Annotated in this window: 54 protein-coding genes (2 of these 54 cut by a window edge); 26 read left to right on the top strand and 28 right to left on the bottom strand. The window is 57.1% G+C overall.

Translation table 11 applies throughout. The features are described 5' to 3' along the window. A protein-coding gene (locus RRF56_RS17500; protein WP_317034443.1) for a photosystem I assembly protein Ycf3 crosses the window boundary here: on the bottom strand, positions 1-39 show its beginning. Its footprint begins 483 nt before the window's first position; only the first 39 of its 522 coding nucleotides appear in the window; the start codon lies at positions 37-39; the stop codon falls past the left edge of the window. Between the two features lie 244 nt (positions 40-283). Here RRF56_RS17500 and RRF56_RS17495 point away from each other — a divergent pair, with 244 nt between their 5' ends. Further along, complete coding sequence (locus RRF56_RS17495) at positions 284-586, top strand: hypothetical protein (protein WP_317034442.1); 303 nt, start codon at positions 284-286, stop codon at positions 584-586. A gap of 30 nt (positions 587-616) precedes the next feature. Here the strand turns inward: RRF56_RS17495 and RRF56_RS17490 are convergent, their stop codons facing one another. The 5 genes from RRF56_RS17490 to nuoH form a co-directional block, all read right to left on the bottom strand. After that, positions 617-1537, bottom strand: a complete 921-nt coding sequence (locus RRF56_RS17490; protein WP_317034441.1) for an NAD(+) kinase — start codon at positions 1535-1537, stop codon at positions 617-619. 53 nt (positions 1538-1590) lie between these two features. Then, entirely contained in the window at positions 1591-1896 is a 306-nt protein-coding gene (nuoK, locus tag RRF56_RS17485) for an NADH-quinone oxidoreductase subunit NuoK (protein ID WP_106870777.1), read from the bottom strand. 128 nt (positions 1897-2024) lie between these two features. Then, a complete protein-coding gene (locus RRF56_RS17480) occupies positions 2025-2639 on the bottom strand; it encodes an NADH-quinone oxidoreductase subunit J (RefSeq protein ID WP_317034440.1) in 615 nt (204 codons plus the stop codon). Between the two features lie 110 nt (positions 2640-2749). Further along, positions 2750-3385, bottom strand: a complete 636-nt coding sequence (ndhI, locus tag RRF56_RS17475) for an NAD(P)H-quinone oxidoreductase subunit I (protein WP_317038363.1) — start codon at positions 3383-3385, stop codon at positions 2750-2752. Between the two features lie 89 nt (positions 3386-3474). Then, the gene (gene nuoH, locus RRF56_RS17470) at positions 3475-4593 is read right to left on the bottom strand and encodes an NADH-quinone oxidoreductase subunit NuoH (RefSeq protein WP_317034439.1); all 1119 of its coding nucleotides are present in this window, start codon (positions 4591-4593) and stop codon (positions 3475-3477) included. Positions 4594-4822: 229 nt separating this feature from the next. Between nuoH and RRF56_RS17465 the strand changes: the two genes are divergently transcribed. Continuing rightward, positions 4823-6493 carry an L-lactate permease gene (locus RRF56_RS17465; RefSeq protein ID WP_317034438.1) on the top strand — a complete coding sequence of 557 codons (1671 nt, stop codon included), beginning with the start codon at positions 4823-4825 and terminating at the stop codon, positions 6491-6493. Between the two features lie 260 nt (positions 6494-6753). Here RRF56_RS17465 and RRF56_RS17460 read toward each other — a convergent pair whose 3' ends face one another. Further along, complete coding sequence (locus RRF56_RS17460) at positions 6754-7935, bottom strand: citrate synthase (protein WP_317034437.1); 1182 nt, start codon at positions 7933-7935, stop codon at positions 6754-6756. A 254-nt stretch (positions 7936-8189) separates the two neighbouring features. Then, a complete protein-coding gene (locus tag RRF56_RS17455) occupies positions 8190-9197 on the bottom strand; it encodes a Gfo/Idh/MocA family oxidoreductase (protein WP_317034436.1) in 1008 nt (335 codons plus the stop codon). Between the two features lie 107 nt (positions 9198-9304). On the opposite strand from RRF56_RS17455, the gene RRF56_RS17450 reads away from it, so the two are divergent. Continuing rightward, the gene (locus RRF56_RS17450) at positions 9305-10387 is read left to right on the top strand and encodes a YheT family hydrolase (RefSeq protein WP_317034435.1); all 1083 of its coding nucleotides are present in this window, start codon (positions 9305-9307) and stop codon (positions 10385-10387) included. 35 nt (positions 10388-10422) lie between these two features. On the opposite strand, the gene RRF56_RS17445 is transcribed toward RRF56_RS17450, so the two are convergent. Both RRF56_RS17445 and RRF56_RS17440 read right to left on the bottom strand, forming a co-directional pair. Continuing rightward, entirely contained in the window at positions 10423-10767 is a 345-nt protein-coding gene (locus tag RRF56_RS17445; protein ID WP_317034434.1) for a DUF4870 domain-containing protein, read from the bottom strand. A 148-nt stretch (positions 10768-10915) separates the two neighbouring features. Then, the gene (locus RRF56_RS17440) at positions 10916-12010 is read right to left on the bottom strand and encodes an HhoA/HhoB/HtrA family serine endopeptidase (protein WP_410510633.1); all 1095 of its coding nucleotides are present in this window, start codon (positions 12008-12010) and stop codon (positions 10916-10918) included. Between the two features lie 310 nt (positions 12011-12320). Between RRF56_RS17440 and glpK the strand changes: the two genes are divergently transcribed. Together glpK and rppA are read left to right on the top strand one after the other, a co-directional pair. Then, the gene (gene glpK, locus RRF56_RS17435) at positions 12321-13835 is read left to right on the top strand and encodes a glycerol kinase GlpK (RefSeq protein WP_317034432.1); all 1515 of its coding nucleotides are present in this window, start codon (positions 12321-12323) and stop codon (positions 13833-13835) included. A 94-nt stretch (positions 13836-13929) separates the two neighbouring features. Next, entirely contained in the window at positions 13930-14607 is a 678-nt protein-coding gene (rppA, locus tag RRF56_RS17430) for a two-component system response regulator RppA (protein ID WP_317034431.1), read from the top strand. Positions 14608-14765: 158 nt separating this feature from the next. Here rppA and RRF56_RS17425 read toward each other — a convergent pair whose 3' ends face one another. Both RRF56_RS17425 and RRF56_RS17420 read right to left on the bottom strand, forming a co-directional pair. Next, positions 14766-15368 (bottom strand): DUF924 family protein, encoded by a 603-nt coding sequence (locus tag RRF56_RS17425; protein ID WP_317034430.1) that lies wholly within the window; start codon positions 15366-15368, stop codon positions 14766-14768. A 58-nt stretch (positions 15369-15426) separates the two neighbouring features. Then, positions 15427-17007 (bottom strand): metallophosphoesterase family protein, encoded by a 1581-nt coding sequence (locus RRF56_RS17420; RefSeq protein WP_317034429.1) that lies wholly within the window; start codon positions 17005-17007, stop codon positions 15427-15429. Between the two features lie 235 nt (positions 17008-17242). On the opposite strand from RRF56_RS17420, the gene RRF56_RS17415 reads away from it, so the two are divergent. Continuing rightward, positions 17243-17836, top strand: a complete 594-nt coding sequence (locus RRF56_RS17415; protein ID WP_317034428.1) for a DUF721 domain-containing protein — start codon at positions 17243-17245, stop codon at positions 17834-17836. Here the strand turns inward: RRF56_RS17415 and lipB are convergent. After that, positions 17805-18488, bottom strand: coding sequence for a lipoyl(octanoyl) transferase LipB (gene lipB / locus RRF56_RS17410; protein ID WP_317034427.1), 684 nt, complete (start codon positions 18486-18488; stop codon positions 17805-17807). The genes RRF56_RS17415 and lipB overlap by 32 nt on opposite strands. 155 nt (positions 18489-18643) lie before the next feature. Here lipB and hpf point away from each other — a divergent pair, with 155 nt between their 5' ends. Then, positions 18644-19294: a ribosome hibernation-promoting factor, HPF/YfiA family gene (gene hpf, locus RRF56_RS17405; RefSeq protein ID WP_317034426.1), complete on the top strand. Its 651-nt coding sequence runs from the start codon at positions 18644-18646 to the stop codon at positions 19292-19294. 233 nt (positions 19295-19527) lie between these two features. On the opposite strand, the gene grxC is transcribed toward hpf, so the two are convergent. Together grxC and radA are read right to left on the bottom strand one after the other, a co-directional pair. After that, positions 19528-19800 carry a glutaredoxin 3 gene (gene grxC / locus RRF56_RS17400; RefSeq protein ID WP_317034425.1) on the bottom strand — a complete coding sequence of 91 codons (273 nt, stop codon included), beginning with the start codon at positions 19798-19800 and terminating at the stop codon, positions 19528-19530. A gap of 132 nt (positions 19801-19932) precedes the next feature. Further along, positions 19933-21453 (bottom strand): DNA repair protein RadA, encoded by a 1521-nt coding sequence (gene radA, locus RRF56_RS17395; protein ID WP_317034424.1) that lies wholly within the window; start codon positions 21451-21453, stop codon positions 19933-19935. A 300-nt stretch (positions 21454-21753) separates the two neighbouring features. Here radA and rpaB point away from each other — a divergent pair, with 300 nt between their 5' ends. From rpaB to RRF56_RS17350, 9 genes are all read left to right on the top strand, one after another. Next, a complete protein-coding gene (rpaB, locus tag RRF56_RS17390) occupies positions 21754-22482 on the top strand; it encodes a response regulator transcription factor RpaB (RefSeq protein ID WP_317034423.1) in 729 nt (242 codons plus the stop codon). A 54-nt stretch (positions 22483-22536) separates the two neighbouring features. Beyond that, positions 22537-23571: a phosphate acyltransferase PlsX gene (plsX, locus tag RRF56_RS17385; protein ID WP_317034422.1), complete on the top strand. Its 1035-nt coding sequence runs from the start codon at positions 22537-22539 to the stop codon at positions 23569-23571. Between the two features lie 15 nt (positions 23572-23586). After that, complete coding sequence (locus RRF56_RS17380; protein WP_410510632.1) at positions 23587-24570, top strand: beta-ketoacyl-ACP synthase III; 984 nt, start codon at positions 23587-23589, stop codon at positions 24568-24570. Positions 24571-24735: 165 nt separating this feature from the next. Continuing rightward, a complete protein-coding gene (fabD, locus tag RRF56_RS17375; RefSeq protein WP_317034420.1) occupies positions 24736-25626 on the top strand; it encodes an ACP S-malonyltransferase in 891 nt (296 codons plus the stop codon). 70 nt (positions 25627-25696) lie between these two features. Next, positions 25697-26335 carry a lysophospholipid acyltransferase family protein gene (locus RRF56_RS17370; protein WP_410510631.1) on the top strand — a complete coding sequence of 213 codons (639 nt, stop codon included), beginning with the start codon at positions 25697-25699 and terminating at the stop codon, positions 26333-26335. Between the two features lie 119 nt (positions 26336-26454). Next, the gene (locus RRF56_RS17365) at positions 26455-26760 is read left to right on the top strand and encodes a DUF2288 domain-containing protein (protein ID WP_317034418.1); all 306 of its coding nucleotides are present in this window, start codon (positions 26455-26457) and stop codon (positions 26758-26760) included. Continuing rightward, the gene (locus tag RRF56_RS17360; protein WP_317034417.1) at positions 26750-27835 is read left to right on the top strand and encodes an AI-2E family transporter; all 1086 of its coding nucleotides are present in this window, start codon (positions 26750-26752) and stop codon (positions 27833-27835) included. Before RRF56_RS17365 ends, RRF56_RS17360 begins: the two co-directional genes overlap by 11 nt. Positions 27836-27929: 94 nt before the next feature. Then, positions 27930-28928 (top strand): homogentisate phytyltransferase, encoded by a 999-nt coding sequence (locus RRF56_RS17355; RefSeq protein ID WP_317034416.1) that lies wholly within the window; start codon positions 27930-27932, stop codon positions 28926-28928. A gap of 37 nt (positions 28929-28965) precedes the next feature. Continuing rightward, positions 28966-30093 (top strand): geranylgeranyl reductase family protein, encoded by a 1128-nt coding sequence (locus tag RRF56_RS17350; protein ID WP_317034415.1) that lies wholly within the window; start codon positions 28966-28968, stop codon positions 30091-30093. Between the two features lie 91 nt (positions 30094-30184). On the opposite strand, the gene RRF56_RS17345 is transcribed toward RRF56_RS17350, so the two are convergent. From RRF56_RS17345 to RRF56_RS17335, 3 genes are all read right to left on the bottom strand, one after another. Beyond that, positions 30185-31405, bottom strand: coding sequence for a type II secretion system F family protein (locus tag RRF56_RS17345; protein WP_317034414.1), 1221 nt, complete (start codon positions 31403-31405; stop codon positions 30185-30187). A 207-nt stretch (positions 31406-31612) separates the two neighbouring features. Then, complete coding sequence (locus RRF56_RS17340; RefSeq protein WP_317034413.1) at positions 31613-32737, bottom strand: type IV pilus twitching motility protein PilT; 1125 nt, start codon at positions 32735-32737, stop codon at positions 31613-31615. A 170-nt stretch (positions 32738-32907) separates the two neighbouring features. Continuing rightward, on the bottom strand, positions 32908-34914 hold the full coding sequence (locus RRF56_RS17335; protein ID WP_317034412.1) for a GspE/PulE family protein: 2007 nt from the start codon (positions 34912-34914) through the stop codon (positions 32908-32910). Between the two features lie 365 nt (positions 34915-35279). Here RRF56_RS17335 and grpE point away from each other — a divergent pair, with 365 nt between their 5' ends. From grpE to rsgA, 5 genes are all read left to right on the top strand, one after another. Then, on the top strand, positions 35280-35981 hold the full coding sequence (gene grpE, locus RRF56_RS17330; protein ID WP_317034411.1) for a nucleotide exchange factor GrpE: 702 nt from the start codon (positions 35280-35282) through the stop codon (positions 35979-35981). Between the two features lie 216 nt (positions 35982-36197). Further along, complete coding sequence (dnaK, locus tag RRF56_RS17325; protein ID WP_317034410.1) at positions 36198-38159, top strand: molecular chaperone DnaK; 1962 nt, start codon at positions 36198-36200, stop codon at positions 38157-38159. 117 nt (positions 38160-38276) lie between these two features. Further along, on the top strand, positions 38277-39398 hold the full coding sequence (gene dnaJ, locus RRF56_RS17320) for a molecular chaperone DnaJ (RefSeq protein ID WP_317034409.1): 1122 nt from the start codon (positions 38277-38279) through the stop codon (positions 39396-39398). Then, positions 39395-39643, top strand: a complete 249-nt coding sequence (locus RRF56_RS17315) for a sulfurtransferase TusA family protein (protein WP_317034408.1) — start codon at positions 39395-39397, stop codon at positions 39641-39643. The genes dnaJ and RRF56_RS17315 overlap by 4 nt, the downstream gene beginning before the upstream one ends. Further along, complete coding sequence (gene rsgA / locus RRF56_RS17310) at positions 39643-40785, top strand: small ribosomal subunit biogenesis GTPase RsgA (protein ID WP_410510493.1); 1143 nt, start codon at positions 39643-39645, stop codon at positions 40783-40785. The genes RRF56_RS17315 and rsgA overlap by 1 nt, the downstream gene beginning before the upstream one ends. 25 nt (positions 40786-40810) lie before the next feature. On the opposite strand, the gene RRF56_RS17305 is transcribed toward rsgA, so the two are convergent. Then, positions 40811-40972, bottom strand: coding sequence for a hypothetical protein (locus tag RRF56_RS17305; protein ID WP_317034406.1), 162 nt, complete (start codon positions 40970-40972; stop codon positions 40811-40813). A gap of 287 nt (positions 40973-41259) precedes the next feature. Between RRF56_RS17305 and RRF56_RS17300 the strand changes: the two genes are divergently transcribed. Next, the gene (locus RRF56_RS17300; protein ID WP_410510630.1) at positions 41260-41484 is read left to right on the top strand and encodes a DUF2811 domain-containing protein; all 225 of its coding nucleotides are present in this window, start codon (positions 41260-41262) and stop codon (positions 41482-41484) included. A gap of 120 nt (positions 41485-41604) precedes the next feature. Here RRF56_RS17300 and RRF56_RS17295 read toward each other — a convergent pair whose 3' ends face one another. From RRF56_RS17295 to recR, 5 genes are all read right to left on the bottom strand, one after another. Then, a complete protein-coding gene (locus tag RRF56_RS17295; protein WP_317034404.1) occupies positions 41605-42828 on the bottom strand; it encodes a PQQ-dependent sugar dehydrogenase in 1224 nt (407 codons plus the stop codon). A gap of 109 nt (positions 42829-42937) precedes the next feature. Beyond that, positions 42938-45994: an MFS transporter gene (locus tag RRF56_RS17290; RefSeq protein WP_317034403.1), complete on the bottom strand. Its 3057-nt coding sequence runs from the start codon at positions 45992-45994 to the stop codon at positions 42938-42940. Positions 45995-46255: 261 nt separating this feature from the next. After that, positions 46256-46909, bottom strand: coding sequence for a histidine phosphatase family protein (locus RRF56_RS17285; RefSeq protein WP_317034402.1), 654 nt, complete (start codon positions 46907-46909; stop codon positions 46256-46258). Positions 46910-46922: 13 nt separating this feature from the next. After that, complete coding sequence (locus tag RRF56_RS17280) at positions 46923-47567, bottom strand: histidine phosphatase family protein (RefSeq protein WP_317034401.1); 645 nt, start codon at positions 47565-47567, stop codon at positions 46923-46925. A 242-nt stretch (positions 47568-47809) separates the two neighbouring features. Beyond that, positions 47810-48403: a recombination mediator RecR gene (gene recR, locus RRF56_RS17275; protein WP_410510629.1), complete on the bottom strand. Its 594-nt coding sequence runs from the start codon at positions 48401-48403 to the stop codon at positions 47810-47812. 96 nt (positions 48404-48499) lie between these two features. Between recR and RRF56_RS17270 the strand changes: the two genes are divergently transcribed. Beyond that, positions 48500-48871 carry a hypothetical protein gene (locus tag RRF56_RS17270; RefSeq protein WP_317034399.1) on the top strand — a complete coding sequence of 124 codons (372 nt, stop codon included), beginning with the start codon at positions 48500-48502 and terminating at the stop codon, positions 48869-48871. A gap of 145 nt (positions 48872-49016) precedes the next feature. Then, on the top strand, positions 49017-50375 hold the full coding sequence (locus RRF56_RS17265) for a serine hydrolase (RefSeq protein WP_317034398.1): 1359 nt from the start codon (positions 49017-49019) through the stop codon (positions 50373-50375). A gap of 114 nt (positions 50376-50489) precedes the next feature. Here RRF56_RS17265 and RRF56_RS17260 read toward each other — a convergent pair whose 3' ends face one another. The 3 genes from RRF56_RS17260 to RRF56_RS17250 all read right to left on the bottom strand — a co-directional run bounded on the left by RRF56_RS17260 (position 50490) and on the right by RRF56_RS17250 (position 54237). After that, positions 50490-51350: a shikimate dehydrogenase gene (locus RRF56_RS17260; protein ID WP_317034397.1), complete on the bottom strand. Its 861-nt coding sequence runs from the start codon at positions 51348-51350 to the stop codon at positions 50490-50492. A 32-nt stretch (positions 51351-51382) separates the two neighbouring features. Further along, complete coding sequence (locus tag RRF56_RS17255; RefSeq protein WP_317034396.1) at positions 51383-52960, bottom strand: bifunctional pantoate--beta-alanine ligase/(d)CMP kinase; 1578 nt, start codon at positions 52958-52960, stop codon at positions 51383-51385. Between the two features lie 272 nt (positions 52961-53232). Further along, positions 53233-54237, bottom strand: coding sequence for a septal ring lytic transglycosylase RlpA family protein (locus RRF56_RS17250; protein ID WP_317034395.1), 1005 nt, complete (start codon positions 54235-54237; stop codon positions 53233-53235). Between the two features lie 638 nt (positions 54238-54875). Between RRF56_RS17250 and purM the strand changes: the two genes are divergently transcribed. Together purM and RRF56_RS17240 are read left to right on the top strand one after the other, a co-directional pair. Then, positions 54876-55925 (top strand): phosphoribosylformylglycinamidine cyclo-ligase, encoded by a 1050-nt coding sequence (purM, locus tag RRF56_RS17245; protein WP_317034394.1) that lies wholly within the window; start codon positions 54876-54878, stop codon positions 55923-55925. 131 nt (positions 55926-56056) lie between these two features. Next, positions 56057-56890, top strand: a complete 834-nt coding sequence (locus RRF56_RS17240) for a prohibitin family protein (protein ID WP_410510628.1) — start codon at positions 56057-56059, stop codon at positions 56888-56890. Positions 56891-57000: 110 nt separating this feature from the next. On the opposite strand, the gene RRF56_RS17235 is transcribed toward RRF56_RS17240, so the two are convergent. Continuing rightward, positions 57001-57671 carry the 3' portion of a helix-turn-helix domain-containing protein gene (locus RRF56_RS17235; protein WP_317034392.1) on the bottom strand. It continues 112 nt past the right edge of the window, so the window shows 671 of its 783 coding nt (coding positions 113-783); the start codon falls outside the window, past its right edge; it ends in the stop codon at positions 57001-57003.

Raw genomic sequence — 57671 nt, 5'->3', positions numbered from 1 at the left:
CTTGTCGATGAAGTTGTCGTTGCGTTGGGTTCTTGGCATGGGTAGCGGCGCGCAAATGAGGGACGATAACGCTTACCTAACCCGGTAGCAGGGGGTTGTTGCCCCAATGTAACCCCAGGGTTTAGGCTAGACCAGATACATTCCTAAGCCTAGCAAACCCTGGGAGTTTAGTGGCATCAGAGTCTGAAGCAGCACCAGGGACGGGGAGTTTTGGGTAGAACAGTTATAGCCATAATCACCGGGTTAGGACATCCAGAACCCTAAGAACGTTTGACCTGCACCCATGGATTTATCTCTACTACTGGCGATCGCGCTGATTATTGCTCTAGTGGTCTGGCTCAGACGTCGCCAGCCCCAACTGAAGAGCAGTCGTCACCGCCCCAAGTCTCCAGCCTCGGCCACGGTTGCGCCGTCGCGGCCCGTACGGAGTCGTACTGAGCGCCAGCTCCTGCGCTTGGTTGGCGGCAACCGCGCCGTTGCCGAACGCTTAGTCGAGCAGGTGCAGTTGCGTAACCCCCACCACAGCGAGCAGTGGTGCTGGGAAAAGGCGATCTACGATATTCAGCGCGATCGCCATAGTTCTTGATTTTTTCTATTGCTTGGCCTAGTGCCTGGCCTAATTTCTATGGTTGTTCGCGTAGCTGATGCGGGTGCCTGCCCAGTTCAGCTTGTTGCGCAGGGTGCCATAGTAGGAATAATCTTGCCGCAGAATGATGAACTTGGCCATCGCGTCGGCCATCCGCACATCGACCCGCTGCCCTGGCCAAATGGCCGTACCCATCACCCCATCGGTCCACAGCTTGGTCGTCAGATCGGGGTCGGCCAGGGGCCAGACGCTGACGACTGACCCCGGCGGCAGCACAATGGGGCGACTCGACAGACTGAGGGGGCAAATAGGCGTGACCACGATCGCATCCATGCCAGGATGAATGATTGGCCCCCCAGCGGCCACGGTGTAGCCGGTAGAGCCCGTAGGGGTGCTAATCAGCAGGCCATCGCCCTGATACTGATCGACCACTTCGCCGTCAATCTCCATTTCGAGCATGGAGGTGATCATGCGATCGGGGGAGGCGGGCTTGATCGCCATCTCGTTGAGGGCCAGGTATACCTCGCTCAGGGGTTCTAAATTGGTGCGGTTGCCTGCATAGATGCAAGCCTGGAGCATCATGCGCCGCTGGACGGCAAAGCGATCGCTCAGCAGCCGTTCCCACACCGCCTCTGTGTCATCCATCGCCTCAGAGCTTTCGGTCAAAAAGCCCAAATGGCCGCCAATATTGACCGCCAAAATCGGGATATTTTCTGCGGCCAAATTGCGCGCTGCTGTCAGAGCGGTGCCATCTCCCCCAAACACAATTGCCAGGTTAATGGGCTGGCTAACCGAAGCCAAAAATACCGGATAGGGATTGTCTTTCGGCCCACTGGGGCCGCGCAGCACCTTTCCGCCTAGGCTTTCAATCTGCTTAGCGCACTTCTCGGCCCACTGCTGGCTCAGCCGATTGCCAGCCTTATGGACAATAATCACTTGATCAAGTTGCACAACAGCCCGCCAATGCTAAGGGCACCCTACGTATTGTAAAACGGGTTTTGCGCTTACCACTTCAGCAGGTTGAACTGCTCCATATCAACGGTGTCTCGGTTGCGGTAAATCGAGAGCACGATCGCTAGCCCCACCGCGGCTTCGGCGGCGGCGATACTAATTACAAACACGGCAAACACCTGGCCATTAATACCTACCGGATCGAGGTAGTTAGAAAATGCCATCAAATTCAGGTTGACCGCGTTGAGCATCAGCTCAATGGACATCAGCACTCGAATCACGTTGCGGCTGGTGACTAGGCCATAAATGCCAATACAGAACAGGGCGGCAGCGGTCAGCAGAAAATACTCAAGTTGCATAGCTGAAGAACAATCCGTTTTGATCTTGACTAGTTTCGGGCTGAGTCTCGGGCTTAAAATAGCGATCGCAAAGTTAGCCAATGCCCCATCGACGTAGCTTAAACCCACAATGCAGGTTCAGGGGCTAACTAGCTCTCCGTGTCAGGAGATGCGATCGACGACACCAGTTCACGGGGCCGTTCAGGTAGCTGTAAGGCTTCAGACTCAGGCGATCCAGGGGCAACGTCGGGGATAAATTCGCGCCGAGCCAGCACGATCGCACCAATCAGGGCAATCAATAGCAGCACCGAAGCCAGCTCAAAGGGCAGCAGGTAATCGGTGAAGAAGTGAATGCCGATTGTCACGGTCGCCATATCGCCAGTTGGCACCTCGGTTGAGATCGCCCAGGGTGTATTTAATGTGGAGATAGTGAGTAAGGCAAACAAGCCAGCACAGACCGCCCCAGTGGCGACCTTGCCAACCCAGGCCTGCTTCACGGCCACAAACGGCTGCTCCTTATTGACCAGCATGATACCGAATAGGATCAGCACACTGACTGCACCCACGTACACCAGCACCTGAGCCGCCGCCACGAAGCCAGCGTTGAGCAAAATGTATAGGCCCGACATGCTGGTAAACACACCTCCCAGCAAAAACGCTGAGTAGACAATGTTATCTAGCAACACCACGCCCAGAGCACCCCCCAGCGTCATCGCGGTCAGTATGCCAAAGGCAACGAGTTGTACCCCTTCCGCTAGCGTCACAATCCTGAACTCCTGATAAAAAATCGAGCTATTGCAGCAGTGGTTTTAGCTTAGGCGAATGTACCACGGAACTTCCCCTGGCGCATTCTTCCCGCGGTGCATCCGGTGCCTCAGTCGGCTTTGGTGGCATCGCCCTTCGCTTCGAGTTTGGCCTCAGCGGTTTCCTTGGCCTTGGCTGCTTCTAAAATCTCCTGAGGCATTTGCCCAGCCCGCCGCGCGTTGGGGGGCAAATCGTGGGGATCCATTACACCCTTAGGCAGGTAGGCCAACTCTCGCATGGGAGTCACCATCGGATCTTGGGTGACCTTGTAGGGCAAACGACCGAGGGCCACGTTGTCGTAGTTGAGTTCGTGGCGATCGTAGCTGGCTAGCTCATACTCTTCGGTCATGGAAAGGCAGTTGGTGGGGCAATACTCGACGCAGTTGCCGCAAAAAATGCATACTCCAAAGTCAATGCTGTAGTGCTTAAGATCTTTTTTCTTTGTAGCTTTGTCAAATTCCCAGTCAACCACCGGTAGGTTGATTGGGCACACCCGTACGCAAACCTCACAGGCAATACACTTATCAAACTCAAAGTGAATCCGCCCTCGAAACCGCTCAGAGGGAATTAGCTTCTCGTAGGGATACTGCACCGTGACCGGGCGGCGGCTCATGTGGTCGAAGGTAACAGACAGCCCCTGGCCGATGTATTTGGCCGCCTGTAAGCTTTCTTTGGCGTAGTCGCTGACTTGTTTGAGAAAACCCAGCATGGGGGGGTGACCTCCAGAGTTTTACAGGTGATTGAGTGGGGTAGTGCTAGTCATCCCTACCTATAGGGTAAGGCAGTGGCTCGGGGCTAGCCACCAAAGGCCATGGGAAAGGTGAGCTTGAGCGCTGCCGTCAGCAGCAGGTTCACCAGAGAAACCGGCAGCAAAAACTTCCAGCCAAAGTCGAGCAGCTGGTCAATGCGAACGCGGGGCACGGTCCACCGCAGCAGCACGGCAATAAAGACCAGGGCATAGGCCTTAAACAAGGTCATCATGATGCCTAAGGAGGCGGTAATCACCTGGAGCCAGGGAGTGGTTTCGCTCACCCCAATCAGACTAGCTAACCAGCTAACCGAAACCGGCGATTCCCAACCGCCCAGGTAAAGGATGGAGACGATCAGCGCCGACAGCACCAGGTTGACGTAGGAACCCACATAAAACAGGCCAAACTTCATGCCGGTATATTCGGTCTGGTAGCCCGCCACCAGCTCTTCTTCGGCCTCGGGGAGGTCAAAGGGCAAACGCTCGCACTCCGCCAGGGCCGCGATCCAGAAGATCAAGAACCCAGCCGGTTGCCGCCAGATGTTCCAGCCCAGGATGCCGTAGCCCGACTGCTGGTTGACAATGTCGATGGTGCTCAGGCTATTGGACATTAGCACCACCGCTAATACCGCCAGGGCCATGGGAATTTCGTAGCTGATGGACTGGGCCGCCGCTCGCAACCCTCCCAGTAGGGAGTACTTATTGTTGGAGGAATAGCCCGACATCAATAGGCCAATGGGGGCGATGCTGGAGAGGGCAATCCAGAGGAAGATGCCCACGCCGATGTCGGTAATCACCAGATTTTGGCCAAAGGGCACAATGAGGTAGGACAAAAAGACCGGAATCACCACGATCGCAGGCCCCAGGGTAAACAGAATGGGGTCGGCCTTGGCGGGGGTAATGTCTTCTTTAAAAATCAGCTTGATGCCGTCGGCGGCGGCCTGGAGGGTGCCCAGGGGACCGGCAAATTCTGGCCCAATCCGCTGCTGAGCGGCGGCAGAAATCTTGCGTTCTAGCCATACCGTCACAAAGATACTTACCGTGGCCCCAACCAGAATGACCACCATGGGCAGAGGTAGCCACAGGGCTTTAGCCGCTCCAGCGGGTAACCCCAGATCAACTAGGGTATTGACGAAGCTACCCTGTAGGTCAATTCCTTGATTCATGGGCCAGTCCTTAGCAACGGTACGATTGACTCTAACGAGGAAAAAACAGTTTTTTAGATTCTACCGTCATCTCTCCCCATCCACCGGGGCGAAGGCCGGGGATTCATAGGAAGTTTCGGTAAGAAGTATTGAAGGGGCGTAGGGGCTCGGCACATTCTATGCCATTGTCTCCCTGCTCAGGTCGCCAGATTAGAGTAACCTCTGAGCATCTCTACTTGCCGCTGGCCAGATGCCCCTGACTCTTGCGTTTTTCGTCGCTCTACTTCCGCTGCTAACGGTTTTTTTGCTGCTGGTGGTAGCTCGCCGCCCGGCCAGTCAAGCCATGCCAGGGGCGCTGGTGGTAACGGCACTGGCGGCAGGTCTGGCCTGGCGGGTGCCGGTGAACTATATCGCGGCGTCGCTGGTGCAGGGGGTGGCGATCGCGGCCGAAATTCTCTTCATTGTGTTTGGGGCAATTTTACTGCTCAACGTGCTGCAAGCCTCCGGGGCGATCGCGGTGATTCGTCAGAGTTTGCTGGCGCTGTCGCCCGATCGCCGGGTGCAGATGATCGTGATTGCCTGGCTGTTTGGCAGCTTTATCGAAGGGGCCTCGGGGTTTGGCACTCCGGCGGTGATCTGTGTGCCGCTGCTGGTAGCGGTGGGGTTCCCGGCGATGGCGGCGGTGATGGCCGCGCTGATTATTCAGAGTACCCCCTCGACCTTTGGAGCAGTGGGCACCCCCCTAGTGTTTGGCATGGAGGCGGGGCTGGGCGGGGCCACAGCGGTAGAGGCCGCCCTATCGGCCCAAAACCTAAGCCTGATGGAGTTTATTGCCCAGGTGGGTAGCCGGGCTGCGCTGCTCCATGCGGCGATCGGCACCTTTGTGCCGCTGCTGCTGGTGGTGATCATTACCCGCACTTTTGGTGAGGGCCAGGCCAGGGCTGAGGGTCCACGCCTGTGGAAGTTTGCCCTGGTGGCAGGATTGGCCTTTACGGTACCCTACGCCTTGACGGCCATCTTTTTAGGCCCAGAGTTCCCCTCGATGATCGGTGGGCTGGTGGGGCTGGCCATTGTCGTCACGATCATTCGCCAAGGCTGGCTGCAACCTGAGCAGCCATGGCAGTTCCCGGCTGAAGAGACTTGGCCCGAGACGTGGTCAGGAACCGTGATGCCATCGCTCACTCCGCCACCAGCGGGAATGACGGTGTTCAAAGCCTGGCTGCCCTACGTCTTCCTCGGGGTGCTGCTGGTGCTGTCACGCCTGACGCAGCTGCCGCTCAAGGGCTGGCTTCAGGGCCTACGGGCGGCGTGGACTGGCATGTTTGGCACCACCATCACGGTGGCCTCGACGCCGCTCTACCTCCCCGCCACCATGTTTTTGCTCGTGGTGGCCATCACCTACGTTCTGCACCAGATGAAACCCAGTGATCTGGGCCGGGCCGTGGGGCGATCGCTGCCGATTCTGCAAAAAACCACGCTTGCCCTGGGGGCAGCGGTGCTGATGGCGCGGGTCTTTATTAACTCCGACGTCAACAGTGCTGGTCTGCCCAGCATGCCCTTGGCCCTAGCCGAAGGCATGTCGGCCCTAGCTGGGGGCACCTGGCCGCTGTTTGCCGCTGTGGTGGGCTTGGTAGGGGCTTTTGTGGCGGGCAGCGTCACCGTCAGCAACATGATGTTCTCGCTATTTCAGTTTGGGGTCGCCGAGAATATTGGCGCGCCGCCGTCGCTAATTTTGGCCTTGCAAACCGTGGGGGCCTCAGCGGGCAACGTGATTTGCGTCTCTAATGTGGTGGCAGCAGCGGCCACGGTGGGATTGCTGGGGCGCGAGGGGCTGCTAGTGCGCCAGCTCTTGCCGGTGGTGATCTATTACCTAGGCCTAGCGGGACTCATGGGCATCGTCTGGGCCACAGTTGGGGGATGAGAGGGGGAGGACATCCAGAAACCTTAGAAACGTTCAACCGTTTTTAGGGAAAATGTCTGAACCAGGCTGGCTACAGCTATATCAGGTGTCAAGTTTAAGGGGTGGCCTGAAACCTGACACATTGAATCTGATTACCAGCCAAACAAAAGCCCCCCGACGCAAGCGCCAGAGGGGCAGGAGTTCCTGAAAATCGTCACTGAATCAATAATCTGTGCTGAGGGAGAGAGTGCCCAGGGGGGTCTGACCCATCAGGTGGCTCCCTAAGAAGGCAAAGACACAGAGAAACCCTGTTTGTCCCAAATTTGGGGGCGGTTAGACAGGTCTACATAGCTCTGGCTACGAGGACCAGTGTAGATCTGGGTAGGGCGGAAGATGCGGTTTTCGCCTAGCTGCTCTTTCCAGTGGGCTAGCCAGCCAGCCACCCGGGCGATCGCAAAGATCGGCGTAAACAAATCGGTGGGAATACCCAGCTTTCGGTAAACCAGCCCCGAGTAAAAGTCAACGTTGGGGTAAATGCCCCTAGATCCCAGCTTCTCAGAGACCACCTGCTCCATCTCTAGGGCGATCGCGTAGTACTCGTCCTGGCCAAACTTTTCAAATAACTGCTCCGCCAGCCCCTGCAAAATGGTAGCGCGAGGGTCTTTGACCTTGTAGACCCGGTGGCCAAAGCCCATAATCTTGGACTTCTCGGCAATACAGCGCTCCACATAGGGGCGCACATTCTCGACTGAGCCAATCTGCTCCAGCATCTCGATCACCTCTTCGTTGGCCCCGCCGTGCAGTGGCCCCGCCAGGGTGCCTACCGCCGAGGCGACCACCGCATAGGGGTCAGTCAAGGTCGAGGCCGTCACCATGGCCGAAAAGGTCGAGGCGTTGATGGTGTGCTCGGCGTGCAGCGTCAGGCAAATGTCAAAAATACGGGCCGCCAGCGGGTCGGGCTCGCGCTCGTTGAGCATGTAGAGAAAGTTGGCAGCGTAGTCGAGGTCATCTCGGGGCTGCACGGGGTCGTTGCCCTTACGCATGAGCTGAAACGCCGCCACCATGGTGGGAATTTTGGCCAGTAGCCGCACCACCGCCTGTTGAATGTAGACCGGATTGTCTAACGCCCGGCGCGAGTAAAACAAACCCAGGGCAGCCGCACAGGCTTGCAAAGCATCCATCGGATGGCCACTTTCGGGAAAGCACTTCATCATGTCGCGGATGCGGTACTTGAGGCGACGGTGGTAGCGAATTTCGTACTCAAAAGCCTCTAGTTCGGGTTTAGAAGGTAGCCCGCCCCAAATCAGCAGATAGGCTGTCTCTAAGAAGGTACCGCGCTGGGCCAGCTCCTCAATGGGAATACCGCGATACTCCAATATTCCAGCCTGGCCATCCACAAAGCTAATGCTCGATTGGGTGGCTGGTACACCCTCTAAACCAGGTCTGTACTCACATACGGTCATATAATTCGCTCCCGTTCGCTGACCTATGATTCCAAGGGGGATGAACGCCCCGCCGTCATCAACGCTACCAAATCATCTGATCAACCTTAGCCCTGCTGTCAACTCAGGCCTGTGAACTGTAGCCCCTGCCCAGCTAATTTGGCTACCACCAAGACAGTCATTATAGGTCTGTAACCGTTCCTGATAGGGAGGGTGAAGCATCACAGCCGTGGCGCTCACTGAGGCAAGGTGGACAGCGGGTCGTCGCTACCGGCCTAGGCTACCTCTACCACTCGCCCGGTGGCTGCCGATCGCTGGGCGGCAGTGGCCACCTGCAAGGTATACAGGCTGGCGGCAGGATGGCAGTAGAGTGCTTGCCCGGTGAGTAAGTGGTCGATGACCTGGGCAGTATCGGTGGCAAATAGGCCCCGGCGCGATCCTACCTCAATGGGATGAGTCCCGTCAGCATCGCTGAGGGTGCCCTGGTCGCCCTCAAAGCAGAGATGGCCTTGGTTGCCCGTCACCTCTAGGCGGCGGCTAGTGGCCCAGACATCGGCTCCCTTGCCGTAGACAACCTCGGCGATCAGGCCGGTGGCAAAGGTGAGCTGAGCGGTGCACAGGCAGGTGGTGTAGTAGGGAATGGCGTCTGGGCCGGTATAAAAGCCTGCGTAGTGGTTTTGGCAGTAGACCCGAGCCACGGGGCCAAAGCAGTCGATCAGCCGATGTAGCCGCGACAGTGCCCCCACCAGAGGAAAGCCAAATAGATCGGGGCAGTAGGTCCACTTTGGGGGGGCAGGCCGATTGGGGGCCAAGGTGCAGTAGCGGGCGTAGTAGGGTTGCCCCACGGCTTGTAGATGGGTCTTGAGGGCGCGGTGGGTGCCGCCCAGCAACTCAATGTGCTCGATATGGAGCAGCCGTTGCTTGGTCTCAGCCAGGGACAGCAGGGGCTGGGCCGCCTCGCTACTCAGGGCCAGGGGATACTCGACCACGACGTGGCGATCGCAGTGGAGGGCCGCCGCCGCTACAGTGTCGTGGTCGCGGTTGATGTGGCAAACCATGACGAGATCGAGATCGTGGTAGTCGACCAGGTCTTGCCAAGTTTTGAGGGCCACAGCCCCATACTGCTGGGCAAAGACCTCGGTGTCGGCGGCGCTATGCCCGGCAACGGCGACCAAGCGCGCTCCGGTTATAGTCTGTAGTGCTTCGGCCCGCAGGCGAGCCACAAACCCAGTGCCCACGATGCCTACTCGCACCTGCTCACCCGCTATCCTGCCCTCAGCCATTACCCCAGTACTCCCTTGCTGCGATCGCATCCTACCTTTTTCTCCGTTGGGGGGATGGTCGCGATTGGCTTTCTCTGAAATGCTGTAGGCAGTCTACCCCCGGTTCTATGCCTGCTTTTCTGCACCCCTTTGCAGCCCCCTTTGTACCCCCCTGGTTTTTGCAGAACGGTCTAGCCATGACCCTTTACACCTCCCTGGTGGCTAACCGGTCTTGGCAGCGGGGCTTTACCCTAGGGCCGATCACCTACCAAGACCATATTTTCAAAGGGTATGGGGAGGTGCCGATCTTTGGCCGCTGGGCAGTCCCTGACCGAGCTAAAGGCACCATCATCGCCACCTACGGCATTACTGGCAGCCTCGACGACCAATGGCAGCTAGAAATTCTCAGCCGCAAGGCCTATCACCGAGGCTACGGCATTGTGGTGTTTGACTGGCGCGCCCATGGCAAAACGGGTGAGCTGTCGCCCACCCTCACCTCGGACGGCATCTACGAAGGACACGATTACGTGGCCCTGGCCGCCCAGGCTAAAGCGCTGGGCTGTGCGCCGCCCTTTTGGTTCATGGGGTATTCCCTCAGTGGGCAGCTAGCGCTGTGGGGGGCCAAGGCCGCTATGCAGCGATCGCCAGAAATCGGTCTCGAGCCGGGAGAGGTGGGCGGGGTAGCGGTGGTGTGCCCCAGCCTTGACTCCAACCGATCGCTGAAGTATCTAACCCAGGGGCCGTTGAGAAGCCAGCTTGAAAAGGCGATCTCACGAGAACTCAAGCGCCTCGCCCAGCGGTTATACCAGGCCCACCCCGCTCACTTTGACCTAGCTGCCATCGATCGCGCCAATAACATTTGGGGCTTTGACCACGAATTGGTGATCGCTCGCTTAGGGTTTGCCTCAGTCGAAGACTACTACGCCGCCAGCAGTCCCCTGCCATTCATGGCCGACTTGACCATTCCTACCCTGATTCTCTACGCCGCCGATGACCCCATGTTTAGCCCAGAGATCATCCCCGACCTCCAAAACATTGACGCGGCCAATCCAACCCTCGATCTAGTGTTGACCAACCACGGTGGCCACGTGGGCTACTACAGCAGCAGCGCTGGTCAACGCCAAGCCGGAGACAGTGATCCGTGGTGGGCGTGGAACCGAGCGCTGGACTGGGTGGAGAGGGTAGGTGGGTCAACGCAAACGAAGACGTAGGGGCATTGCCTGCAATGCCCCTAGCAGGGACCCCGCTAGAACAGACGCAGGATCAGGGGATAGCGAAAGACGGTGTTGGGCTTCGTGAGGCTGTGAATGATGCCAAAGATCGGCATGATGAAGTTGACAATGCCCAACACAAACAGCAGGGGAATACCCACCAGCAGCCAGACCAAGATGCCAGCGGCGGTCCACCAGAACCACATGTTTAAGTGAAAGTTGATCGCCTCTTTGGCACTGTCTTTGATCACGGTATCTTCAGAGATCAGCAGAATGGCGATCGGCACGCCGATGGACAGCACCAAAGCATTGAGAAAAATTGAGGCGTGGCTAACAGCGGAGAGAAGTTTACGGGTACCGGTGTCTTCAGTCGATTGCATGGTCGGTCTCCTAAATGAGTTGTAGTGAATGAGTTGTAGTGGTTGTCGTTGGGAACAGTCGTTGGGTCAGGGAAAAGAACGGCCTTAGCCCAGCTTTCTAGGCCTTTCTGGATAGACCAGGCTCTCTCCGCAAGGTGGTAGGACGGCGCTAGTCAGCTTGCTCCCGGAGTTCGGCGGTTTTGACTTGCAGGGTGAGGGGGCGATCGCCCCGCTGAATTTTTAGCTCAATGGCGTCGCCGATTTTAGTGTTTTCAACCTTGACCTGGAGATTGTCGGCACTGCGAATTGAAGTGCCATTGACCTGCAAAATCACGTCGCCCCGGCGCAGACCGGCGTCGGCAGCGGGGGTACCCTCCAGCACGCGGATGACCAACACACCATCGACCTCCGGCAGGACCAGCCCAGAGTTGATATCGGCATTGTTGCGCCTGGCTTGCTCGGGGGTGAGGTTGGCAATCTGCACACCAATGTAGGGGTGAGCTACCGTTTCGCCCCGCGCCAGCGTGTCTTTAATTTCCTTCGCCTTATTGATTGGAATGGCAAAGCCAATGCCCATGGCGTCAGCGCGAATGGCGGTGTTGATGCCGATCACTTCGCCCCGCTGGTTCACCAGTGGCCCGCCAGAATTACCGGGGTTAATGGCAGCATCGGTCTGGATGAACTCTAGGCGCTTGCCGGGAATGCCCACGGAACTGCTGGTGCGCTTGAGGGTGCTGACAATGCCCAGGGTGACGGTGTTGTCGAGGCCCAAGGGGTTGCCCACGGCGATCGCCCAATCGCCTACGACGACCTGGTCTGAGTCACCTAGGGTCGCCACCGGCAGCAAATCGTCCTCACCGTCGTCGATTTTGACCACGGCCAGATCGGTGACTTCGTCTACCCCTTCGACGATCGCATCAAAGCTGCGGCCATCTTTGAGAGTGACTACCACCCGATCGGCTCCGTTGATTACGTGGGCGTTGGTGAGAATGTTGCCGGTGTTGTCAATGATGAACCCTGACCCCTGACCCCGCAGCAGTTCTTCCTGGGGTTGGCGAGGCATGCCGCCAAAGAAATCGCGCAAGAAGGGATCCTCGTAGAAGGGATCGCGAGTCTGGCGAGTAATGGTTTTCTCGGTGTCGATACGCACCACCGCTGGGCCAACTTCTCGCACCGCTGCCGCGACGAAGCTTTCGCTGCCAATGGCTGCTGTGGCCGGAGTTTGGGCATAGGCGGGGGGTGCGATCGCCCCAACCAGCATCATGACCGCCGCTAGCACCGTAACCAGCAACTGCTTCAGGGGTATCCAAAGTCCTTTTTTCAAGGGAGCAAGCCTCCTAAACACAATTTTGACGCGCAACAGCAAGGGGGTAGTTTCCCATTGATTAATCAAAATTGTTTCACAAGTGCCTGCTCAGCGGGGGAGGGGGATACCGAACTTCTGAGTGGGCAGGGCCGAAGGATAACGGATAGCGGCGAGGTTCTCACCCATGACGGCGTGAGAACCTACCTTACGACAGGGGCAGGGCTTGGCGTAATTTGCTACGCTTTGGGCGCTGCCAACCACAGGTACGATGACTGCTAACTACATCATGGCCCTGGACCTGGGCACCACCGGCAACCGGGCGATTGTGTTTGATCGGAAGGGTGACATCGCTGGCCAAGCCTACCGGGAGCTAACTCAGTACTATCCACAGCCGGGCTGGGTTGAGCATAACGCCCGTGAAATTTGGGAAGAAATCGAGTGGGCCATGGGCGCAGCGATTGCTAAGGCTGGTCTGAAGCCGACGGATATTGCGGCTCTAGGTCTCACGGTGCAGCGTGAAACTTGCCTGCTGTGGGACAGCAGCACCGGGCGGCCCCTTTCTAACGCCATTGTCTGGCAAGATCGTCGCACTGCGCCTCTGTGCAATCAGCTGCGCGAAGCGGGTAAAGCGGGCGAAATTTACAATCGCACCGGCCTGGTGCTCGACGCCTATTTTTCGGCGACCAAGCTGGCCTGGCTGCTAGAGCAGGCCAAAAAAGAAGCCGATCCCCCGGTAGACTTTGACCAAGTGCTGGCGGGCACCGTTGATAGCTGGGTACTGTGGAATCTGACTGGGCGGCAGGTGCATGCCACCGATCACAGCAGTGCCAGTCGTACCATGCTGCTAAATATTTCCAGCGGTCAGTGGGATGACACACTGCTAGATCTGTTCGGCATTCCGCCCCACATCATGCCGACGATCAAGCCCAGTATTGGGATTTTTGGCCACACCGACAAGTCTATTTTGGGTACTGAAATTCCGATCGCGGCGATTTTTGGCGACCAGCAGGCAGCCCTCTACGGCCACGGCTGCGATCGCCCTGGCCTGCTCAAATGCACCTACGGCACGGGCGCATTTTTGGTGTCTCACACTGGCGATGACGTAGTGCGATCGCAGAACCACCTGCTCTCCACCGTGGCCTGGTCGAAGGCTACAGACAATGCTAAACGGCCTCACATTGGCTATGCGATCGAAGGCAGTATGTTTACCGCCGGAGCCTGCATTCAGTGGCTGCGCGACGGGTTGCAAGTGATCTCTAGCGCTGCCGAAACCGAGATTTTGGCCCAAAAGGCCGTCGACAACAACGGCGTCTACTTTGTGCCCGCCCTCAGCGGTCTCGGTGCCCCCCACTGGGATATGAGCGCTCGGGGCGCGTTTTTTGGGCTGACTGGCGGGGCCCAACGCGAACACCTGGTGCGGGCGGTTTTAGAGGCGATCGCCTATGAAGTCAAAGAAGTGGTCGATGCCGTCAACCAAGACGCCGGTACCCCCATCCGCCAGCTCAAGGTTGATGGCGGCGCTTGTAACAATGACTTCCTCATGCAGTTTCAGGCCGATGTGCTGGGCATTCCGGTCGAGCGGCCCCAGGTGCTCGATGTCACCGCCCAGGGAGCTGCCTTTGCCGCCGGGCTGGCGGTGGGCTTCTGGCATGACTACCGCACCCTGGTAGAAAGCCGCCCGATCGATCGCGTGTTTGAACCCGGTATTGGTCAAGCCGAAGCCCAGGACAACTTTGCCATGTGGACGAAAGCTGTGGATCGAGCTAAAAACTGGGTCGAGTAGGGCCATTTCACCATGGCATACACTAGGGGATAGTTTTCCAACGGGTGGGCACTATCCCCTCCCACATCCCATTCCTTAACCCGTTATCTTCCCCATGAAGATTCTGCTCGTTGATGATGAAGTAGAACTGGCCGACCCGCTCAGTCGCCTGCTCAGCCGTGAGGGCTACGAGGTGGATGTGTCTACTGATGGGGAGTCGGGCTGCAAGCTAGCCAGCCAGGGCGGCTACGATCTGCTGATTCTCGACTGGATGCTGCCGGGGCTGAGCGGGCTAGAGATTTGTCGCCAGGTGCGATCGCGCCAAGACACCACCCCCGTGCTGTTTCTCACCGCCAAAGACACCCTCAACGATCGCGTCGATGGTCTCGATGCCGGAGCCGACGATTACTTAGTCAAACCCTTCGAGCTGCGCGAACTGCTGGCGCGGGTGCGGGCGCTGCTGCGGCGATCGCCCAACCTAGATTCTCCTCCTCCAGCCCGGTTCACCTACGCAGACCTCACCCTCGACGAAGCTAACCAGCTTGCCCATCGCCAGGGGCAACCCGCCGAACTCTCCGAAAAAGAAACCCGTCTGCTGGCCTACCTGCTGCGCCACGCCAACCAAGTGCTCACCCACGAGCAGATCTACCAAGGCGTCTGGGATGACCAAGACGCCCCCAGCAGCAACGTCGTCGCGGCCCAAATACGCCTGCTGCGCCGCAAGATCGAACCCAAGGGCACTCCGCCGATCATCCACACGGTCTACGGCAAAGGCTATCGGCTGGGGGGATAGGGGGACGGGCCAGGAGTTCGGGTACAGGGTTTCGGGTTCCAGGTATTGGGATCCCCTCCTGGGAGGGGCAGGGGTGGATTAATCGGGTCCAAGGTTTCAGATTTCGGATCGAGTTGTCACCTTGCTCCTAAAACCTGACACATGCCCCCTTGCCCCAATCAAAACCTCGACCCCGGCTGCCGCAAAAACTCTGCCTCTGCTGCCGTGGTTGCGCGGCCTAAGATCTCGTTGCGGTGGGGAAATCGCCCGAACCGCTGAATTACTTGCTGGTGCCGCAGAGCATAGTCGAGGATGGAAGCAAATTCGGGGTGGGCACTGTGTAGCGATCGCGCCAGCGCTACACTGCGTTCCTGATCCGCCAGCGCTTCGCTGTGCTCTAGAGGCAGGTAAAAGAATATGCGCTCCACCGGTAAAACCTGCTGATCGTAGCCTTGGGCCAGGGCAAAATAGGCTGTTTTTAGAGCTGCGCCATCGCTGGCAAAGCTCCGCCTGTCCCCGCGAAATAAATTGCGGGGCCATTGATCGAGCAACAGCACCAGGGCCAGACAGGCGCGGGGTTGGTTGCGCCAGTCGTTCAGTGCGCCTGCCGCCGCCTGCTCATACTCTGGCAAAAACAGCTGCCGCATGGTGGCATCAAAGGCCGGGTCTTTCTTAAACCACACCGATCGCTGCTGGCCGTACTCTCCAGAGGCATCGGCTGGGTCGCCAAACCAAAAACGTAAAATTGCCTCGGCCTGTGGTGAAATGTGTTCCGTTGCCATTGCAGAGGTCTCCCTAGATCTGGCCCAGCCCTGTCCCCATCCGATTGTTAACCACCAGCTAACTCAACACCAACGGATCCAAGGCATAATCCTCCCAATCTTGGTGCGATCGCTCCGAAATATAGGGCGTCAACACAAACTGAGGCACCGGATCGGGGGTGACATCAATGCGCACAAACGAGTAGGGTCGCCGCCGCTTGGCTTTGTGCCCCGTCAAGCCAATATACAGCTGCGATTTGGCTACTAGCTTAAACTCCATTTTGCCATCGGCATTGGCCCCTAGGGGTTCATAGAGCATGGTGCCTTCGGGGCGCTGCCGCCGCAGACTCAGCCCGCTGCCGCCGCAGACTACGCAGTTCATGTGGCTATCGGCGTAACCCGTCGCCTCGGTCTTGATGTATTCAAAACAGTGGGCATGGCCGTTGAGCACCAGGTTAACGGGCGGGCGGTGGGTACCAATTTCGGGTACGGCAGCAGCCACCTGGTCGAGCACCCAGCGCAGGTTCTGGCGAATCGCCATAGTCTGGCCCTGGTCCCACTTGGTGGCTTCCGTCACGTAGGGGGGATGGTGGAAAAAGAGTATGCGCCCCCGCACCGAGGAGTCTTGCCAAGAGGCAATTAGGGCATCCCGCAGCCACAGCAGTTGCTCTGTATCGACCAGGGCGGTGGGGCCGGGGTGAATCTGCTTTTCAATATCGAGCAGCATTTCCTCCAGTTGCTCACGCTTGGCCTGGAGGTCGTCTAAGCGCTCTTGGGCGTGGGGGTCGGTGCTTTGCAGATGCAAGGCTTCTTCCCTCACCTGCTGCTGCTGCTGTTGAATAGCGGCCCGCTGAGCGGCCAGCCGCTGCCGATGGGTCGGATTCATCGCCTGTTGGGGCGACAGAACCGGGTCGTTAAAGGTACTGGAGTCGAGGGCAAAAAAATCAATGCCGCCATAGCGGAAGGTGTAGTACCGGTTGGGCAAGCGGGTAAACTGCCCCGGCTGGTAGCGCAACCCCAGGCTTTTTTCATTCCAGGGGCCGTAGTGGCGATCGAGGTGATCGGCCAGCCGGTCGGCGGGCATGCCTTTCAAATAGTCTAAGAAAGCCCGCGCATAGGCATCGCCCACCCCAGAGCCGCGCCAGCCTACGTTGGGGTTGAGGGTGAGCCTTAGCAGTTGGCGCACGGGTCGGCTCACCTGCACCAAGAGGCTATATAGCCTAGGTAGGTTGTAGTAGTCGTGGTTGCCTGGCACCGCCAAAAACGGAAACCGAAACAGCATCTCATCAAAGGCGACTTGATCGGGGCGATCGCCCCCCACGAGCCATTCTTGATAGGGGTGAATAAAGTTCTCGGGGTACTGCTCGCTAGAGCCTACCTGATACACCACATCGCCGGTATGTAGCAAAAATCGGCAGTCTTGCAGATGGGGCACCATTTGCTCGGCAATGCGCCGCTGGGGATGATGGTCGGGGTGCGGCCCAGAGCCACTGTCGCCAATCACCAAAAACGAAAACGCCGCATCATCGCTGTGACCGTCTTCGAGAATCAGGCGGGTCTGGTCAATGCGACGCTCCATGAAAACTGGATGCTGCCAACAGACACGCTCCTTCATCTTGGCAACTTTGGTCAAAATGGGCGGGTCAAGAATGGAAGCCATGGGTCTAGGGATGAAGTTGCGCGGCGGCTGAAGACTGGCCAAAGCAAAAGGCCTAAACTCAGGGTAATCTGAGTTCTCTAAAATTGCCGAACTGCCTAGGGGGCCAGACGACGACCAAACAGGCTTCTGCCCCCGTTGCTATCACCTGCCCCAACAGCATCACGGCAATCTGTTGGGTTGCACTGCGCTACCGTTGACTACGCTATGGTTGTGTTTCTGCCCGCCCCAGTTTGCTATGCCCCTGAACTCGATCAATAGCGTGATTCATCACCTAGAGCAGCAGCCCCGTTGGCGGGGGCGGGGGGAATATCGTCGGGTGCTTAACAGCTGGTCTGCCGTGGTGGGGGAAGGGGTGGCCCGCCAGGCGGCTCCGGTACGCCTCGATCAAGACGTGCTCTACGTGGCCGTGGCCAACCCGATGTGGGCACAAACCCTCACCCTAGAGAGATTGAGGATTCTCGCCAAACTCAACGATCGCCTCCAGCTCCAACTCCAAGACATTCGCTTCTCTAGCGGCGACTGGTATAAACACAACAAAGCTGGTACCTCTGCTAAAGCGGCTGTTTCAGCCCTGCCAGAGGTACCAGAGTGGCTGCGGCAACATCCCTGTTTTGAGCCTCGGGCCATTCCGCGATCGCCCCAGCGCCCCCAAACAGCCACAGAAAGTTTTGAGCGCTGGGCTAGCCTGACTCAGCAACTCGCAGCCCAGCAACCCCTCTGTCCTCAGTGTCAGTGCCCCTGCCCCCTGGGCGAACTCAAGCGCTGGGGCCGCTGTAGCATTTGCGCCGTGCACGGACTCAAAGGTCCAGTGGGTCGCCATTCTGTATGACCGGGCTAGCCCCAAACACCTGGCCAAAGCAGGCAATCATCACAGGCCGCACCACTGCCACCGTTACCCCTGGGCAAAACTGGGCCAGGCTGCCCACCGATTTATCGGCAATACCGCAGGGCACAATGGGCTGAAACCCCGCTAAGTCAGGGCAAACATTGAGCGCAAAGCCGTGCATCGTCACCCAGCGGCTGACTTTAATCCCAATTGCCGCTAGCTTGCGATCGCCTACCCATACCCCCGTCAGCCCCGGCTGGCGGCTGGCAACTACCCCAAACCTAGCGAGCGTTTGAATCAGCACCTCTTCGAGCTGGCGTAGGTACCAGTGCAGGTCACTCTGGTACCGCTTTAGGTCAAGAATTGGGTAGCCCACCAGTTGGCCGGGGCAATGGTGGGTGACTTCACCACCCCGCTCAGTGCGAAACAGAGGGTAGGGCAACGCCGCCTCGGGCTGCCTGAGGTAATCCAGCGTTGAGCCCTGGCCGAGAGTATAGACACCGGGGTGCTCGACTAGCAGCAGGCGATCGGGCTGGGGCTGCTCGCGGTGGCGCTGCACTAAGTCCTTTTGCAACCTCCAGACGTCTACAAAGGGTCTGAGCCCCAGGTCGTAAACATCGCAGGAAATCGTTGCTCCCTTGTGGTTTTGCGCCATGCTTGTCAACCGTAAATCATCGAGAATGGCTGATTTCTTCGGGGATTTGCAATCAAGAATTATCAACCCATGCAAAGGATTCTAACGGACCCTGTTGTGCAGAATACAAGGTGTTAGGGTGAAACCATGAGCCGACGTATCAAGGAGTCCGCTTTATGAAGCTGGTAATCCATGGCAGAAATATTGAGATCACAGACGCGATTCGGGAGCATGTAGAACAAAAAATCCTCAAGGCGGTGAGCCACTTCAAGCACCTAACCAACGAGGTTGACGTCCATCTATCCGTAGCCAAAAACCCTAGAATTGAGGCTAGCCAATCTGCTGAGGTCACCCTGTTTGTAGACGGTGCCGTTGTCAGAGCCCAAGAGAGCAACGAAAACCTCTACGCCAGCATCGACCTAGTGGCCGATAAAATCAGCCGCCAGCTGCGCAAGTTCAAAGAAAAGCGCAACACTCGTATGCAGGGCAACCTAGGTAAAACCACCGAAGCCTATCTCAACGAAGCGCCAGCAACCGATGTCTCTCGCGTGCTCAGCACCAGTGAGCCTCAGCTGCCGGAGGAGGTGATTCGGACCAAGTACTTCGCCATGGCCCCCATGACCGTGACCGAAGCCCTAGAGCAGCTCAGCGTAATTGACCACGATTTCTACATGTTTCTCAATGCAGAAACCCATGAAATGAACGTGATCTATGAGCGCAACCACGGCGGTTATGGGCTAATTCAGCCCCGCAAAGCCAACTCAAATGGCCACCTCAACGGCAACAGCACAGCCAAGCACTCCGCTGAGGCCGCTGCCCACAGCTAGGCTTGCCTAACTAAAGACCCGGCTTCTTCCTAGAGCACAGAATCATCTGTGTATCTCCTGAAGAAGCCGGGTCTTTGCGTTAATGGCGCTTAGCGCGGATTATTCACGCGAGTAGGCGCTAAAAGGTGTCATGCGCGCGGAGGCGGGAACCCAGTCGGGAGCAGGTTGCTTCGCGTAGATACCCGTTTTCACGGGAATGACGGGCCTTGCCTTAGCGTTATGAATAATGCAGGTTAGCTGGCGGAGGCTGCTGACAGCAGAGGCTCTACGCCGCCTTGGGCATCGAGGGCGAACAGATCATCGCAACCACCGACGTGGTGATCGTTAATAAAGATTTGCGGCAGCGATCGCCGTCCGTTAGCCCGCTGAGACATTTCGCTGCGGGCCACCTCGTCCCCGTCAATGCAGTATTCAGTGTAGTCAATCTCTTTTTGATCGAGTAGCCGCTTAGCCCGAATACAGAAGGGACAGCTACTCCAGGTGTAGATTTCGACGGTGGGGTTCATGGCACGCCTCCAAGGCAATGTTTCAGTTTCTTTACATTATCTTAGCCTTTCATGCTGGAGAGGGGTAAGGGTCGCAGGTTTGAGGTTCACAACGTTAGGTAGTCATGATCCCCAGCACCTGACACCTGACCCCTACCCACTCCCCTTCAGCGCGTGGGCGATCGCATCCACCACCCGCGACACTTCCACAATCTCCAGCCCATCGACCTTAACCGACTGACCCTTGGGCACGATCGCCCGCTTAAAGCCCAGCTTGGCTGCTTCCTTTAGCCGTAGCTCTAGCTGAGAGATCGGTCGCACCTGGCCGCCCAGGCCCACTTCGCCGATTAGTACCAGCTCTGGGTCTACCAGGCGATCGCGAAAACTGGCCACCACCGAAATCGCAATGCCCAGATCCGCCGCCGGTTCTCCCACCGCTAGCCCCCCCGACGACGCCACGTAGGCATCGAGCTTTGAGAGGGGAATGCCCACCCGCTTCTCCAGCACCGCCAAAATTTGCAGTAGTCGGTTGTACTCCACGCCTGTCGTCGAACGACGGGGCGAACTGTAGCTCGTGGGGCTGACCAGCGATTGCAGCTCCACCACCAGGGGCCGAGTGCCCTCGCAGGCAACGATGGTGGCAATGCCCGGTACCTGCTCGTCGCGGTTGCCCAAAAACAGGGCCGAGGGGTTGCTGATCTCCGCAAGACCGCGATCGACCATTTCAAATACGCCCAGCTCGTGGGTGGCCCCAAACCGGTTTTTGACGGAGCGCAGCAGGCGGTGGCTGGCAAAGCGATCGCCCTCAAAGTACAGCACCGTATCGACCAGGTGCTCCAGCACTTTTGGCCCGGCGATCGCCCCTTCCTTGGTCACGTGCCCCACAATAAACAGCGAAATATTGGATCGCTTCGCCAGCTGCATCAGCGCCGATGTACATTCCCGCACCTGCGAAACCGATCCAGGAGCCGAAGTTAGCGCTGCGTAGTAGAGCGCCTGAATACTATCGATCACGGCTACCGTCGGCTTCAGCGACTCCAGCTCCATCAAAATCGTCTCTAGGTCAATCTCCGGCAGCAAAAACAGCTGAGAATCCACCGCCTCCATACCAGAAGTTTCATAGACCTCCGGATCTTCTGCCGCTTCTTTTTTGACCTTTTGACCTTTACCCTTTGAATTCTCCCCTCTACCCCCTACTTCCTCACTGCCCACCTTCCCCACTGGCCCCAGTCGCTGCCACCGCAGCTTCACCTGCTGCCCCGACTCCTCCGCGCACACGTACAGCACCCGCTGTCGGGCCGCCAGCTGGTTTGCCACCTGCAATAGCAGCGTCGATTTGCCAATGCCGGGGTCGCCCCCCAGCAGCACCAGCGACCCTGGCACAATGCCACCCCCCAACACCCGGTCGAGTTCGCCATAGCCCGAAGGCAAGCGAGCTTGGGGATGGTCCTGAATTTGATTAAGGGTCATGGCCAGGCGCGGCTGGCTGGTTTTTGCGGTTGTCGCTCCGCCCCGGCTGCGCCCCAGGGCTGCCGCCCGAGCGCTCGTCTCCTTCACTGGCTGAGCTTGCTCTACCAAGGCGTTCCAGCTGTTGCACACCGGGCAGCGGCCAAAATACTGAGGTGACTCAGCCCCACATTCGTTGCAGACAAAAATTGAGCGCGATTTAGCCATGTTTTCCCCTGCCCACCATAACTGAGGGCAATAGTTGGCCTTGCAGGCTGGCGGTGACTCCGCAATAAAGCTTAAAAAAGCCTAAAGCGTAGATGTTTCAAGCATGGGGCATGAATCAATACATCAATACACCTAGAATAGACAAGCGTTGTATGTCCTGATTTCAGCAGCGTTTCAGGAGCCGACTCCCGCAGTATCGGTAGCTGTGTAGCGTGCTCAACGCGTTAGCTTTCAAAAGTTAATCATTAAACGTTGCGATTGTTTATAGAATATGACGTTATGTAGGGAGACGTGAGAGCCTTGGAAAATAACAAAGAAAAGATTCTGGTAGTCGATGATGAGGCCAGCATTCGTCGCATTCTTGAAACCCGCCTATCGATGATTGGTTACGACGTTGTTACTGCCGCCGATGGCGAAGAGGCGCTAGAGACCTTTCGCAACGCCGATCCCGACCTGGTGGTACTCGATGTGATGATGCCGAAGCTTGACGGCTACGGTGTCTGCCAAGAGCTACGCAAAGAGTCTGACATCCCTATCATTATGCTCACTGCCCTAGGCGATGTGGCCGATCGCATCACTGGCCTAGAGTTGGGTGCCGACGACTATGTCGTTAAACCTTTCTCCCCCAAAGAGCTAGAGGCCCGCATTCGTTCGGTGCTGCGCCGGGTCGATAAAACTGGCATGACTGGCATCCCCAGTTCTGGGGTCATCTCTGTCAACACTATTCGCATCGACACTAACAAGCGCCAAGTTTATAAAGGCGACGAGCGCATTCGCCTCACGGGCATGGAGTTCAGCCTGCTAGAATTGCTGGTCAGCCGTTCTGGAGAGCCTTTCTCCCGCTCCGAGATTTTGCAAGAAGTTTGGGGCTACACCCCAGAGCGTCACGTCGATACCCGCGTGGTCGATGTTCACATTTCCCGTCTGCGGGCCAAACTCGAAGACGACCCTAGCAACCCCGAACTTATTCTCACCGCTCGGGGTACTGGCTATCTGTTTCAGCGGATAGTGGAACCGGGTGAAGAATAGTCGGTAGGGTAGTCTGCTAGAATTTGCTCAAGTTTTTCAACACAGATTTAGCCGATGGGTTTTAACCGGGCACGCATTGCCATTGACGCGATGGGGGGAGATTTCGCCCCTGGCGAGATTGTTGCAGGTGCCATTCGCGCCAAGGCTGAGCTAGATGTCGATGTAGCCCTAGTCGGCGATATCGACCAAATTAAGGCGTCGACGGCTAGCCCTGAGCAGCTCCAGGGTATCGATCTTGTGCCTGCCGAGGGCAGCATTGAGATGCACGAAGAGCCGCTGAGCGCCCTGCGCAAAAAGCCGCAGGCCTCAATCAACGTAGCGATGGATTTGGTCAAGCGCAACCAGGCCGATGCCGTGGTATCGGCGGGACACTCAGGGGCGGCGATGGCGGCGGCGTTGCTGCGGCTAGGGCGGCTCAAGGGCATTGACCGCCCTGCGATCGGGGCCGTGTTTCCCACCGTAGTGGCCAATAAGTCCGTGCTGATTCTAGATGTGGGGGCCAACGTCGACTGTCGTCCCAAATATCTAGAGCAGTTCGCCATGATGGGCACCATCTACTCTCGCTACGTGCTGGGGGTAGAGCACCCGCGAGTGGGGCTGATCAACATTGGCGAAGAACCCAGCAAAGGCAACGATGCCGCACTGAGAGCACACCAGCTGCTCGAAGAAAACCCCAACATTCCCTTTGCCGGCAATGCCGAGGGGCGAGATATTCTCTCGGGGCAGTTTGATGTCGTGGTGTGCGACGGTTTTGTGGGCAATGTGCTGCTCAAATTTGCCGAAGCGGTGGGCGAGTCGGTGCTGCAAATCTTGCGCGAAGAGCTACCCCAGGGAGTGCGCGGAAAAATTGGAGCCTCAATTTTGAAGCCTAACCTGCGGCGCATCAAGCAACGGGTCGACCACGCGGAACATGGCGGCGGGCTGCTGCTGGGCGTAGCCGGAGTGACGGTCATTAGTCACGGTAGCTCTCAAGCACCGTCGGTGTTTAACGCCATTCGCTTAGCCAAGGAGGCGGTTGACAACCGCGTTCAAGACCGCATTCAGGCGCAGTACCAGCGGGTTGCCATGCCCGCAGCAGACGGAGAATAGCCCGTGGAACAGTTTATGCCCGGTGTGTCACTGGTGGGCAGTGGTTCGGCTTGCTTAACCGTAAGGCTCACTAACGATGACCTCAGCCAGCGCGTTGATACCTCCGACGAGTGGATCTCGGCACGTACTGGCATTCGTCAGCGCCACATAGCTACCCCGCAAGATTCCCTTGCCTCACTAGCCACTGAAGCTGCTCAGAATGCTCTAGCGATGGCTGACATGGCGGCTGAAGAGATCGATCTGATTGTGCTGGCGACCTCGACCCCCGACGATCTCTTTGGCACGGCCTGTCAGGTGCAAAAGGCTCTGGGTGCTACGCGCGCCGTGGCCTTTGACCTGACAGCGGCCTGTTCGGGGTTTGTGTTTGCCCTGGTGACGGCGTCGCAATACATCCGCACCGGAGTGTTCAAAAATGTGATCGTGATCGGGGCCGACGTGCTCTCCCGCTGGGTTGATTGGGACGATCGCACCACCTGTGTGCTCTTTGGCGATGGGGCGGGGGCCGTAGTGCTGCGGGCAAGTGAGCGCGATCGCCTGCTGGGCTTTGAACTCTGTAGCGATGGCACCTTAAACCACTGCCTCAATCTTGCTTATGCAACTGAATCCGCCGATTTGGTAAAAGATATCGCTGTTCAGAAAGGCACGTTTTCTCCTATCACCATGAACGGGCGTGAGGTCTATAAGTTTGCCGTCAGCCGTGTTCCTGAAGTGATTGAGAAGGCTCTGTTTCGCGCCAGTCTCACCACTGCTGACATTGACTGGCTGGTTTTACACCAGGCCAATCAGCGCATTCTCGATGCCGTGGCCAATCGGTTAGATGTGCCCTCAGAACGAGTGGTCAGCAATATGGCCAACCACGGCAATACCTCCGCAGCCTCCATTCCTCTCGCCCTTGATGAAGCCGTGAGGGCGGGCAAAATTCAGCCTGACGATGTGATTGCCACCGCTGGCTTTGGGGCTGGGCTAACCTGGGGGGCCGCTATTATCCAGTGGGGATAGTCTTGCTCTCACTTCTGCCCAGGCTGGGGTAACAGCCGGTGCCTCCTCTGGTTTAGGGGCATTGACCCGTTGCTGCATCTTTGGAGCGATCGCCCCCAAGCCGCTCTGTTTCACACGAACATTTTGTGAGACAGTATTGCTTTGCAGAGTAAGTAAGGTACTGGCATGGCAAACGCAGCGTGGGTGTTTCCTGGGCAAGGTTCTCAGGCAATCGGTATGGGGGCAGATCTAGCAACCGTTCCCCTCGCCCAATCGCGTTTTGCTGAAGCCGAGTCGGTGCTGGGTTGGTCGGTGTTAGATGTTGTGCAAGATGCGGGCGACAAAGTATCTAGCACTCTGTACACCCAACCCTGCCTGTACGTGGTAGAAAGCATTCTTGCTGATGTCCTTAAAGAGAACGGGCATTCTCCAGCGGTCGTTGCAGGCCACAGCCTAGGCGAATATGTGGCTCTCTACGCGGCTGGAGTCTTTGACTTCGCCGCTGGTTTGAGCCTAGTGCAACGCCGTGCTGAGTTGATGTCTCAGGCCTCTGATGGCATGATGGCCGCTTTGCTGGGCTTTGATGCCGACGAACTAACCGCAAAACTTGAGGCTACCCCCGGCGTGGTGTTGGCCAACGACAATAACCCTGGCCAGGTGGTAATTTCAGGTACTCCCGAGGCGGTGACAGCGGTGATGGAAGGGATAAAAGCAAAGCGGGCCGTCAAGCTCAATGTCAGCGGAGCGTTTCACTCGCCGCTGATGGCCGATGCCGCCGCCACCTTTGAGGCGGTGCTAGAGCCGGTTCTCTTTGCCACCGCCCAGGTGCCGGTGCTCTCTAACGTAGACCCCGCGCCTGCCACCGATGGGGCCGTGTTGAAGCAGCGCCTGGTGCAGCAAATGACAGGGTCGGTTCGCTGGCGTGAGATTACCCTAGCGTTGCCCGGTCTAGGCATTGACACGGTAATCGAAGTGGGGCCGGGGAATGTGCTCACGGGGCTAACCAAGCGCACCTGCCGCGAATTAACGCTAGTCAATGTGGGGAACCTGGAGCAAACAGCAACACTGGCGAGCTAAGCTCAGTCCTGGCCCCAAATTTCTCTGGTTGTGGGAGAAGACGGTGATGGTGTTACAGAATAGGTCTGAGATGAGCCGCGATCGCGAACCCCCTGTAAACCTGCTGTGGTACCACCTGTTTAAATGGTCGGTGGTTAGCCCCGTGCTGGGTTTGTATTTTCGGGGCCGGGTCTATGGGGCCGACCAGGTGCCTAAAGCCGGGGGGCTAGTTGTGGTGGCCAACCACGCCAGTGACTTTGACCCGCCGCTGCTGTCTGCGGCGGTGCGTCGCCCAGTCTCCTATATGGCAAAGGAGGAGTTGTTTCAGGTGCCGGTGCTCAGCCAGGCAATTCGCCTTTACGGGGCCTACCCAGTCAAGCGGGGCAGTGCCGATCGCAGCGCTATTCGCGAAGCTCTCAAACAGCTTGAGCAGGGCTGGGCGGTGGGCATTTTTCTCCAGGGCACCCGCACCCCCGATGGTCGCATTCCCGCACCCAAAATTGGGGCAGCGTTAATTGCTGCTAAAGCTCAAGTACCGCTGCTGCCTGTCAGTCTCTGGGGTACCCATCGGGTGTTTAGAAAAGGCTCCTCTATCCCTCGCCCTGTCCCCCTCACGATTCGCATTGGCGCACCCATTGCGCCTCCCCCTTCCACCGCCCGCGAGGGGTTAGAAGCCCTTACGGCCCAATGCGCTACCGAGATCCACCGACTTCACGACCTGGGCCGCTAACCTCATCCACTCTCCCGCTCAAGCCTTACTCCTGCTACCGTCTAGGCCTCTCACTGACTTACTTACACCCTCCGCTTGTCATCTGGTAGCCTGTAACAAACTCGCGCATTCTCAAGCCCATGAGCCAAGACCTCAAGCACGAACTATCAGAAATGGTCGCTCCCGCTGACTGGGCATGGATTAGCCCCCATGCCAATCGAGGGGCCGTAGTCGTGATCGACCCTAGCTTAGATTTAGTTGAAGTGGGGGTGGCGATCGCCACCGATAACACCACCGCCGTCAATCACTGGATTGCCGAAGACTTGATCACCAAACCCTCTCCCTTCCAGCTTGAGATTTGGGATCAGACTGCGAAGAAGCAGTTTCAATCATTGATTGTTCAACCCTTTGTGCTGGTGCAAGATCTCGTCGCCCATGAAAACTGAGGAGCATCAGGAAGAGACGGCCCAAGGTATAGCCCCCCGCAGCCGAGATAATCTCTGGGCTATTTTGAGCACCAGTGCCCTAGTGCGGTTTCTGCTGCTGTTTGCCAGTGGTTGGGCGGTGATTCAGCTCCTGGTCTATTTTGAGGTGCTGGTAGTGGTGTTTGTCACCGCCACTATTGTGGCGTTTTTGCTCAACTACCCCGCTAGCTGGCTCAGCCGATGGATGCCGCGAGGGGTAGCTGCGATCGCCGTGTTTATCGTCTGCCTAGCCTTGGCCAGTGGTCTGTCTCTAACGCTGGGGATGGCCGTACTCTCTCAGGGGCAGCAGCTAGCCGCCAGTGCCCAAGACTTTTCTGACTCGGTCATCCCCTGGTTTGGCGGGCTTGAGCAGTTGTTAGAAACGCTGAACCTGCCCGTTAACCTAGAGGGGCTAGAACCCCAGGTGCAAGAACAAGCCGTAGGACTGCTAACCACCGGGCTGGGGCTACTGCAATCGACCTTAGCTAACCTGGGGCTGGCTATTCTCATTGCGGTAGTCACCCTGTTTATGATGCTAGATGGGGCCAAAATTTGGTGGTGGCTCCTCAATAATGTTCCCATTCGCCATAAAGAGCGATTTAATACCGTTTTACAGCGCAACTTACTTGGTTTTTTTTGGGGGCGACTGCTGCTGTCGATCTTCTTCGGTGTTTCCACCTTCGTCGTATTTTTAATTTTGGGTGTCCCCTTTCCCTTGGTTTTGGCACTAATTGCCGGGGTGTTTGATCTCATTCCCGGCATTGGAGCCACCCTAGGGGTGGGGCTAGTAGCCTTGCTGCTGCTGTCCCAGGGGGTATGGCTGGCCATTCAAGCGCTGGTGGTGTGCGTTAGCCTCCAACAGGTTGAAGAGAACCTGCTGCTGCCTTACATCATGAAAGATTCCCTAGACATTAACCCAGTGGTCATGTTCTTTGCCTTGATTGTAGGAGTTACAGTGGCGGGAGTGTTAGGGTTGTTTTTGGCAGTGCCCGTAGCCGGCGTGATCATTACCTGGCTAGATATCGAAGCGATGCGGGGTAAACCCACCGCAGATTAGCCCAAAAACGCTGTTGATCTGGGCGCGCTGCCGCTAAGCTAGCCATCAGCCGATAAGCTAGAGAACTGAGGCTCTGGCACCATTATTTTCATCTATGCCCAACGCTGCTTCGCCAAACTCCACGGTTCCTCCCAGTAACCGTTTGCGCTTTACCAAAACTCCTTTGCCCTGGCTCTACTCTCTGTGGAAATTTTGGCGGCCCCATACGGTAATTGGTACTAGCCTTAGTGTCCTGGGTATTGCGGCCGTTGTCTTAGCTGATGTGAGGGACAGGATCTTACCCACTCCCGGCGTATGGCTCGGGGTAGTGGCCATTGCCTGGGTGGCCTGTCTGCTGGGCAATCTCTACATCGTGGGGCTTAACCAGCTTGAAGACATCGCCATCGATCGCATCAATAAGCCCCACCTCCCCCTGGCCGCCGGAGAATTTTCGGTCACCGACGGTCGCTGGATTGTCGGCCTAGCAGGCCTGGGAGCCATAGTGGTAGCCATAGTCGGTGGTCCCTGGCTGCTGGCGACTGTGGGCCTCAGCTTGGCGATTGGCACTGCCTACTCGCTACCGCCTATTCGCCTCAAGCGATTTCCGTTTTGGGCCTCGGTGTGCATTTTGGCTGTGCGGGGAGCAATCGTAAACCTGGGATTGTTTCTGCACATAAGCGATCGCCTTGCACTCCCCCTGACTATCCCTGGTCGAGTTTGGGCTTTGACGGCGTTTATTCTGCTGTTTAGCATTGCGATCGCCCTGTTTAAAGATATCCCCGACATTGAGGGCGATCGGCGCTATGGCATCAGTACTCTCTCCCTCAAGTTGGGGCAGCGCACGGTGTTTAATGTGGCCTTAGGGATCCTCACTGCCTGCTATCTGGGTATGGCGTTGGCGGCTCCCTGGCTGGTTGGCGTCAATCAGATTTTTCTAATCGGGTCGCATCTGCTCGCCCTGGCCCTGCTGTGGTGGATGAGCCGTTGCGTACCCCGACCTGGTCAAGCCATGACTCCGACGAAAAAACTAGCCTACCCCCAGTTCTATCAGTTCATTTGGAAGTTATTTTTTCTGCAATACCTGATGTTCCCCCTGGCGTGCTGGCTGGCCTAGGGCAAAACAGATGAGATTGCTAAGGACGCAACAAACCATGTACGACTGCATTATTGTTGGCGCAGGCCCTGCCGGAGCAACCGCCGCCTATCACCTGAGCAAGGTCGGCCATCAGGTGCTGCTGCTCGATGCGGCCAAGCTGCCCCGCTATAAGCCCTGTGGCGGGGGTGTCTCTCCCCAAGTCGCCCAGTGGTTTGATTTTGACTTTTCTCCAGCCATCTCTGTCAAGGTACGCAAGGTGCGCTACACCTTTGATCTGGCCGATCCCATTGATGCTGAGCTACCTGCCGAAAAGGCCCTGTGGATGGTGCGCCGCGACGAATTTGACCACTTCATTGTGCAACAGGCCCAAAGGCAGGGAGCTACCCTCTGGGATGGCACCAAGGCCCAAGGCCTTGAAAACCAAGGAGACCACTGGCAAGTCAACACCAGTCGTGGCCCGGTGCAAGGGCGCTTTTTGATTGCCGCCGATGGGGCACGCGGGTCGATGGCTAAGTGGTTAGGCTTTCCCCAGCGCCAGTACAAACTAGCAGCAGCCCTCGAGGCTGAGCCGCGCTTAACTGTCCCCGAGGACCCAGTTGTGCACTTTGACCTAGGGCTCATTCAGCAGGGCTATCTGTGGAACTTCCCTAAAGCCGATGGTTATTCCATTGGCGGTGGTGTTTTTCGTTCCGGTCCCCAACGCAAGCAAGACCTACGCACTCCAGTCGCTGACTATGCTGCGGCTTTTGACGTTGACACCAGCTCTGTGCAGCACTTTGGCCACCCAATTTTTGTTTGGGATGGCCCTCAAGTCTTGCATACCCACCGGGCTGTATTGGCCGGTGAAGCCGCTTGCGTAGTTGATCCCTTTACGGCTGAGGGCATTCGACCCTCAATCTGGAGCGGGATGAAGGCTGCGGAGGCGATCGCCCAAGCCCTAGCAGGTCGCGATCGCGCCCTCGAAATCTACAGCCAGGTGATGAATACAGAATGGGGCGAAGAAATGCGCTGGGCTAGACGCCTTGCCCGCTTAGTCTATCAAGCCCCCGCCCTCGCCTATCGAGTTGGAATCAAACGCCCCTCCAGCACTCTCACGATGGTCAAGGTATTCTGCGGCGAATTAAGCTATGGACAAGTCGTCCAGAAGGCCATTCAACGACTGAGTGGAGGCCTGCTGTCTTAATGGTTTCCTCAAGGTCTACCTGCTAGAAAACTGTGGCCAAGGCAAACTTGTCTTGGCCACAGATGTAGAGCCGTGATGGTTTAAAGACTGGTCAGCCAATCGCATCCATAATTTTAAACATCGGCAGGTACATCGATATCAGAATCGAACCGACCATGCCCCCCAGCACCATAATCATGATTGGTTCCATGATACTGGTAAGCGCCTTCACGGCCTGTTCCACCTCATCTTCATAGAAGTCAGCCACCTTCATCAGCATCGCGTCTAATTCTCCGGTCTCTTCCCCAATGCTGATCATCTGAATGGCCATACTGGGAAACACCGAATGCTTTTGGAGTGCAAGACTAATCATGCCGCCGCCCTGCACATCTTTGCGAGCCTCATCGACTGCCTCCGCAATCACCTGGTTGCCCGCCGTATCGCGCACAATTTCGAGGGCCGTTAGAATCGGCACCCCAGATTTTGACAGCGAACCAAAGGTACGGCAAAAGCGCGCGGTGGCGGTTTTTTGAATCAAGTCGCCAAATAGGGGCATCTTAAGGGAAAGGCGGTCAATGACTCGACGTCCATTGAGAGTGGCGTAATATCGCCGGTAGGCAAACCCCGCCGCCGATATCCCCGCAATCATAAAGACCCAGTTCAAGGGCTGCCGCAGAAACCGGCTAATCAGCATCATCAGCTGGGTAAACACCGGCAGGTCAGCCCCCAAATCCTCAAACATATCGGCAAAGATTGGCAGCAAAAACACCGTCATACCGACGAAGATAATCACCGCCAAAAACCCCACTGTGACTGGGTAGGCCATGGCTGACTTAATCTGGTTTTGCAATCGGGCCAAGTCTTCTAGCAGCTTCGCTAGACGGTTGAGCACCTCGTCAAGGACCCCGCCCACTTCCCCGGCCTGAATGAGCGCCACGTAGAGATTGTCAAAACAGGCCGGGTGCTTACGCATCGCATCCGATAGGTTGGTGCCCTGCTGCACATCGGCGTTGATGGCCAGTAGCGCCTTCTTCAGCTTTGGGTTAGAGCAGTCTTCTGCCAGTACCCCCAGCCCTCGCACCAAGGCCACCCCCGCATTTACCAGAGCGGCAAACTGACGGGAGAAGATTGCTTTATCCTTCACCGTCACCTTGGTCATGGAGGTTTTGATACTCTCCAGATCAATGTTGAAGCCGGCTTCTTCCTTCAGGTCCATCACGTAGAGGCCCTGATCTTTTAAGAGGTTGCGGGCCTCATTGGGGTTCTCAGCAGAAACTCGCTCTTTGCGCTGGGATCCGCTGGTATCACGACCAATGGCAACGTAGGTAGGCATGGCTCAGTGGCTCAATGGCTTAAAGGTACTGCAATTATAGCGACGGGTTCGGGTTGCCGAACCCGCTAAATCTACCTGAACTCGCGTATTATTGGGCTCTGCTCCAGCTAATCTAGCTAAATCCCTCTTCCTATCTGGCGTCACCAAGAGAGAGCATTTATGGCCTAGGGCGCTCAGATGACCTCACCTGAGCGCGATCGCTGGAGGTTAATGACGACCAGCCGCCGCCCCTTGGCGAGCTGCCGCATTGGGTGCTGGCGCGCCCCCAATCAACCGCTGAAGTTCATCAGGACGAGAGGTCTTAGACATAGCCGCCTCAAAAGAAATAGTGCCTGATTTGTAAAGATCGGCCAGAACTTTCTCCAGGGTTTGCATCGCCAGCTTACCCCCCGTTTGAATTGCACCGTAAATTTGGGGAGTTTTGCCTTCCCGAATCATGTTGGCAATAGCGGGTGTAATCACCATAATTTCCTGAGCCATGATTCGGCCAAATTCGCCTGGTTTAGGATTAGCCTTCGGCACTAGAGTTTGACTGAGTACCGCCACTAGCGAACCTGAGAGCTGCACCCGAATCTGCTGCTGCTGCTCGGGGGGAAACACGTCGATCATCCGGTCAACGGTTTGGGCAGCCGAACTCGTGTGCAGGGTGCCAAATACCAAGTGCCCAGTTTCTGCAGCAGAAATGGCCAGCGAAATGGTTTCTAGGTCACGCATTTCACCCACCAGAATCACATCGGGGTCTTCCCGGAGGGCAGCTCGCAGGGCGTTGGCAAAACTCTTAGTGTCCTCTCCAATCTGGCGCTGGTGAATCAGGCTTTTGATGGGTTCGTAGACAAATTCAATAGGGTCTTCAACGGTGAGAATGTGCTCTGGCCGTGTCAGATTAATGTTGTTAATCATCGAAGCCAGAGTGGTAGATTTGCCCGAGCCCGTTGGCCCGGTGACTAGAATTAGTCCCCGCGGCTTCTCCGACAGCTCTCGCACAATATTGGGTAAACCCAGCGTTTCCATAGACGGAATTTTAGAGCTGAGCGCCCGCAAGCAAGCGGCATAGGTACCGCGATCTTTATAGACATTGACCCGGAACCGGGCCAGCCCTTTTACCCCATAGGAGCAGTCTAGCTCCCAGGTTTGCTCCAGCTGTTTGCGCTGGGTATTGTTGAGCATGCTAAAAATGAGCCGCTGACACGACTCGGGGGTCATGGGCTCGTGCTCGGTGGGGGTGAGCTTACCACTGATGCGGATGTAGGGGGGCAGTCCTGCGGACAGGTGCAGGTCAGAGCCGCCCCGCTCAATCACCTCTTCCATCAGGTCTTCGATCATCAATTCCATAGGGCTACCTCGTGGGGATGGAGAATTATAGGGAGAGTACAGGGTTAGAGAAGCTTAGGCTAAGCCGAGCAAACTGTTCGTGCCGAAAAGTCCATTGCTGGTAACAAGATGCCCACTTTGCGACAAAATGCTGTCAGAACTCTCAATTAACCGATCGCTAATCGTGTCCGCTAATCATGGAAACGGGGCGTGAGACAGTAGGGGCAGTCGAGCCATTCTTGCTGAAGCTCGGCGGCGCAGCAGGCACAAGTTAACGATGCCTTGCGTTTGGCCTTGAGTTCTGACTCCAGTCCCGTATCGGTGAAAGTCACCCGTTCTACTTCCTCTAGGGTAGTGTAGCCCTGACGGACTAGGTCGAGACTATAGGAAAGCAGGGTCTGCATGCCCTCTTCTACAGCGGCCTCTTTGATCAACTCGGTGGGAGCCCCTTCCGAAATCAGCTTTTGCAGACGCTCGGTGACGCGCAAAACTTCGTATACCCCAACCCGGCCCTTGTAGCCACCGCCTTGGCACTTCGCGCAAAGGGTGTTGTTCTCCTTAGCAGCGCTAAGTTCTTCGACAGAAAGGGTATTGGCTTTATAGAAAGTAATATCTGACTCGGAGGAGGCGCTGAGACCAAAATGAGCCAACTCTTCGGGGGATGGGTTGTAGGGAATGCGGCAGTCGGTACATACCCGCCGCACTAGGCGCTGAGCCAGCACCCCAATCAGCGCGCTAGAAACCATGAAAGACTCGACACCCATTTCGTCGAGGCGGGCGATCGCCCCGGCTGCGTCGTTGGTGTGCAGCGTTGTTAGCACTAGGTGACCGGTGAGAGCCGCTTCAATTGCGGTCTTAGCGGTTTCTCGGTCACGGGTTTCACCTACGAGAATCACATCAGGATCCTGACGTAGGAAGGCTCGCAAAATCGACGCAAAATCCATGCCCTTTTCGCGAATCACCTGCACCTGGGTAAGGCCGGGCAGCGTGTATTCGATCGGGTCTTCGGCGGTGCTGATGTTGATACCAGGGTCGTTACGTTCCGACAGCACCGAGTATAGGGTCGTGGTTTTTCCCGAGCCGGTCGGTCCGGTAACCAGCAGTAGGCCAAAGGGACGAGAGGCCATCTCCTGCACAATGCGCAAGGAATCGGGATCGGTGATTAGCTTATCTAGCCCCAGCTGGGTGGCGGAGTTGTCGAGAATGCGCAGCACTACCTTTTCGCCGCAGCGACTGGGCAAGGTGTTGACCCGGAAATCGACTTTGCGGCCCTGAAACACGCGCCGAATCCGCCCATCTTGAGGAGCCCGGCGCTCGGCAATATCTAACTCGGCAATGATTTTAAAGCGGGCAGTAACGGCGGGGATGATTTTCTTAGGCATTTTAGGCAGGGCTTCCTTAAGCACCCCGTCTTTCCGAAAGCGCACCCGTAGGTACTCCTCCTGGGGCTCAACGTGAATGTCAGACACCCCTTCCTGTAATGCCTTTGCTAAAATTTTGTTGACCAAGGCAATCACCGGAGCCGCGCCTGCATCTTTGAGAGCGGCCCCGAGGTCAGCTTCCTCGTCAATCACATCTTCTAAGCTGCCTTCACCAAAATCGAGTTCTTCGAGGCTGGTGTTGACGTCTACAGCAGCGTCTAGCTCTTCTTTTTTCTGGCGAGCAACAGCGTCATCAAGGTAGGTGGACATCAACCGCTGGTAGTCTTCAACGGTGATGACCATGCGTTTGAGGGTCAGATTTTGGGCCCTCAAAATTCGGTTGAGGTCGTCTTGAGCTTCCAGATTTTCAGGATCGACCATGGCCACCAGCATGGATGGCACTTCGCCGTCGTCTTTGGACAACGGCACCAAACGATGGCGGCGGCAGGTATCAACCGGTACCAAAGTATCGATCAGGTGTCCAATCTGGGCCGGTGAGATATCGTTCAGCTCTGGGTCAAGGGACTCAACCCCGTAGAGAATTTTTAGCTCAAATAGCTGCTGCTTCTTGTACTGGCGTAGCAATTCGGGGGAGAGCTGTTGTCCAGTCAGAGACTCGAGTACATCGGTCAGCGATTGCCCAGTTTTGCGGCTCTCTGCCAGGGCCTTTTGCATCTGCTCAGAATCGACATAGCCCGACTGGATGAGCTTGTTGCCAAAGGGCGAAAAGCTCCGTTGGAGTACCAGAGCTCGCCGGGAGGAGGAGGAATTAGTCATAGCGCTGATGCCAAAGTGCTGATGTAAAACAGGCCTGAAACCAACCGTATGCAGGCAGTATGCCCTATAAGCAGGGGCTAGACTCACTGGTTGGCGCGATCGCAAGCCCCACTCGCGTTGACCCTGTAGTCTCGATAATACCCTCATCCAATTTATCTGCACCACGATGACCCTGTGGCTTGTCAAGCCCCTAGGTGGTAAGAGTTTTCTAAAGGCAAGCGGCAACCAGCGGTCCTTAAACCCACAATTCACGATAGAATGAGAAACAGTGCTAGGATCAGGCCCCTGCGCAAGATTAGGTTTCGCTAAGGTAGGCTCTGGCCTGGGTAACGTTGTTGCATTCATTCGTCGGGTTACGTACCAGCATGGTTGACGATATTCACCAAACCGAACACGATCCCGCTTCCGATCCTGAGGCAATTGAAGAGCTGCTTGAAGAGGATGCCGCTCTTGATATTGATTTTGAGGATGTGGTAGAAGCCGCCGCCGCTACCGTTGAGCCCGCTGAGGGTGGGACAGGCTCCGAAGGGAGTAGTGATCCCGCTTTGGTCGCCGATCTAGAGCGTCAGGTAGCTGGACTCAAGGCTCAGCTCGAAGATCGAGCTAACCAGTCAATGCGAATTGCTGCTGATTTCGAAAATTACCGCAAGCGCACGAGCAAAGAAAAAGATGAGTTAGCTACTCAGATTAAGGGCGACACCGTCATTGAGCTCCTGCCAGTCGTTGATAACTTTGAGCGGGCGCGATCGCAGATTAAGCCACAGACCGAAGCCGAGATGACCATACACAAGAGTTATCAGAGCGTCTATAAGCAGCTGGTTGAGACCCTCAAGCGCCTTGGAGTATCGGCAATGCGGGCTGAAGGTCAGGAGTTTGACCCCCTGCTCCACGAGGCCGTCATGCGCGAGCCCACCGCCGAGCATCCCGAAGGGGCCGTGATTGAAGAATTTGTGCGGGGTTACCAACTGGGCGATCGAGTCCTACGCCACGCTATGGTTAAAGTGGCCGCTCCTCCAGAGAATGCTCCTGATAACGCTGAAGCTGGAGATGGAGCCGACTCTGTATAGATAATGCCAGGTGCATTCTAGCGTTGATGAAGTTGCCTCCGTTGAGCCTAGAAAAACCTTTAGCTAACTAGATCTAACCAGTATCATCATAAAGTCCCGCAGCGAACGATAACTTCCTTGGCATAAGCGGGCAATCTAGTCACATCGCCCGGGGACCTTTAACCTGGGCTGACGGCAGAAGGATATGGCGAACGATCAAGTTGAGCACCGTGGGTTATGGGAAAAGTAATCGGCATTGACCTAGGAACAACCAACAGCTGTGTCGCCGTCCTCGAAGGCGGTAAACCAGCGGTAATTTCCAGCACTGAGGGGGGCCGCACGGTACCCAGCATTGTTGGTTTTGGCAAAAACGGCGAACGTCTGGTAGGCCAACTAGCCAAGCGGCAAGCCGTGACTAATGCCGAAAATACGGTTTACAGTATCAAGCGATTTATCGGCCGTCGTTGGGAAGACACAGAGGCTGAACGCAGCCGGGTGCCTTACGTTTGCGTCAGCGGACGCGATAGCACGGTAGATGTGCAGATTCGTGGCAAGGCGTTTACGCCCCAGGAAGTTTCTGCCATGATTCTGCAAAAATTGAAGCAGGATGCTGAAACCTATTTGGGTACCGAAGTCACCCAGGCCGTGATTACCGTACCTGCCTATTTCACCGATGCCCAGCGTCAAGCGACCAAGGATGCTGGCACCATTGCTGGCCTAGAGGTACTGCGGATTATTAATGAGCCTACGGCGGCTGCCCTCTCCTATGGTCTCGACAAGCAAGACCAAGACCAAATCGTCTTGGTCTTTGACCTTGGCGGTGGCACCTTTGATGTCTCTATTTTGCAGTTAGGGGACGGTGTTTTTGAGGTCAAAGCCACCGCTGGCAACAACCATCTCGGTGGTGACGACTTCGATAACTGCATTGTCGAATGGATGACAGCGGCTTTTCGAGAGCAGGAAGGTATCGATCTTTCTGCCGACCGCATGGCGTTGCAGCGAATTCGTGAAGCTGCTGAAAAGGCCAAAATTGAGCTGTCAAATATGCCGTCGACCTCAATCAACTTGCCTTTTATCACTGCTGATGAATCAGGGCCAAAACATTTAGAAATGGCTCTGACTCGCGCACAGTTTGAGCAATTTGCCTCAGAGTTGGTACAAGCAACCTTGGAACCGGTCAAGCAGGCCCTCAAAGACGCCGACCTCAGCCCCGAAGCGATTGATCGCATTCTATTAGTGGGGGGGTCGACCCGCATTCCCGCCGTGCAGCAAGCGATTAGCGCCTATTTCAACGGCAAGCCGCCCGATCGCTCAGTTAATCCCGATGAGGCGGTAGCCCTAGGGGCCTCCATTCAGGCCGGGGTGCTCGGTGGCGAGGTCAAAGACCTGCTGCTGCTCGATGTGACCCCCCTGTCTTTAGGCATTGAAACTCTAGGAGAAGTATTTACCAAAATCATTGAGCGCAACACGACTATTCCTACCAGCAAGTCTCAGGTCTTTTCTACGGCCACTGATGGACAAACATCCGTAGAAATTCATGTGCTACAGGGAGAGCGCGCCATGGCGCGCGACAACAAGAGCTTGGGCAAGTTTGAGCTGACTGGCATTCCTCCGGCTCCACGGGGCGTACCGCAGATTGAGGTGTCTTTTGAAATTGATGCCGACGGCATTCTCAAGGTAGCCGCCCTCGATAAAGGTACTGGGCGTGCTCAGAGTATCTGTATTACCAATACTGGTGGCCTCACCAATGATGAGGTCGATCGCATGCGGATCGAAGCCGAAACCTACGCTGGTGAAGACGATCGACGGCGACAGATCGCTGAACTCATCAATCGAGCCGACAATTTGTTTTACAGCTACGAGGCCACACTGCGCGACCACGGTAGTCTGCTCGACGATACGGCCCGAGCCGATCTCGAAGCAAAGGCCAATGAGTTGCGGGCCGCTACCCATACACCCGGCATTGAGGTCGCTACCTTCCAAGGAGCTATTGATGCCTTGCAATCGGCCATCTTTGCGGTAGGGGCCAACTTTTATCGGGAGGTTCAACCCGATGAGGACGTTGATATGGGGATTCCGGCTGCGGCCTACTTCAATGCTGAACCAGACAGTGAACCGGATGTGGACGACGATGCCACCTACGACGGTGACGTAGGGCTAGACGCAACCGTCACTGCTGATTACGAGGCCATTGACTGAGACCGGAATGACTGAGACCGGAATTTAGGGGGCGGGTATCCCACCTAGCCAAGGTGGGCACTCCTTTTAAAATGGTTTAATGTTTGATTGTTGCTGGAGTTGTCTAGGTAGCCCCCTATGGCCCGTGATTTCTATGACCTTCTTGGTATTTCGCGCAACGCCGATCAAGACGATATTAAGCGAGCCTACCGTCGCCTAGCCCGAAAGTACCACCCGGATGTCAATAAAGATCCTGGGGCTGAAGACACGTTTAAAGAAATCAACCGCGCCTACGAGGCGCTGTCTGAGCCTGAATCTCGTGCCCGTTACGATCGCTTTGGGGAAGCAGGGCTTGGAGCTGGTGCGGGTGGGTACCAAGACTTCGGCGATATGGGTGGCTTTGCCGATATCTTTGAGAGCTTTTTCAGCGGGTTTTCTGGGGGGCAGGGTCAGGGAACCCGGCGGCGAGGGCCAACTCGCGGCGATGATTTGCGTCTTGATCTGCGCCTCGACTTCAAGGAGGCGGTGTTTGGTGGTGAAAAAGAAATCAAAATTAGCCACCTAGAAACCTGCGGCACCTGCACCGGCAGCGGGGCTAAGCCAGGCACACGCCCAACTACCTGCGGCACCTGTGGTGGTACTGGTCAGGTGCGTCGGGCCACCCGCACTCCCTTTGGCAGCTTTACTCAGGTGTCGGCCTGCCCCACCTGTAACGGCACTGGCGAAGTGATTGAAGATCGCTGTGAGGTCTGTGGTGGCAGCGGTCAAACCCAGGAAACGAAAAAGCTCAAAATTACTGTGCCGGCGGGAGTAGACAATGGCACCCGACTGCGGGTGTCGAATGAGGGAGATGCTGGACTACGCGGTGGCCCGGCGGGAGATTTGTACGTCTACTTGTTTGTGGCCGAGGATGCGGCTTTCAAGCGCGATGGCATCAATATTCTCTCTGACCTTAAGATTAGCTATTTGCAGGCTATCTTGGGCTGCAAGCTCACCATCGACACTGTGGATGGTCCAGAGGAGTTGGATGTTCCTGCGGGGACCCAGCCAGGCACTGTGCTGACTCTAGACAATCGGGGTGTGCCCAAGCTGGGCAATCCTGTCAGCCGGGGGGATCACCTGATTACTATTCAGGTTGATATCCCGACGCGCATGAAGCCTGAAGAGCGTGAGTTGGTCGAGAAATTGGCCGAGATTCGCGGCGAAAAGGTCAACCGAGGGGGCATAGAGGGCTTTTTAGGGGGGCTATTTCGCGGATGACTACTGCTTTTTCGGCGCTGCCTAGCGATCGCCTCGATCTGCGCGGCACACCCTGCCCTATCAACTTTGTGCGCACTAAGCTGCAACTCGACAAAATGGCTCCTGGTGCTCTGCTTGAGGTCTGGCTCGATGCGGGTGAGCCAGTCGAGCAGGTACCCGACAGCCTGACGATGGAAGGCTACGTGATCGAGCACTTAGAAGACTGCACCGACTACTTTGCCCTGCATGTGCGCCGTCCTGCTTAATGATTGCGCCCTACGACCCTAGGAAAGACATGGCTGGGGAGGAGGGCGTGGGCCCTTGGGGGGTCGTTGTGGCTACCCAGGCCAATTATTACCGCGTGCGCCTAGATACCCCCGATGCTCCGAGTAGTAGGGGGACAGTCTTGCTGTGCACTCGCCGGGCACGGCTGAAGAAGACCGGTCAGCAGGTGATGGTGGGGGACCGAGTACAGCTAGAGGCGATCGATTGGGTTGACGGGCGGGCGGCGATCGCTACCCTAGGGGCCCGCCAAAGCCTGCTCGACCGCCCGCCTGTCGCTAATGCCGACCAGATATTGCTAGTATTTGCCCTGGCCGAACCTGACCTCGACCCCCAGCAGTTGGGGCGATTTTTGGTAAAAGCTGAAGCCACCGGCGTGCCGGTTAGCCTTTGCCTCAACAAGCAGGATCTAGTCAGTGCCGAGACGCTCCACTATTGGCAAGACCAGCTAGGTCAATGGGGCTACTCACCCACTGCGATCAGCCTGCAAGAGGGAGATGCTCTCGATGGGCTACGATCGCAGTTGCAAGGCCGCACAACGGTTGTCTCTGGGCCATCGGGGGTGGGTAAATCTAGCCTGATCAATCGCCTGATTCCCCAGGCTAGTTTAAGAACTGGAGCCGTCTCGGGCAAGCTGGGGCGGGGTCGCCACACCACCCGCCATGTGGAGCTATTTGAACTACCAGAAGGCGGCTTTTTAGCCGATACGCCTGGCTTTAACCAGCCTGACCTAACCTTGCCACCAGAGGCGCTGGGACAGTGTTTCCCAGAAATTCGTCAGCGCTTGGCCCTAGAAGACTGCCAGTTTAATGACTGCCTGCACCGGGGCGACCCAGGCTGTGCTGTAGGTACGGCCTGGCCCCGCTACCCGTTTTACCTCACTCTGCTAGCGGAGGCGATCGAGTATGACGCAGACCTCCGTCAACAGCGCGACCCCGATGCTGCCCTGAAAGTCAGAGTAGGCGAGAAAGGGCAGCGCCACCACGAGCCTCGGCTTCAGACTAAAAAGTACCGTCGCCCATCTCGCCGCAGTCAAAAGCAAGACTTAGACGAACTGCGCTATAACCTTGACGATCAGGCAGACTACCTTGACTCGGCACCTGATGGAGAATTGCCCCTGGGTTAAGGGGGTGCAAGGGACGGGACCATGTTTAGGGAAACTGCTTAAAAGTTGTAGCCCAGCGGGATTTAATCTTTTCTTTTAAATCCAACGAGGTTTTCCCCAACTTTTTCCCCAGTTTTACAGGAGTTTTCCCCAGCTTTGAACGCAGTGCTAAGGGTTTGGCCATGGGATGGCCATGGGCGTTATTCACAGGTACTCTAGTACTTATTGGTGGCAGCAGCTACTGAGGGAAACGATGGGGATCGCTGAAACCCTCAATACCTCGTTTGAAGTCTGGTGAGGCTAGCGGATTGGGGCCACCTTGGCAAGATTGACATCCCCCGGCCCACTAGTGACAATGGTTCGACCGGCTTACACAGCGCTTCTGTTCTGACCTGGTCGGCGGCTCTAGGATTCCCTCACAGTAAGGGATCCAATCCGCCAGAAGGGTGGAGGGGCTGTGTTCTGGTGTCTAATTTTCAGATTGGGGAAGTGGCGATGAGTGAGCAGTCTATGGCAGCAATGGCGTCGAGAATCAGCCTGAGCGTCGAGGTGCCAGAAGAGTTGTTTGAAGCAATGAGAGACTACGTAGAAACCCATCCATCCTGGAGTCAGCATCGGGTATTTTGTGCGGCCCTGTCGCTTTTTCTGATGCAGAATGGTGTTAGCGATCGCCGCATTAACCGCCTTTACCTAGATGCTGTCTTTGACTACGCTGCCTAACACTGCGCAATCTAGAATGCGGGCGCGATCAAAAGTGTGCTCTCTTCCACAGACAGTTGATCATTAATACCGGTGAAGTCAAACGGGGGCACTCGCAAACGGGGTGCCCCCGTTTCGCCGTTAAGAGGTTGGTTCAAGACGAATTAAGCGCCCGTTGGCGGCATCGGTGAGCACATAGAGATAGCCGTCTGGCCCTTGGCGTACATCGCGCACCCGCTGCCCAATGGGGATAGGGGTTTCGTTGACCACATTGCCGTTGGCATCGACTTCAATGCGCTTAATATCTTGGGAAACAAGGCCTCCTGCAAAAATCTGTCCCTGCCACTGGGGGTAGCGATCGCCCCGATACACCGCTAGCCCTGAGGGGGCAGTCGCCGGAGTCCAGTAGGTGACGGGGTTGACCATATCGGGGCGCGAGGTCTCAGAGGTGATAGGTCCGCCGCTGTATTCTTCACTAAAGGTCACGATCGGCCAGCCATAGTTTTCTCCAGGGGCCAGGCGGTTGAGTTCGTCACCGCCCCGAGCGCCGTGCTCCGTTGACCAGACTTGGTTGGTGGTGGGGTCGAGGGCCAATCCTTGAATATTGCGATGACCATAGCTCCACATCAGGGGATCGGCTGTGGGGTCATCGATAAAGGGGTTGTCGTCGGGCACAGAGCCATCGTCGCGGAGGCGCACAACTGCACCCAGATGCGTTTGCAAATTTTGGGCTTGGTTGCGGGCTAGATCGCCGCCAATCTGTAGCGGTGGGTTGCCGCCGTCGCCAATGGCTACCAGCAGAGTGCCATCGGGCAGCCACAGCAGGCGTGACCCGAAATGCTGGCCATCGGATTTATCTTGGTTGACGGCAAAGATCACCTCCCAATCGGCGAGGGCATTATCCTCTAGGCGGGCGCGGGCCACCTGGGTGCGATTGGCCTGGGAGGTGCCGTCAGCGTAGGCAAAGTAAACCCAGTTGTTAGTCTCAAAGTCGGGGTGCAGAGCGATGTCTAATAGACCGCCTTGACCGGCGGTGAACATATCGGGTACACCGGCAATGGGGGTCGGATCGAGTTCTCCGCTGCTGCTGACCCGGCGCAGACGGCCTGGACGCTCGGTAATCAGCAGATCGCCGTTGGGTAGCCAGGTCATGCCCCAGGGGTGCTCTAGCCCCTCGACCAGGGTGAGCGGCTCCACTGAGTCAACAACCGGTAAGGCTGCCTCAGGGGACTCAGGGGCAGGGTCTGTGGCCTGTCCAGCCTCCGAAGTATCTGTGCCATTTTCTGGCGGGGAGGCGGCACAACTGGCGATGGCTAACCCTAATACTATGGGGGCTAGAAGAGGCGTAAACCACTGAAAATTCATAGTCAAAACTCTGTATCTAAAGGCGTAGCTTTACGTTGAGGGGGGCTGAAATGCGGAAAGCAGCCATCCTAAATCAATAGAACGGCTGCTTCTCATTTGACCAAGTGGGCTATAGGGTAGCTAGGCCACCCCCGAGCGCCGCAAAGATGGCTGATACCGTAGCGGTACCGAAGATCCACCAGGCAGCGGTTGCAGCGGTTTTACGGGTGTCTTCAACTTGCTTTTCGACCTGGTAGCGCATTTCGGCCAGACGCTTTTCGACCTCGTGCTCAAGCTGTTCGGCCTTGTTGAGGGCAGAGGTGCGCACCTCTTCTACCTGGTTAATCAGCCGTTGGGCATCGGTTTCAGAAATGGCGTCGTGGGAGCTGAGCAGGGCGACTAAGGTATCTCGATCGACCTGGTTGAGACGAGTGCTGAGGGCGTCAAAGCCAGCTTTGGGGTCAGCCATCAGCTGTTGCAGGTCGCGCTTAATGCCGTAGTAGTCTAGCTCTGGGCGATCGAGAGACTCTAGGTACTGGCGAATACGGCCTAGAATGCCGTCGATCACACCCTTAACTTTGGCTTGCACCTGCTGAATTTGAGCGAAGATCTGATGGCGAATTTCGAGCACCCGATCGACAGCCGCCTCGGCTTCGGCCTGGGTCATGTCGGGGCGTTGAGCCAACAGAGCGACAACGGCATCGCGGTCAATCATGCTCAGGCGGGTTTGTAGGCGATCGGCTCCCAGGCGAGGGTCTTGCAGCAACAGCCGCAGGTCACGCTTAATGCCATCGGGGTTGAGGGCTGCTTTATCGGTGTTGCGCAGGTAGTCTTCTAGAGCTTCCTCAAAGGACATTACCTGGGTCTTGGCCCGGCGAGCTAGCCGCTGAGGTAGCTTGAGCACATCGACTATGCTGCCCTGAATGCTGTCAATGGTTTGATTGACCTCAGCCTCGGTCATGTCGCCTCGCTGGCTGAGCAGCTTCACCAGGGTATCGCGGTCCATTTCAGCCAAGCGATCGCCTACCGCCTGCAAACCCAGCTTAGGATCGTGCATGAGTAGATCAAGGTCACGCTTAATGCCCTCAGGATTTAGCTCTGGCTTACCGGTTTTGAGCAGGTAAGTTTCGATCGCCTGGGTAGCCTCGTTGTATTTGGCCTTGGCCTGGGCGGTCAGGGCCGCTGGCGCATGAACGGTCTGGTACCAGGTGGCCTCGACATTATCAAGGGTCGCCTGCACCTGCTCCTCACTGAGGTCGTTGCGTTGACTGAGCAACTGCACCAGGGTGTCGCGGTCAAACTGGGCTAAGTGCTGCCGCACTTGGTGGAGACCAGCATCGGGTTCGTCCAATAGGGCGCGAATGTCGGCCTTAATCATCTCTGGGCTGAGTTCGGCTTTGCCGGTAGACCGCAGGTAGTCTTGTAGTGCCTGCCACTGGTTGTCAATGCGGGTGGTGGCAGCGGTCTGAAGCCCTACGGCATCGGCATGGACGGTGTTCATGGCCCGCTTTAGGCGGTGGGCTACCTGTTCGATCTCAGCTTCGCTTAGATCACCGCGTGCCCTCAAGGCATCACGGAAGGCGTCGTAGCTAAAGCTGGTGTAGCGATCGCGCAGTTCATCGGCATCGGCGTAGGGATCGGCAATAATCTGCTCAAAGGTCTGGGTATCGTCACCCGCCACCAAGTCCTGGCGATCGGCGCGCTGCAAGAAGGTGTAAACCCGAGTCTGCAACGTTTTAGCGGCCTCTAACCGGTAGCGCTCAGACACTTCTGCCAGCACCTGCTGACGCACGGCATCTAGCTGGGCAGAGACTTGGGCGATTTCTTGCTGAGTGAGTAGACCTCGCTGGGCCAGAATATCGGCAAAGTAAGCGCGATTGAGCGGGCGTAGGGTCTGACGCAGCTGACCCGGATCGGCTGTCGGGTCGTAGATTACCTGCCAGAAGTCTTGCTTCATGCGCTGGGGCTGAAGCTGCCAAGGATAAGCGGTAGAAAGATAGGTCTCAACATCCGCCTTAATGACGTTGTAAGACTCGCTTTCATTTTCACTGCCCGAGGTGAGGGAGGCGACGGTATCGGTGACCTGGTGCTGCGCTTGCTTTAGCTGGCGAGTAATGTCAGCCATATCGAGGTCAGACAGATCGAGGCGTTGCATGGCCACCCCCATCAGCATGCCTAGACCCTGCTGTAGTAAACCGGAAGACGCTCCACCAGAGGACGATGATTTGTCGTCGTTTGATAGCAGTTGACCGAGGCGATCGCTCAGTTGACCCGAGACTAAATCATCGCGCTGGGCCGACTTGACGTAATCGACCAACTGCTCTATAGAATTGCGCTCCGAGGCCTGGCCCAGGGCTCGCGACCAGCTCTTATAGAGGCGATCGGCAATCCGTCGAGTTTCTTGGGGAGAGAGGTCAGTGCGACGGCTCACAAGTTGTTCAAAGGCGCCGCGATCAATTTGAGCTAGCACATCGCGATCGGTTTGAGCGACGACGCCCGATTCTTGCAGCAGACGCTCAAACTCCCCTTCTATGGCAGCGGTATCAATACCGGGCGATCGCAGGCCAGAAAGATATTCCCGCAGAGTGTCTTTGATGTCGTTACTATCCCAGCCAGACATTAGTTCTTGGCGAACAGCGGCAGCGGTGGCTTCAGCCGTAGCGACAACCTGGCTGCTAGCAGCACGCGCCCCCATCGCCGAGGTCGCCGTGCCCATCAACGCTTGGAAGCTAGAGGTAGCCGTTTTGACCACCGAGCCCACTAAAGACCCAACCGTGGTGGAACTGACCCAAAACAGCAAACAAAAATAAGTGCCCCAAATCACTAGGCCCGTAATCGCTCCTAGGAGGGCACTGCTGTAGAGGCTGAGCTTGACCGCAAGCAGACAGGCGAAAAACAGAGCCAGGCTCACTGTAATCACGGTCCAGAGGCCCACGGCGGTGGCAATGGGTGGGCTGCTGCCATTGCTGCTAGCGCGTCGGCTAGAGTGGCTCTGCCCGACCGCAGAGATGCCAACAGCTACTGACAGGTTGGTGAGTAGTAACTGAAAGCCAAAGGCCAGCACTATCCCTGACAGTAAAGCAATAAAAAACTGCGGCCCCGAAAAAATGAGCGCAGCATCTTCTGGGGTTGTGACACGCGGCGACACAGGTGCCACCGGTACCTGTACCAGATGCAGCCAACCCATACTCTGTCCTTGTATCTCACTCAACCATCCAGTCATGTTGGTTCCATCCCTTTGCTCTTCTCTCTCATCAGACCGGTTTTTTGAGTCGCTGACATCTGGCAGGCGGGATATTTCGTTGGATAGAGGGTTATAGAAGCGTAAAACCCGAATTGGCGCGGTCCACAAACCTAGGCGCAAGGCACCCCATGGCAACCAATGCCCCCAGAAAACTAGGGCCTGGAACGGTTGGGCTAGAGACAAGCTAGTCGGGCACCAAGGGTACTAACTGTCAGAGCCGTTGCCTGCCCAGGGGCGACGCAGATGCAAAGGTAGGTGAGAACAGTTGTTGAGCTGGCGCACAAAGGGGCCATAGTCCATCAGCTCAACGAGGGAAATTGCGGTGACGGGCATGGCTAGGCGATCGCGGTAGCGACCCACATCAATGCCCAGCAGCGTGCACAGCATGATGCGCAAAGTAGCCTTGTGAGATACCACCAGCACGTTGCCGTCGGGATAGGTATCTTCAATCTCTGCCAGCACATCGGAGCTGCGGCGGGCCACCTGCATCGCTTTTTCGCCGTCGGTGGGGGTGTTCCAGGCGGGGTCGGCCAGCCAGCGAATGTAATCATCGTGGAACAGCGTGTTGACTTGGGTGGGGGCCATTCCCTCCCACCGACCAAAGGAGAGCTCTCGCAACTGCTCGCGGCGCTGTACCGCGAGCCCAGTGATTTTGCACAGGGGCTGCACCGTAGCGGCAGCATGGTGCAGGGGACTGCAAAAAATGGCCTGCCAATCGACGTGGTGGTAGGCCTTAGCAAAATAGTCGGCCATTTGCTGCCCTTGCACCGTGAGTGCCACCCCATCTTGGCTGCAATAGCGGCCAGTGCGGCAGTACTCGGTTTCGGCGTTGCGGAGCAGGTAAAGCCTCAGGGGCATAGGGTGCTTGTCCTCAGGTGCAGGGGAGCGATCGCAGCTGATCGCTTAGGTGAGAGCGATCGGCAATGGTGTGAAACAACGGCCCTCGGTTGCCCAACTCCACCACGCTGACAGCTGCTACCGGCATATCGAGGCGATCGCGATAGCGACCCACATCAATGCCCAGCAGCGTGCACAGCATAATGCGAATGGTGGCTTTATGCGAAACAATTAAAATATGCCCGCTGATATGATTGCGCTCAATTTCATCGAGCACCTGAGCTGAGCGGCGGGCAATATCTACGGCCCGTTCGCCGCCAACGGGCGCATACCAAGCGGGGTCGGTCAGCCAGGCCACATACTCATCGTGGTGTTCCCGATCGACCACCGTAGGGTGCATACCCTCCCAACGGCCATACATCACTTCCCGCAGCCCGTCGCGCAGCTGCATCTCCATCCCGATCAGTTCGCACAGGGGGCGAGCGGTTTCGACCGCTCGCCGCAGGGGACTGACATAGGCAGCGCTCCAGGGCAGGTGGGCATAGGTCTCCGCAAACTCCTGGGCCATGGCAATACCCTCGGGAGTCAGGCCAGGGTCGTTTTCGGGCATGCCACAATAGCCCCCCGTGAGGCTATAGGCCGTTTGACCATGGCGCAAAAAGTAAAGAAAAACTCCCATCGGTGCCTGGCGGTAAGAAAAGGACAGTGGTGCCCAAGGCGGTAGCCCCTAGTACAGTAGCCCTGATTGCAGTTAGCCCTGATTGCAGTGAATGTCTATCAGCGGGCCGTGCATTCTTAATCTAACCTACGCGCCAGGCAAGCCAGAACAGGTTCAGAATTGTATAAGACTTAGCTAAAGGCCCTGCTCTCTAGCCAGACAGCTCAGGTGAAGCCCCTAGCTTAACCATGTTCCTCCATGATCTACTCCAAATCCCGCCGTCCTTCTAATGCCCGTGCCAGGGTGACTTCGTCGGCATATTCTAAATCGCCTCCCATGGGCAAGCCAAAGGCAATCCGGGTGACCCGAGTAAAGGGCTTGAGCAGTTGGCCAACATACAGAGTCGTGGTGTCGCCCTCAATGCTAGGGCTAATGGCAATAATCACTTCCCGGGTGCCCTCTTGGTTGACCCGGTGCACGAGCGGGCCAATGGTGAGCTGTTCGGGGCCAATGCCATCCATGGGTGAAATGAGCCCGCCAAGCACATGGTAACGCCCCCGATACTCGCGGGTCCTTTCAATGGCAATCACATCGCGGGAGTCGGCCACGACGCAAAGGGTCTGGGGGTCGCGACTGGTAGACCGGCAGATGTCGCACACCGGGTCTGCCGATAGGTGAAAGCACACTGAGCACTGGCCCACCTGGGCTTTGGCTTCGAGCAGTGCCTGCGCTAAAGCCTGCACCTCGTTCTGCGGGCGTTTGAGAATGTGCAGCGCCAACCGCTGGGCCGATTTGGGGCCAACCCCAGGCAGTCGTTGGAATTCTTCAATTAGTCGAGCCAAGGGACGGGTATAGATGGGGCAAAGCTCCTTGCATTGCTCAATGTCTAAATTGTACGTGTAAGGCTGTTGGGTAGGACAGCGGGGATCAGGCAGCGGAGGTCAGGTAAACCGATGGCAAATGTGAGTGGCATGTGGCTGGGTACCTACTGGCAGCGAAACCAGCCAACTCGGTTTGAGGCCACCCTGGTGCAGGGAGGCAATGGGCTGAGCGGCAGTAGTCTTGATGCTGGTTATCTGGGTGAAGCCCACCTGAGCGGCACGGTGGTTGGTCGTCAGGTGCAGTTTACCAAACGCTATTTAGCCCCTGGTATGCCAACGATTGACTATACCGGCACTGTATCTGAGAATGGCAACCACCTCACAGGACAGTGGAGCATTGCAGGCTTTGATGCTGGCCCCTGGGAAGCTCACCGTGGCGAAGACGATCTGAGCCAGAGCTGGCAGCGGGTGGTCGAACGCAACCTGGTGTCAACCACTAGCTAAGGGAAAGGCGGGGTTTTGTGTTCTATCTGGCATCTTTTCGGCGAAAAAACAGCTATTTTGCGGCATGAGCAGCGGTTTTTAAGCAAATTTTGCTTGGGCTAGGTTTGTTCTAGTTGAGCTGAAGTCCTGTTAGGTGTAGAAGGCCATGCCTGTTTTGGGGCCACAGTTATTAAAGCCCATGGTGGTGGTGGGCAGTTTAGTGGCCCATGTGGTGCTGCCCAATCTGCCGGTAACAGCGCCAGAGCTTGAGTACCAGCCGGACCCAGTGGCGGTGCCTCAGACCAGTAGCTTGACCGATCTCTATCACCTGCGCGATCGCCTGCGAGCCGACCTAGACCAGCAGCCGACGGTGATGGTGGCGACCCGGTCAGGCATTGGCATCACGCCAACAGAGACCCTCGACCAGCTGTGGGCCATTAACCATCGCCTGCGCCAAGAAGAGCGAGCCCGCTGGCTAAGACACCAAGCCGGGAAGCGGGCAGCGGCGGCGATCGCCCTAGGCGAACCCTCCACGCTCCCTACGGTTGCCCTAGCGGCGGCCTATGCCCACTGGGATGATGCCCTCTCAGCCCTAGACCAAATGCCTGCCGATACCTTTGGGGAGGCCCTAGCCGCGACTCAGCGATCGCAGTACGAGCAGCAGCGCGCGATCGTTGCCTACCACTACGACACTGCCCGCTCAGACTTTTTGGTGCCCATTGTTGAGCAAACCGGCTTGGCCCAGCAGATGCGCTTGACGGTCTGCACCCTGGAGCGCGAGTGCCGCCGTTGGCAGGGGCATTTGCCTCCCGTTACCCCCGCCAGCTTGATTAAAGTGCCCATTGCGATCGCGCTACTGACCCACCTTCACCAGGTCGGGCGATCGCCTGAGACACCGATCTGGGTTGACCCCAGCAACTGGACCGAAGACGCTGGCTCCCTCTGGGTTGGATCAGAGTATCCCCTTCAGGTGATCATGGCGGATATGGTGAGCGCCAGCGGCAACATTGCCACCAATCAGCTGATCGACTACATGGGCTGGGCTGAGGTCAATCAACAGCTGCAAAGTCGGGGCTACACGACGACCCGCGTGACTAGCAAACTCGTCGGCGCATCGACCTACCCAGCCAACCTGGGCTCCGCCGCCAACGTGATCACCACTGACGAACTCACCGATATGATGGTGGCCATTTATAACCAAGAAATTCCGGGGGCGGAGTTGATTCAAGCTGCGCTGGCCAAGCAGGCGGATTTGGCCCTGGGCCACGCTACCGTGCAGCCGCCTCTAGTTTGGCTGGGCGAAAAGACCGGCAGAACGTCTAAGTTGTTGGGCACGACCACCGCAGTTAACATCAGCGGTCGGCGTTACATTCTCACGGCCACCCTAGACCACAGCAGTAACGAAGCCGCCCTCAGAACCGTTCTAGCCGGGGTAATGCAGCACTTGCTAACCCACCACGGCTTTGACCATACCGTGGTTTCCTCAGCCGAGAGAGATGTCCGGTCTCGAACATTCTTGCCCTAAACAACGACCTTGGGCGATTTTTAGGAAATAGTTTCCCCAATGGTGGGCAGTGCCCTCCCCTACGGCGGCTACGGTTGCTGGATTAAAGTTGGTATTTTCTTTCTTAGAAGCTCTTTAACCCTCTAACCAATCCACTAGGGCCTGGCGCATGGTGGCTACGGGTACAGGCTGTTGCAGCCAGAGTTCTAAAGCTACTGCTCCCTGCTGCACCAGCATTTCTAACCCATCGAGGGTCACTAAACCGCGCTGCGCGGCTAGGGCGAGCAGCTGGGTGGGACGAGGGGTATAGATCAAGTCGTAGACCACGGCGGTGGCGGGGACTAGGGCCAGGAGATCGGCGGTCAGGGGCGTTTGGCCAGCCAGGCTATGCATGCCGATCGGGGTTGTATTCACAATCAGATCGGCAGTGGGCAGCAGCTGAGGTAAAGACTCCCAACTGTGCACTGTTAGCAGGGGGTGCAGGGGCGACTGCGCCCAGCTGTGCTCAAACTCAGTGAGTTTTTGGGGATTGCGCCCCACCACCTGCACTGCCGCAAAGCCAAGCTGCCCACAGCCCGCCACTACGGCCCTGGCGGCTCCGCCATTGCCCAGCACCAGGGCCGTAGCCCCCGTCCAGGCTGACATCGCTTTGAGCGGAGCGACAAAGCCCGCTACGTCGGTATTGGTGCCTGCCCAGCCCTGGGCCGTGCGCCACACGGTGTTAACTGCGCCCACGGCCTGGGCTTCGGCGCTCACCTCGGCCAGCAGGGGCATAATCGACTGCTTGTGGGGAATGGTGATGCTAAACCCCTGTACCCCCGTCGCGGCAAAGCCTGCGATCGCTGCCTCTAACCCCTCTGCCACCACCGGAAAGGCCACATAGACGTAATCGACCCCCAACTCTGCCAGGGCCGCGTTGTGCATCACAGGTGAGAGCGAATGGGTCACCGGGTCGCCGATAACGCCAAGCAGTTGCGTGGTGCCGGTAATTGCCATAGACATCAAAGGGGGCTAAAGAGTTGACCGAGTCAATTCATCATTACTCTTTCTTGATACAACGCCACAATTTTTTCTACGACAGCTTCGATCGTCAAGCCATCGGTATTGAGGGCGATCGCGTCGTCGGCCTGGCGCAGGGGCGACACCCGGCGGCTACTGTCTTTGCGATCGCGATCGTCGATAGCCCGCTCTAGATCGACTAGATCGACCATCGGCTGCTGCTGGGCGGCCAGATCGCGCTGGCGACGACGGGCCCGTTCTTCGACCGAGGCGGTGAGAAACACCTTCAGCTCGGCCTGGGGAAATACCTCGGTGCCAATGTCGCGCCCTTCCATCACGACCCCGCCCGTCACCCCATACTGCTGCTGCTGGTGCAGCAGGGTTTCGCGCACCGTGGGCTGGGCCGACACCAGCGACACCTGCTCGGTGACCTGCGCACTGCGAATCAGCTGGGTTACCTCCTGGCCATTGAGCCAGATGCGGCTAGGGTAGGCGGCAAAGGCCGGGTCATCCCCCGAGGCCGTGAGGTGCAGGTCACAGTCTTGCACCAGCTCGGCGACCTGCACCTCGTCATGCACATCGACCCCCCGATCGAGAGCCAGCCAGGTCACCGCCCGGTACATGGCACCGCTATCGAGGTAGAGCAAATTGAGTCGCTGGGCCACCTGGCGAGCCACCGTCGACTTACCCGCCCCCGCCGGGCCGTCAATGGCCACAATCGGCTGGCGATCGCGCAGCAAAATATTGTCGATCAGTCGAGTGTTGCCCAGGTGGGCGGCTACCGCCAACATTCCTAGGGTGTCGATGCGCTCTAGGGGATGCAGGGTTTCGGGGTGTACCACTTCGACGTACTGCGGTTTAAGGGCAGGCGTCTGAGCCAGTTCTTGCTGCACGGCGGCAATCAACGCCTGGCTGGAGTGCACTCCGGCTTTGAACTGCGTCTGGGCTGCCATCAGCCCCCGGTAAAGGGTCGCCGCCTGCTGGCACTCGGCATCGCTCAGGTAGGCATTGCGCGAACTCAGGGCTAAACCGCTGGCCTCTCGCACGGTGGGGCAGCCAACAATGCGGCCCGGCAGGTGCAAATCCTTAGCGATTCGCTTGAGAATAGCCAGCTGCTGAGCATCTTTATAGCCAAAATAGGCGCGATCGGGGGCCACCAAATTCAGCAGTTTGGTCACCACCGTTGCTACGCCTTCAAAGTGCCCTGGGCGATGGGGGCCACACAATACCGCCACCATGTCCTTGGGGGGAGTTACCTGGGCCAGGTCTGCGGCCAAGGGGGCAGGGCGACCGTAAAGGCTAGCTGCTGTGGGCATAAAGACGGCATCGACCCCGGCCTGCTCACACAGGTGCAAATCAAGCTCTGGGGTGTGGGGATAGCGAGCCAGATCTTCCTGGGGGCCAAACTGGAGCGGATTTACAAAGATGCTGACCACGGTGACGGTGTTCTCTCGCCGCGATCGCTCAATCAGACTGAGGTGGCCTTGGTGCAAGTTGCCCATGGTGGGTACTAGGCCCACCGCTGGCGCATCCTCTCCCTCCCTGGCTACAGTGCGCTCCTGAGCCAGGTAACGCCTTAACCCCTCAACCGTCTTAAGTACCCGCACAATGTCCTACCTACCTGCTGCGTGAGTGAGTGTGACAGCTGAACTTCTGGCACCCCGTTCCAAAGGTAATACCGTACCAGATTTAAAGTCGGGAGCATATCGGTTTAGCCATTGCCTTTGCATGACCTTTGCATGACATTCCCCCGCCCCTGCCACTGCGCCAAGGCCAGCGCCTATCGCGAAAAACCCTCTCCAACCGAGGCGGTAGAGAGGGTCTCTGGTCACTTCCCCAGGGCGCATAGACTCGGGCAACGCCGAGCGATCGCAGGGAATTATTGGCCCGACAGCACCTCAAGCTGCACGCGGCCAACACCGCTGGCTCTGAGGCCAATCTGGCCCGCCGCCGCTGCTGAGAGATCGATCACTCGACCATGGGAAAAGGGGCCGCGATCGTTAATGCGCACCACCACCGACTGGCCCGTAGACAGGTTCGTCACCCGCACCTGGGTGCCAAACGGCAGGGTTCGGTGGGCAGCAGTCATGGCGTTTTGGTCAAACACTTCGCCACTGGCGCTGCGTCGGCCATGGAACCCAGGACCATACCAAGATGCCATACCGCTGAGGGTCGAAGACACGACGGCCACCCGAGACTCAGGCGCAGGCTGGGGCAATCCTTCAACCCGGGCTAAAGGTGGCGCATCGCCCAGCAGTCGTCGCAGCCGGTTGGTGATATGTAGGGCATCTTCCCCAGGGTTTTCGGTGGTGTCGGGCAAAATAATTTGGTCATTGAGGGCAAAAATTTCTTCGTCCCCCCAGGTCACCACAAAGGCTTTGTCGTCGCTATCCCAACGGGCTTTGATATCGGCAGCATCGCCATCGACGGCCAATTCTTGCAGGCGGGCCAAGGTCTGATTGGCTCGCTTGAGCGGCGCTTCATGATCGGTGGCCAGAGAGGCGGGGGTGCTGCTAGCGCTTAGGGTCTCTAGCTCATCGCCAACAAAGGTAATGACCGGAATGGAACGAATGTAGACCGTAGCGGCCTGCCGGGCGTCTAGGGCGTGGGGATATACGGTGGCTAAGTCAAGGGCGTCGTGGCTGTCTTCAACAGGCTGAGTCGATACAGGAGATTCAGGGTCGGCGGGCTCGGGGCTTGAAAGGTCGGCGGCGGTCAGTAAACCTGTATCGGTCTGTAGGGTGTGCGAGAGACTATCAGCATGGTGTTCTGCATCGATGGAAGCAGCGCTATCGCTGGCTTCCTGAGCTTGGCTGGGCAAGGGTGCTCCAAAGACGGACATAGCGACGGCAACCGTCAGTCCGCCCAATACGGAATGTTTCATTTACACCAAAAGAATTCAACAGGAAGAGCAGGGGATAGATCCTGGCCTCTCAGGGAGACAGCAGAACAGACAACACAGGAATTGCCTTAAATCCCATACCCGTTACACATTGGTCTTCGGTTTTTATCGAAATGTAACCTAACACGTTCAGTCAGAGTTGCGAATCCGGGGAGATGCGGTGGACTTATTTCGCCACCACAAAATATCAAAGGAGCTGCTGCCCTGCAATTGGCTAAGATACTGTGGTATCAAGGCCTACCGGACTTGAAGAGGGTTGAGTTCAGTTCCAAATTTGTTATAGGTTAGTTCTGATAAGTTAGGGAAAAATCATCAGTCGTTTTACCGGCTCAGGCGCTTTTTGTCAGCAAAAAATGAATTTTCGGGAACTAACGACGTAGTACTAATGATAGATTTTTGTGCCACAGGACTGGGGTTTGAGCGGCGATCGCGCGCTCTTGAGGTGAATATTTCCTATTTATTATTATTTTCTGGATCCAATACTTGAAAATTATTTGATTATTTTTCAATCTCACCGACTTAAAATAAGGGGTCCCTTGCCTAGACTGAGGCTAGCCATTGACGAAGCTGCCCCCCGTTTCTAAGGTAAGAGACTGGCCCACGCACAAGGATGAACCCCCATGGACTATCGGGACGCTGGTGTAGATGTAGAAGCGGGACGCAGCTTTGTGCAGCGCATTCGCACCATGGTAGACAGCACCCGGCGACCTGAAGTGCTGGGTGGCTTTGGTGGCTTTAGCGGTCTCTGTGAGCTGCCCACTGGCTACCGCGAGCCCGTGCTGGTGTCTGGTACCGACGGCGTAGGTACCAAACTCAAAATTGCTCAGATTACCCAGCGCCACAGCACCGTTGGCATCGACTTAGTCGCCATGTGTGTCAACGACATTCTCACCAGCGGGGCTGAACCGCTCTTTTTCCTTGACTACTTGGCCATAGGCAAGCTCGAACCGGCAACCCTGGCGGCAGTGGTAGAAGGCATTGTAGCGGGGTGCCACCAGGCGGGCTGTGCCTTGCTGGGGGGCGAAACCGCTGAGATGCCAGGGTTCTATGGCCCTGGTGAGTATGACCTGGCGGGGTTCTGCGTTGGTGTGGTCGAAAAGTCTCAGATTTTAGATGGCAGCCAGGTGCAGGTGGGCGATCGCGTCATTGGGCTAGCCAGCAGCGGCGTACACAGCAATGGCTTTAGCCTGGTGCGCAAAGTAGTCGCCGAAGGGCAGCGCCCTGAAGGCGGCTCCGGCTACCGTTGGGATGAATCGGTTCCGGCCCTGGGCAACCTGAGCCTAGGTGAACTGTTGCTCACCCCCACCCGCATCTACGTAGACCCTGTGCTTAAGGCCCGCCGAGAGGGACTGCCCATCCACGGTATGGCTCACATTACCGGCGGTGGTCTGCCAGAGAATCTGCCCCGCTGTCTAGGGCCAGGGCAGAGCATTCACCTCACCCCGAATAGCTGGCCGGTGCCCACCCTGTTTAGCTGGCTGGCTGAGGCGGGGCAAGTGCCCGAAATGGATCTGTACAACACCTTCAATATGGGCCTGGGCTTTGCGCTGATTGTGCCTGCCGCAGAGGTCGATTCGGCCTTGAGCTGGCTGGCTGAGCACCAGATGGCGGCCTATCTGGTCGGGGAGGTGGTAGCCGGATCGGGCCAGGTGACGGGGCTGACCGAGTAGCTGCCGCCACACCTGCTGATCCAAAGCCTTGCTGAAGAACCCCCCGCCCTGCTCGAATAGCCGATACCTTAAAGAGGCAGTGTGATAAGGAACTTCCGTTGAAATCTTCGACCCTCAACTGGCCGCCAGTGGTGCTCAGTTTTCTCGCCATCGTGGCCCTGGCCCTTGTGACCAGCAGTTTTGTGATCATTAACCCCGGCCAGGCCGGGGTGCTTAGCATTCTCGGCAAATCTCAGGATGGGGCGCTGCTGGAGGGCATTCACCTCAAGCCGCCCCTGGTATCTAACGTCGATGTATACGACGTGACCGTGCAAAAGTTTGAGGTGCCGGCCCAAAGCTCGACCAAAGACCTGCAAGACCTCTCGGGGCGCTTTGCTATTAACTTTCGCCTTGACCCCACTGAGGTCGTCAACATTCGCCGCACCCAGGGCACGCTAGAAAACATTGTGTCTAAAATTGTCGCGCCCCAAACCCAGGAGTCGTTTAAGATTGCTGCCGCCCGCCGCACGGTAGAAGAAGCCATTACCCAGCGTTCTGAGCTAAAGCAAGACTTTGACGATGCCCTCACCATGCGCCTAGCCAAGTACGGCATTTTAGTCCTTGACACCAGCGTGGTCGATTTGACCTTCTCGACCGATTTTGCCAAGGCCGTAGAAGACAAGCAAATTGCTGAGCAGCGCGCCCGCCGAGCGGTCTATATTGCCCAAGAGGCTGAGCAGGAGGCCCAGGCTGAGATCAACCGCGCTAAAGGCCGCGCCGAAGCCCAGCGGTTGATTGCCGAAACCCTCAAGGCCCAGGGTGGCCAGCTGGTGCTACAAAAAGAAGCGATCGAGGCTTGGAAAGATGGCGGTGCTCAGGTGCCCAAGGTGCTCGTTATGGGCGAGGGAGGCAATATCCCCTTTATTTTTGACCTAAACCAGATGGAGGCAGAGGAAGTGGTCTCTAAGTCTAATACCAAACCCTAACTGAATACCCCCGATTCGTAGGGGCGTAGCATGCTACGCCCCTACGGGGTTCCTGATTATGAATCAATGATTGCCCTGTCCTAACCTAATTGGCTATGGCTATAACTGCGCTACCAGGCTAGGCTAATGGCTGAGCCGGGAGAATAGGTTACCTCGCGTACCATGCCGGGCTGGCCGAGAGCCTCAGCCTGGTTGTCGTTGTAGCTGACCATAACGGCACCGGCATTGCCCGCCCGAATGGTTAGCGCTTGGTCGGCTATCCAAAGGCGAGTATCGCCAGGCTGCAAAATTCCTTCAAACTCGGTTTTGCCATCTGAGGTAATGCGTAGCCACGACTGACTGGTGAGGGTCATTTTGACTTTGATCGGAGCCTCGGGTTCGTTGACCTCAGCGGTCTCGGGTGCGGTATTATTGCTAGCGGCAGAATTGGCCGTGTCGATTTCGCTATCGCTGAGGGGAGCCAGAGGCGGCAGCATGGTGGCCTCGGGGGCAGTTTGCCGCAGCACATAGGACAGACCACTAATGGCGGCAATCAGCAGCACAAAATAGGCCCCATAGAGGTGTAGAGGCCGCAGCTGGGCGGCGGGTGATTCTTGCCAGGTGCGGCGCTGAATGCGCGGTGGGGTAAAAAACTGGCTGGCTAGGGTTTCACCATCGAGGTGAAGCGCATCGCCGTAGCGGCGAATGAGCCCACGAATATAGACAGGTTCGGGTAGGCTGTCGAGGTCACCCTGCTCCATCGCGGCCAATAGACTGGGCCGAATTAGGGTGGTGGTGGCCA

Origin of the sequence: Nodosilinea sp. E11 (genome assembly GCF_032813545.1) — a bacterium.
Lineage (GTDB): Bacteria > Cyanobacteriota > Cyanobacteriia > Phormidesmidales > Phormidesmidaceae > Nodosilinea.
The sequence above is the reverse complement of the archived record's forward strand: the minus strand, read 5'-3'. Positions and strand labels throughout refer to the sequence as shown.

Bases quoted from the DNA above. Each gene is read 5' to 3' on its own strand.
- grpE (WP_317034411.1), top strand. From the start codon at position 35,280: ATGGTTGACGATATTCACCAAACCGAACACGATCCCGCTTCCGATCCT.
- RRF56_RS17270 (WP_317034399.1), top strand. From the start codon at position 48,500: ATGGCAAATGTGAGTGGCATGTGGCTGGGTACCTACTGGCAGCGAAAC.
- RRF56_RS17315 (WP_317034408.1), top strand. From the start codon at position 39,395: ATGACTACTGCTTTTTCGGCGCTGCCTAGCGATCGCCTCGATCTGCGC.
- plsX (WP_317034422.1), top strand. From the start codon at position 22,537: ATGGGTTTTAACCGGGCACGCATTGCCATTGACGCGATGGGGGGAGAT.
- rppA (WP_317034431.1), top strand. From the start codon at position 13,930: ATGAAGATTCTGCTCGTTGATGATGAAGTAGAACTGGCCGACCCGCTC.
- RRF56_RS17420 (WP_317034429.1), bottom strand. From the start codon at position 17,007: ATGGCTTCCATTCTTGACCCGCCCATTTTGACCAAAGTTGCCAAGATG.
- dnaJ (WP_317034409.1), top strand. From the start codon at position 38,277: ATGGCCCGTGATTTCTATGACCTTCTTGGTATTTCGCGCAACGCCGAT.
- fabD (WP_317034420.1), top strand. From the start codon at position 24,736: ATGGCAAACGCAGCGTGGGTGTTTCCTGGGCAAGGTTCTCAGGCAATC.
- RRF56_RS17295 (WP_317034404.1), bottom strand. From the start codon at position 42,828: ATGAATTTTCAGTGGTTTACGCCTCTTCTAGCCCCCATAGTATTAGGG.
- RRF56_RS17290 (WP_317034403.1), bottom strand. From the start codon at position 45,994: ATGGGTTGGCTGCATCTGGTACAGGTACCGGTGGCACCTGTGTCGCCG.
- RRF56_RS17335 (WP_317034412.1), bottom strand. From the start codon at position 34,914: ATGACTAATTCCTCCTCCTCCCGGCGAGCTCTGGTACTCCAACGGAGC.
- glpK (WP_317034432.1), top strand. From the start codon at position 12,321: ATGACTGCTAACTACATCATGGCCCTGGACCTGGGCACCACCGGCAAC.
- RRF56_RS17425 (WP_317034430.1), bottom strand. From the start codon at position 15,368: ATGGCAACGGAACACATTTCACCACAGGCCGAGGCAATTTTACGTTTT.
- nuoK (WP_106870777.1), bottom strand. From the start codon at position 1,896: ATGCAACTTGAGTATTTTCTGCTGACCGCTGCCGCCCTGTTCTGTATT.
- RRF56_RS17440 (WP_410510633.1), bottom strand. From the start codon at position 12,010: ATGATGCTGGTTGGGGCGATCGCACCCCCCGCCTATGCCCAAACTCCG.
- RRF56_RS17445 (WP_317034434.1), bottom strand. From the start codon at position 10,767: ATGCAATCGACTGAAGACACCGGTACCCGTAAACTTCTCTCCGCTGTT.
- RRF56_RS17415 (WP_317034428.1), top strand. From the start codon at position 17,243: ATGCCCCTGAACTCGATCAATAGCGTGATTCATCACCTAGAGCAGCAG.
- RRF56_RS17360 (WP_317034417.1), top strand. From the start codon at position 26,750: ATGAAAACTGAGGAGCATCAGGAAGAGACGGCCCAAGGTATAGCCCCC.
- RRF56_RS17455 (WP_317034436.1), bottom strand. From the start codon at position 9,197: ATGGCTGAGGGCAGGATAGCGGGTGAGCAGGTGCGAGTAGGCATCGTG.
- RRF56_RS17340 (WP_317034413.1), bottom strand. From the start codon at position 32,737: ATGGAATTGATGATCGAAGACCTGATGGAAGAGGTGATTGAGCGGGGC.
- RRF56_RS17280 (WP_317034401.1), bottom strand. From the start codon at position 47,567: ATGGGAGTTTTTCTTTACTTTTTGCGCCATGGTCAAACGGCCTATAGC.
- hpf (WP_317034426.1), top strand. From the start codon at position 18,644: ATGAAGCTGGTAATCCATGGCAGAAATATTGAGATCACAGACGCGATT.
- purM (WP_317034394.1), top strand. From the start codon at position 54,876: ATGGACTATCGGGACGCTGGTGTAGATGTAGAAGCGGGACGCAGCTTT.
- lipB (WP_317034427.1), bottom strand. From the start codon at position 18,488: ATGGCGCAAAACCACAAGGGAGCAACGATTTCCTGCGATGTTTACGAC.
- RRF56_RS17465 (WP_317034438.1), top strand. From the start codon at position 4,823: ATGCCCCTGACTCTTGCGTTTTTCGTCGCTCTACTTCCGCTGCTAACG.
- rsgA (WP_410510493.1), top strand. From the start codon at position 39,643: ATGATTGCGCCCTACGACCCTAGGAAAGACATGGCTGGGGAGGAGGGC.
- radA (WP_317034424.1), bottom strand. From the start codon at position 21,453: ATGGCTAAATCGCGCTCAATTTTTGTCTGCAACGAATGTGGGGCTGAG.
- RRF56_RS17380 (WP_410510632.1), top strand. From the start codon at position 23,587: ATGCCCGGTGTGTCACTGGTGGGCAGTGGTTCGGCTTGCTTAACCGTA.
- nuoH (WP_317034439.1), bottom strand. From the start codon at position 4,593: ATGAATCAAGGAATTGACCTACAGGGTAGCTTCGTCAATACCCTAGTT.
- RRF56_RS17450 (WP_317034435.1), top strand. From the start codon at position 9,305: ATGCCTGCTTTTCTGCACCCCTTTGCAGCCCCCTTTGTACCCCCCTGG.
- dnaK (WP_317034410.1), top strand. From the start codon at position 36,198: ATGGGAAAAGTAATCGGCATTGACCTAGGAACAACCAACAGCTGTGTC.
- RRF56_RS17345 (WP_317034414.1), bottom strand. From the start codon at position 31,405: ATGCCTACCTACGTTGCCATTGGTCGTGATACCAGCGGATCCCAGCGC.
- RRF56_RS17460 (WP_317034437.1), bottom strand. From the start codon at position 7,935: ATGACCGTATGTGAGTACAGACCTGGTTTAGAGGGTGTACCAGCCACC.
- RRF56_RS17350 (WP_317034415.1), top strand. From the start codon at position 28,966: ATGTACGACTGCATTATTGTTGGCGCAGGCCCTGCCGGAGCAACCGCC.
- RRF56_RS17285 (WP_317034402.1), bottom strand. From the start codon at position 46,909: ATGCCCCTGAGGCTTTACCTGCTCCGCAACGCCGAAACCGAGTACTGC.
- RRF56_RS17250 (WP_317034395.1), bottom strand. From the start codon at position 54,237: ATGAAACATTCCGTATTGGGCGGACTGACGGTTGCCGTCGCTATGTCC.
- grxC (WP_317034425.1), bottom strand. From the start codon at position 19,800: ATGAACCCCACCGTCGAAATCTACACCTGGAGTAGCTGTCCCTTCTGT.
- RRF56_RS17355 (WP_317034416.1), top strand. From the start codon at position 27,930: ATGCCCAACGCTGCTTCGCCAAACTCCACGGTTCCTCCCAGTAACCGT.
- RRF56_RS17265 (WP_317034398.1), top strand. From the start codon at position 49,017: ATGCCTGTTTTGGGGCCACAGTTATTAAAGCCCATGGTGGTGGTGGGC.
- RRF56_RS17260 (WP_317034397.1), bottom strand. From the start codon at position 51,350: ATGGCAATTACCGGCACCACGCAACTGCTTGGCGTTATCGGCGACCCG.
- RRF56_RS17365 (WP_317034418.1), top strand. From the start codon at position 26,455: ATGAGCCAAGACCTCAAGCACGAACTATCAGAAATGGTCGCTCCCGCT.
- RRF56_RS17370 (WP_410510631.1), top strand. From the start codon at position 25,697: ATGAGCCGCGATCGCGAACCCCCTGTAAACCTGCTGTGGTACCACCTG.
- RRF56_RS17495 (WP_317034442.1), top strand. From the start codon at position 284: ATGGATTTATCTCTACTACTGGCGATCGCGCTGATTATTGCTCTAGTG.
- RRF56_RS17300 (WP_410510630.1), top strand. From the start codon at position 41,260: ATGAGTGAGCAGTCTATGGCAGCAATGGCGTCGAGAATCAGCCTGAGC.